44 protein-coding genes and 1 tRNA gene (1 of these 45 only partly in view) are annotated in these 57,671 nt (G+C 64.9%); 15 read left to right on the forward strand and 30 right to left on the reverse strand.

Translation table 11 applies throughout. The annotated features are described in order from the left end of the window. Positions 1-25 precede the first annotated feature (25 nt). Positions 26-1,555, reverse strand: a complete 1,530-nt coding sequence (locus OVY29_RS00485) for a sulfatase-like hydrolase/transferase (protein WP_313910625.1) — start codon at positions 1,553-1,555, stop codon at positions 26-28. A 132-nt stretch (positions 1,556-1,687) separates the two neighbouring features. Between OVY29_RS00485 and OVY29_RS00490 the strand changes: the two genes are divergently transcribed. Further along, positions 1,688-2,419 carry a FadR/GntR family transcriptional regulator gene (locus tag OVY29_RS00490; RefSeq protein WP_235211465.1) on the forward strand — a complete coding sequence of 244 codons (732 nt, stop codon included), beginning with the start codon at positions 1,688-1,690 and terminating at the stop codon, positions 2,417-2,419. A 1-nt stretch (position 2,420) separates the two neighbouring features. Here the strand turns inward: OVY29_RS00490 and OVY29_RS00495 are convergent, their stop codons facing one another. Next, entirely contained in the window at positions 2,421-3,365 is a 945-nt protein-coding gene (locus OVY29_RS00495) for a family 43 glycosylhydrolase (protein WP_313910626.1), read from the reverse strand. Next, positions 3,362-4,516: an endo-1,4-beta-xylanase gene (locus OVY29_RS00500; protein WP_313910627.1), complete on the reverse strand. Its 1,155-nt coding sequence runs from the start codon at positions 4,514-4,516 to the stop codon at positions 3,362-3,364. The genes OVY29_RS00495 and OVY29_RS00500 overlap by 4 nt, the downstream gene beginning before the upstream one ends. A 177-nt stretch (positions 4,517-4,693) precedes the next feature. Between OVY29_RS00500 and OVY29_RS00505 the strand changes: the two genes are divergently transcribed. Genes OVY29_RS00505 through OVY29_RS00515 form a run of 3 tightly spaced genes read left to right on the forward strand, consistent with a single transcriptional unit; the run spans position 4,694 to position 9,505 of the window. Continuing rightward, entirely contained in the window at positions 4,694-5,998 is a 1,305-nt protein-coding gene (locus tag OVY29_RS00505) for an MFS transporter (protein ID WP_313910628.1), read from the forward strand. 32 nt (positions 5,999-6,030) lie between these two features. Next, positions 6,031-8,034, forward strand: a complete 2,004-nt coding sequence (locus OVY29_RS00510; protein WP_313910629.1) for a glycoside hydrolase family 2 protein — start codon at positions 6,031-6,033, stop codon at positions 8,032-8,034. Between the two features lie 16 nt (positions 8,035-8,050). After that, positions 8,051-9,505: a sulfatase-like hydrolase/transferase gene (locus OVY29_RS00515; protein ID WP_313910630.1), complete on the forward strand. Its 1,455-nt coding sequence runs from the start codon at positions 8,051-8,053 to the stop codon at positions 9,503-9,505. 84 nt (positions 9,506-9,589) lie between these two features. Here the strand turns inward: OVY29_RS00515 and OVY29_RS00520 are convergent, their stop codons facing one another. Then, positions 9,590-12,418 carry a TonB-dependent receptor gene (locus OVY29_RS00520; RefSeq protein ID WP_313910631.1) on the reverse strand — a complete coding sequence of 943 codons (2,829 nt, stop codon included), beginning with the start codon at positions 12,416-12,418 and terminating at the stop codon, positions 9,590-9,592. A gap of 217 nt (positions 12,419-12,635) precedes the next feature. Here OVY29_RS00520 and OVY29_RS00525 point away from each other — a divergent pair, with 217 nt between their 5' ends. Further along, positions 12,636-14,354, forward strand: a complete 1,719-nt coding sequence (locus tag OVY29_RS00525; protein ID WP_313910632.1) for an arylsulfatase — start codon at positions 12,636-12,638, stop codon at positions 14,352-14,354. Between the two features lie 7 nt (positions 14,355-14,361). On the opposite strand, the gene OVY29_RS00530 is transcribed toward OVY29_RS00525, so the two are convergent. The 5 genes from OVY29_RS00530 to OVY29_RS00550 all read right to left on the reverse strand — a co-directional run bounded on the left by OVY29_RS00530 (position 14,362) and on the right by OVY29_RS00550 (position 19,130). After that, entirely contained in the window at positions 14,362-15,759 is a 1,398-nt protein-coding gene (locus OVY29_RS00530; RefSeq protein ID WP_313910633.1) for a trehalose-6-phosphate synthase, read from the reverse strand. Further along, entirely contained in the window at positions 15,756-17,537 is a 1,782-nt protein-coding gene (locus OVY29_RS00535) for a glycoside hydrolase family 15 protein (protein WP_313910634.1), read from the reverse strand. Before OVY29_RS00535 ends, OVY29_RS00530 begins: the two co-directional genes overlap by 4 nt. Next, positions 17,534-18,265 (reverse strand): trehalose-phosphatase, encoded by a 732-nt coding sequence (gene otsB, locus OVY29_RS00540; RefSeq protein WP_313910635.1) that lies wholly within the window; start codon positions 18,263-18,265, stop codon positions 17,534-17,536. Before otsB ends, OVY29_RS00535 begins: the two co-directional genes overlap by 4 nt. Before the next feature lie 63 nt (positions 18,266-18,328). Beyond that, positions 18,329-18,769 (reverse strand): hypothetical protein, encoded by a 441-nt coding sequence (locus tag OVY29_RS00545; protein WP_313910636.1) that lies wholly within the window; start codon positions 18,767-18,769, stop codon positions 18,329-18,331. Continuing rightward, positions 18,762-19,130 carry a MerC domain-containing protein gene (locus OVY29_RS00550; RefSeq protein ID WP_313910637.1) on the reverse strand — a complete coding sequence of 123 codons (369 nt, stop codon included), beginning with the start codon at positions 19,128-19,130 and terminating at the stop codon, positions 18,762-18,764. The genes OVY29_RS00545 and OVY29_RS00550 overlap by 8 nt, the downstream gene beginning before the upstream one ends. A gap of 114 nt (positions 19,131-19,244) precedes the next feature. Between OVY29_RS00550 and OVY29_RS00555 the strand changes: the two genes are divergently transcribed. Beyond that, positions 19,245-21,335: a TonB-dependent receptor domain-containing protein gene (locus OVY29_RS00555; protein ID WP_313910638.1), complete on the forward strand. Its 2,091-nt coding sequence runs from the start codon at positions 19,245-19,247 to the stop codon at positions 21,333-21,335. Positions 21,336-21,398: 63 nt separating this feature from the next. On the opposite strand, the gene OVY29_RS00560 is transcribed toward OVY29_RS00555, so the two are convergent. The 5 genes from OVY29_RS00560 to moaA all read right to left on the reverse strand — a co-directional run bounded on the left by OVY29_RS00560 (position 21,399) and on the right by moaA (position 25,079). Then, on the reverse strand, positions 21,399-22,187 hold the full coding sequence (locus tag OVY29_RS00560; protein ID WP_313910639.1) for a hypothetical protein: 789 nt from the start codon (positions 22,185-22,187) through the stop codon (positions 21,399-21,401). A gap of 84 nt (positions 22,188-22,271) precedes the next feature. Continuing rightward, positions 22,272-23,048, reverse strand: a complete 777-nt coding sequence (locus tag OVY29_RS00565; RefSeq protein ID WP_052182106.1) for a hypothetical protein — start codon at positions 23,046-23,048, stop codon at positions 22,272-22,274. 38 nt (positions 23,049-23,086) lie between these two features. Further along, positions 23,087-23,161, reverse strand: a tRNA-Asn gene (locus OVY29_RS00570). A gap of 82 nt (positions 23,162-23,243) precedes the next feature. Continuing rightward, the gene (locus OVY29_RS00575; protein WP_136173569.1) at positions 23,244-24,014 is read right to left on the reverse strand and encodes an NAD kinase; all 771 of its coding nucleotides are present in this window, start codon (positions 24,012-24,014) and stop codon (positions 23,244-23,246) included. Positions 24,015-24,056: 42 nt separating this feature from the next. Further along, complete coding sequence (moaA, locus tag OVY29_RS00580; protein WP_313910640.1) at positions 24,057-25,079, reverse strand: GTP 3',8-cyclase MoaA; 1,023 nt, start codon at positions 25,077-25,079, stop codon at positions 24,057-24,059. 53 nt (positions 25,080-25,132) lie between these two features. Between moaA and OVY29_RS00585 the strand changes: the two genes are divergently transcribed. Then, on the forward strand, positions 25,133-26,329 hold the full coding sequence (locus OVY29_RS00585) for a GGDEF domain-containing phosphodiesterase (protein WP_037554339.1): 1,197 nt from the start codon (positions 25,133-25,135) through the stop codon (positions 26,327-26,329). A 23-nt stretch (positions 26,330-26,352) separates the two neighbouring features. Here the strand turns inward: OVY29_RS00585 and mfd are convergent, their stop codons facing one another. Then, positions 26,353-29,847 (reverse strand): transcription-repair coupling factor, encoded by a 3,495-nt coding sequence (mfd, locus tag OVY29_RS00590; protein ID WP_313910641.1) that lies wholly within the window; start codon positions 29,845-29,847, stop codon positions 26,353-26,355. Beyond that, the gene (locus tag OVY29_RS00595; RefSeq protein WP_037554340.1) at positions 29,844-30,104 is read right to left on the reverse strand and encodes a succinate dehydrogenase assembly factor 2; all 261 of its coding nucleotides are present in this window, start codon (positions 30,102-30,104) and stop codon (positions 29,844-29,846) included. Before OVY29_RS00595 ends, mfd begins: the two co-directional genes overlap by 4 nt. A 231-nt stretch (positions 30,105-30,335) precedes the next feature. Here OVY29_RS00595 and recG point away from each other — a divergent pair, with 231 nt between their 5' ends. Continuing rightward, positions 30,336-32,402, forward strand: coding sequence for an ATP-dependent DNA helicase RecG (recG, locus tag OVY29_RS00600; protein WP_037554341.1), 2,067 nt, complete (start codon positions 30,336-30,338; stop codon positions 32,400-32,402). Here recG and OVY29_RS00605 read toward each other — a convergent pair. Continuing rightward, positions 32,399-32,740 (reverse strand): PilZ domain-containing protein, encoded by a 342-nt coding sequence (locus OVY29_RS00605; RefSeq protein WP_037554343.1) that lies wholly within the window; start codon positions 32,738-32,740, stop codon positions 32,399-32,401. The genes recG and OVY29_RS00605 overlap by 4 nt on opposite strands. Before the next feature lie 75 nt (positions 32,741-32,815). Continuing rightward, on the reverse strand, positions 32,816-34,042 hold the full coding sequence (gene tyrS, locus OVY29_RS00610) for a tyrosine--tRNA ligase (RefSeq protein ID WP_313910642.1): 1,227 nt from the start codon (positions 34,040-34,042) through the stop codon (positions 32,816-32,818). Between the two features lie 41 nt (positions 34,043-34,083). On the opposite strand from tyrS, the gene OVY29_RS00615 reads away from it, so the two are divergent. The 3 genes from OVY29_RS00615 to OVY29_RS00625 are packed head-to-tail and all read left to right on the forward strand — an operon-like array spanning position 34,084 to position 37,093. Further along, complete coding sequence (locus tag OVY29_RS00615) at positions 34,084-34,632, forward strand: DOMON-like domain-containing protein (protein ID WP_037554347.1); 549 nt, start codon at positions 34,084-34,086, stop codon at positions 34,630-34,632. Then, entirely contained in the window at positions 34,629-35,837 is a 1,209-nt protein-coding gene (locus OVY29_RS00620) for an exo-beta-N-acetylmuramidase NamZ domain-containing protein (protein WP_037554349.1), read from the forward strand. The genes OVY29_RS00615 and OVY29_RS00620 overlap by 4 nt, the downstream gene beginning before the upstream one ends. A gap of 5 nt (positions 35,838-35,842) precedes the next feature. Continuing rightward, positions 35,843-37,093, forward strand: a complete 1,251-nt coding sequence (locus OVY29_RS00625) for a M24 family metallopeptidase (RefSeq protein ID WP_037554351.1) — start codon at positions 35,843-35,845, stop codon at positions 37,091-37,093. Positions 37,094-37,187: 94 nt separating this feature from the next. On the opposite strand, the gene OVY29_RS00630 is transcribed toward OVY29_RS00625, so the two are convergent. The 4 genes from OVY29_RS00630 to OVY29_RS00645 are packed head-to-tail and all read right to left on the reverse strand — an operon-like array spanning position 37,188 to position 41,537. Then, positions 37,188-38,054, reverse strand: a complete 867-nt coding sequence (locus OVY29_RS00630; RefSeq protein ID WP_037554353.1) for a DUF817 domain-containing protein — start codon at positions 38,052-38,054, stop codon at positions 37,188-37,190. After that, positions 38,047-38,853 carry a lipid II flippase Amj family protein gene (locus OVY29_RS00635; protein ID WP_037554354.1) on the reverse strand — a complete coding sequence of 269 codons (807 nt, stop codon included), beginning with the start codon at positions 38,851-38,853 and terminating at the stop codon, positions 38,047-38,049. The genes OVY29_RS00630 and OVY29_RS00635 overlap by 8 nt, the downstream gene beginning before the upstream one ends. Before the next feature lie 2 nt (positions 38,854-38,855). Beyond that, complete coding sequence (locus tag OVY29_RS00640) at positions 38,856-40,355, reverse strand: amidohydrolase family protein (RefSeq protein ID WP_037554355.1); 1,500 nt, start codon at positions 40,353-40,355, stop codon at positions 38,856-38,858. A 3-nt stretch (positions 40,356-40,358) separates the two neighbouring features. Next, the gene (locus tag OVY29_RS00645; RefSeq protein WP_037554356.1) at positions 40,359-41,537 is read right to left on the reverse strand and encodes a vWA domain-containing protein; all 1,179 of its coding nucleotides are present in this window, start codon (positions 41,535-41,537) and stop codon (positions 40,359-40,361) included. Positions 41,538-42,099: 562 nt separating this feature from the next. On the opposite strand from OVY29_RS00645, the gene OVY29_RS00650 reads away from it, so the two are divergent. Further along, complete coding sequence (locus OVY29_RS00650; RefSeq protein WP_037554357.1) at positions 42,100-43,497, forward strand: methyl-accepting chemotaxis protein; 1,398 nt, start codon at positions 42,100-42,102, stop codon at positions 43,495-43,497. Between the two features lie 144 nt (positions 43,498-43,641). Here OVY29_RS00650 and OVY29_RS00655 read toward each other — a convergent pair whose 3' ends face one another. The 4 genes from OVY29_RS00655 to OVY29_RS00670 all read right to left on the reverse strand — a co-directional run bounded on the left by OVY29_RS00655 (position 43,642) and on the right by OVY29_RS00670 (position 47,375). Beyond that, the gene (locus OVY29_RS00655) at positions 43,642-44,487 is read right to left on the reverse strand and encodes an AAA family ATPase (protein ID WP_037554358.1); all 846 of its coding nucleotides are present in this window, start codon (positions 44,485-44,487) and stop codon (positions 43,642-43,644) included. Between the two features lie 268 nt (positions 44,488-44,755). Next, positions 44,756-45,427, reverse strand: a complete 672-nt coding sequence (locus tag OVY29_RS00660) for a DUF6975 family protein (protein ID WP_037554395.1) — start codon at positions 45,425-45,427, stop codon at positions 44,756-44,758. A 251-nt stretch (positions 45,428-45,678) separates the two neighbouring features. Then, on the reverse strand, positions 45,679-45,981 hold the full coding sequence (locus OVY29_RS00665) for a PspC domain-containing protein (RefSeq protein ID WP_037554359.1): 303 nt from the start codon (positions 45,979-45,981) through the stop codon (positions 45,679-45,681). Positions 45,982-46,301: 320 nt separating this feature from the next. Then, the gene (locus OVY29_RS00670) at positions 46,302-47,375 is read right to left on the reverse strand and encodes a transcriptional regulator (RefSeq protein ID WP_052182109.1); all 1,074 of its coding nucleotides are present in this window, start codon (positions 47,373-47,375) and stop codon (positions 46,302-46,304) included. An 86-nt stretch (positions 47,376-47,461) separates the two neighbouring features. Here OVY29_RS00670 and OVY29_RS00675 point away from each other — a divergent pair, with 86 nt between their 5' ends. Beyond that, the gene (locus OVY29_RS00675; protein WP_037554360.1) at positions 47,462-48,019 is read left to right on the forward strand and encodes a hypothetical protein; all 558 of its coding nucleotides are present in this window, start codon (positions 47,462-47,464) and stop codon (positions 48,017-48,019) included. Positions 48,020-48,107: 88 nt separating this feature from the next. Here the strand turns inward: OVY29_RS00675 and rpoD are convergent, their stop codons facing one another. The 4 genes from rpoD to OVY29_RS00695 all read right to left on the reverse strand — a co-directional run bounded on the left by rpoD (position 48,108) and on the right by OVY29_RS00695 (position 53,105). Next, complete coding sequence (gene rpoD / locus OVY29_RS00680) at positions 48,108-50,123, reverse strand: RNA polymerase sigma factor RpoD (protein ID WP_037554361.1); 2,016 nt, start codon at positions 50,121-50,123, stop codon at positions 48,108-48,110. Positions 50,124-50,156: 33 nt separating this feature from the next. Then, positions 50,157-52,049 (reverse strand): DNA primase, encoded by a 1,893-nt coding sequence (gene dnaG, locus OVY29_RS00685; protein WP_037554362.1) that lies wholly within the window; start codon positions 52,047-52,049, stop codon positions 50,157-50,159. 88 nt (positions 52,050-52,137) lie between these two features. Continuing rightward, positions 52,138-52,533 carry an endonuclease domain-containing protein gene (locus OVY29_RS00690; RefSeq protein ID WP_052182110.1) on the reverse strand — a complete coding sequence of 132 codons (396 nt, stop codon included), beginning with the start codon at positions 52,531-52,533 and terminating at the stop codon, positions 52,138-52,140. 119 nt (positions 52,534-52,652) lie between these two features. Continuing rightward, entirely contained in the window at positions 52,653-53,105 is a 453-nt protein-coding gene (locus OVY29_RS00695) for a GatB/YqeY domain-containing protein (RefSeq protein ID WP_037554363.1), read from the reverse strand. Between the two features lie 131 nt (positions 53,106-53,236). On the opposite strand from OVY29_RS00695, the gene carA reads away from it, so the two are divergent. Both carA and carB read left to right on the forward strand, forming a co-directional pair. Beyond that, positions 53,237-54,496, forward strand: a complete 1,260-nt coding sequence (carA, locus tag OVY29_RS00700) for a glutamine-hydrolyzing carbamoyl-phosphate synthase small subunit (protein WP_037554364.1) — start codon at positions 53,237-53,239, stop codon at positions 54,494-54,496. A gap of 301 nt (positions 54,497-54,797) precedes the next feature. Continuing rightward, on the forward strand, positions 54,798-57,671 hold the 5' portion of the coding sequence (gene carB / locus OVY29_RS00705) for a carbamoyl-phosphate synthase large subunit (protein WP_037554365.1). The gene runs 462 nt beyond the window's last position; 2,874 of the gene's 3,336 nt are visible here — the first part of the coding sequence; the start codon lies at positions 54,798-54,800; the stop codon falls past the right edge of the window.

The raw sequence follows: 57,671 nt of genomic DNA on the forward strand, positions 1-57,671 counted from the left end.
TTGGCTTGTTTGTTTGACTGCGCGCCTATTTGGGCAGCTGGGCAAGCCATTTCTTCAGTTTCGCCAGCAAGCGCCCGCGCACTTCGGGCTCACCTGCCGCGAGATCCTGTTTTTCCCTGGGATCGCGCACGAGGTTATAGAGCTCGACGTCGGTGCCGCCATCGTTCGCGAGAAGTTTCCAGTCGCCCTCGCGCACCGCAAAGCGCGGCGACACGTCGATCGGCTGGCTGGGCTTGCCCAAGAGGGGGCGCCCTTCCTTGCCATAGGCCCAGAACAGGTCGGGCCGCTGCGTGACCGGCTGACCGCGCAGCGCCGGCGACAGATCGATGCCGACGCTGCCCGCGGGTTTCTTGACGCCGAGGATGCTCGCGAAGGTCGGTAGCAGGTCGACGCCCTGCGCCACCGTCAGCTCGTCGCGCGTTCCCGCCTTCATATGGCCGCGCCAATAAAGGATCAGCGGCTGGCGGATGCCGCCTTCATAAAGGCTGAACTTGCGGCCGCGCAGCCCCTCGGTGCTTCCCGGCGCGGTCTCGCCGCGCTCATAATAGCGCGCGAGCGGGGAGGGCCCATTGTCCGACGTGAAGAGGATCAGCGTATTGTCCATCTCGCCCATCTGGTCGAGGCGGTCGAACAGGCTCCCGAGCGTCTTGTCCATCTTGACCAGCGAGGCGAGCATCCGGTCGTCGTCCGACGACTCCCCCTTGCCCATGACGTCGGACAGGCTTTCGTCGTCGGGCGCCCACGGATCATGGATGTCGTTGAGCCACAGGTTCACGAACCAGGGTTTCTGCGAACTCTGCGCGACAAAATCGACCGTCATCTCGGCGTAAAGCCCGGTGAGGTTGGTCTTGATCTCCCAGAAACGTGGCCCTTCGCCGAGTTTGTCCGACTGCTGGGCGAGAAAACGCTCTTCGTCGGACACGAGCACGCGCGGACCGAGCCCTTCGAAGGTCGTGAAACTCTTGTCGAAGCCATAGGCGGTCGGCCAAGGCGCATCGCCGATATCCCGTCCGCCGCCGAGATGCCACTTGCCGATATGCGCGGTCTTGTAGCCGTTCTGCTGGAGCAGCCGCGCGATCGTCGGCAGTTTCGGATCGAGCCAGTCGGCTTGCCCGATTTCGGCGTTGCGCGCACGCGCGCCGGTAATGCCGACAAAGCCGACGTCGGCGGGGAAGCGCCCGGTCAGGAAACCCGCGCGCGACGATGAACAGATCGGCGCGGCGTCATAGAATTTAGTGAGCAGCACGCCTTCGCGCGCGAGGCGGTCGAGGTTCGGCGTCCAGACCTTCTTGTTCCCCATCACCGACAGATCGCCGAAGCCCATGTCGTCGACGAGAATGAACAGGATATTAGGCCGGCGTTCGGCTTGCTTGCCGGCTTCGGCGGCGCGCGCCGGGGGCGCACTCTGCGCCAAGGCCGCCGCGGTAGGCACGGCCGCGATCGCCGCCAGGCTCATCGCCGCCGTCGCGAAAAAACGTCCACCGGCGAAAATGCGGTGCCGGCCGCGGGCCTTTCCGGCGGCGGGGAGGGCAGCGGTGAGCGACCGATTGAACATATTTTCTCCCAACCTCCCGATTCTGTCGGGTGAATACATATTTATCGTATTAATTAAGCTTGTCTACTTTTCTGTTGGGCCTAAACATTGGCGCAAGGCCGCTTCGCGGCTTCTCGAAAGGAGTCGAACGCCGTGTCGTGGGAACAATCGGGACTGGGGCAGGATGATGCCCCCGCTTCGCTCGGGCGCAATCTGACTTATGGGCTGCTCGACAATCTGGGGCGCGCGATCGTTACCGGTCAGTTCGACGACGAAGCTTTTCCGACCGAAGCCGAACTGACCAAGCGCCATGGCGTCAGCCGGTCGGTGACGCGGGAGGCGGTGAAGATGCTGACCGCCAAAGGGCTGCTCAGCGCACGGCCGCGGCAGGGTACCGTGGTGCAGCCGACCTCGTCGTGGAACCTGTTCGACACCGATGTGCTGCGCTGGCTGCTCGAACGGCAATTTTCGATCGAGCTGCTCAAACAGTTCAACCAACTGCGTGTCGCGATCGAGCCCGAGGCGGCGGCGCTCGCGGCCCAGTTCGGACGCGACGAAGAGCTCAAGCGGATCGGCGACGGCCTCGATCGTATGGCGGCGGCCGAACGCGGCGAGGATGATACGCTGGAGGCCGACATCGCCTTTCACGTCGCCGTGCTGCGCGCGTCGAACAATCCCTTCTACGCCCAGTTCCGCGATGTGGTGAGCACGGCATTGCGCACCTCGATCCGCTTTACCAACCGGATCAAGGGCCGCACCGCCAGCGTTGCCGACCATGCCGCGGTTCGCGATGCGATCGCGGCGCACGATCCCGACGCGGCGCGCAGCGCGATGCGCCACCTGATCGGCGACGTTCTGACATTGATTGACGACGCGGAGAAATAGCCTAGCGCATTTCCAGCGGCACAATCGTGCCATCGGCGCGATAGGCGATCGGCTGCACGATGAATTTGCGGCTACCCTTATACGGGCCGGGGCCGGTCTGCCCTTCCCAGCGGTGATAAGCGATATACCAGCGGCCATCGGCGGGGTCGTGCAGGAAAGCATGGTGGCCGGGGCCCTTGAAGCGATCGTCGCTCTCGACGATCTTGCCGCGCCAGGTCCAGGGGCCCGTCGGCGAGGGCGCGGTCGCATAGTGGACCTGATAGCTGTCGTGACCATAGCTGCCCGACGAATAGGAGAGATAATAGGTGCCGCCGCGTTCGTGCATGAACGCGCCTTCGGTGAAATGCGGCGGCGTTTCGACGGCGATCTCGCGGTCGATCGTCACCATATCGGGCTTGAGCGTCCAGACGCGCAGCTTCGCGCCCGCGCTGCCACCGGCATAGAGGTAGGGTGTCTTGCTTGCGGGATCGACGAAGACCGCAGGGTCGATCGCCTCGAACCCCTTGCCGCCGGTGATCAGCGGCTTGCCGCTGTCGGTGCAGGGGCCTTCTAGGCCGGCGCAGGTCGCGACGCCGATCCGGCTTGGCGTCGGATTCTGCGGTCCGACCGAATAATAGAGATAATGGCGGCCGTTCGCGGCGATCATGTCGGGCGCCCACAGCGCGTGACGCGGCGCGCCGTCGTCGCCGATCCAGCCGATTCGGTCGAGCGCGATCAACTCGGCGCCCTTTTTCCAGTGACGACGGTCGGGCGAGGTCCAGACGTGCAGCCGCCCGGTCCCGCCCGAATTGGTCGGATAGATATAATAACGCCCGTCCGCGGCTTCGAAATCGGGGTCGGCGCCGTCGAACGAGAGCGGGGCCGGCGCATCCGCCGCCACGGCCGCTGCCGAACCGGCAAGCAGCGCGGCGAGCAGGGCGCGGCGGAGCACCGGCCGCCGGATCATTTGGCGTTCGCCATCGGGACCACGCCCTTGGGTGCGGCGGCGAGGCGCTTGATCAGGTCGACCTCGGCCTGGCGATAAGGCTTGCCGTCGGCGCGGAAGACCTCGTGGAACCAGATCGTAGGCTCGTCATAGGTATAGGGCTTTTTCCAGCTATCCCACGGCAGGCGCGTCTGCGTCTTCCCGTCGGCGAAGCCCCAGTTATACATGCCGATATTGTATTTCTTGCCGATCGGCAGCGATCCGTCGAAGGTCGAGCCGTTGCCGCGCGCCATATATTCGGTGCAGAGCACCGGCCGGCCATAGCTCAGCATCTGCTTCGCGCGCTTTTCGAACTTTTCGGGCCAGCTGTAATCGTGGAAGCTGTTGATGTCCGACTGGGTGAGTTGCGTGCGCTCGACCGCGTCGACCTTGTCCATATTGTCCCAATTCTCGCCGATCCAGACGCCCGAGGTCAGCGGCTGGCTGGGGTTGGCGCTGCGCGCCCATTCGAAGACCTGCGGCAGCAGCAGCGCGACATATTTATTCTTGTCGGGGATGTGCTCGTAATTGCCGCCGCCCTTGTTGTTCGGCTCGTTCCACACGTCCCAGGCGATGATGCGCTTGTCGCCGGCAAAGGTGCCGACGATGTCTTTCACATAACCTTCGAGCTTGTGATATTGGCTTGCGTCCTTCAGCCGCGGCTCGCCCGGCGCCTGCACCCAGCGCGAATTGTGGACGCCGGGGATCGGCGGGCTCTGCAGGCCATAGACCGGGTTCGGATCCCACACGCTGTCGAACAGCACGAACATGATCTTGATCTTGTGCTTGTCGGCGATGACCAGAAATTCGTTCATCCGCTTTTTGAGGCCTTCGGGGTCGTTTTCCCAGAGCAGGTTGTGCAGGAAGACGCGCATCGTGTTCATGCCGATGCTGGACGCCCAGCCGAGTTCCTTGTCGATCGTCGCCGGATCGAAAGTGGGTTCGTGCCACATCTCGAGCTCGTTGACCGCCGAGCCGGGGTTGTAATTGGAGCCGATCAGCCACGGCTGCTTGTCGTACCAGCTGTTCGCCTGTTCCTTCGTCCATTGCTCGCGCGCGGCGGCAGGCTGGGCGGCAGTGGCGGCGATGGTGAACGCGGCGGCGGCGGTGAGCAGGAAACTCCGGCGGATCATGTCTCTTCTCCCTCTTGTGGTGTCTTTGGCGAGGGCCGGTTCGCCCCCGCATCACAACCGATGCCCCATTGATAGATTCGATTTGCGTCGATAGGAAGCATATATATCGTATAAATAGAGGGTAGGGCGGCGCGACCGCCAGAAAGCGCGAAAAGGCGCCGGCAGGGAGAGGCGGAGATGGACGATATCGGCGCGGCGACCGTACGGCGCATCACCTGGCGGCTGATGCCGCTGCTGTGCCTGCTTTACCTCGTCGCTTATATCGACCGGCAGAATGTCGCCTATGCCAAGCTCCAGATGGTCGGCGATCTCGGGCTCAGCGAGGCCGCCTATGGCCTGGGGTCGGCGCTGTTCTTTCTCGGCTATTGCATCTTCGAGATTCCGAGCAATCTGATTCTCGAACGCGTCGGCCCGCGAATCTGGTTCGCGCGGATCATCGGGGCGTGGGGCCTCGTAACGCTCGCGCTGGGGTTCGCCTGGGCGCCGACGAGCTTCTACATTCTCCGCTTTCTGCTCGGGGTGGCCGAGGCGGGTTTCTTCCCAGGGGTGCTCTACCTGCTGACCCTCTGGTTTCCGCAGGCCGAGCGCGCGCGGGCGATCGGGCTGTTCCTGATCGCAAGTGCCTTCGCCAACGCGGTCGGTGCGGCGCTCGGCGGGCTGCTGCTGGAGCTCGACGGCGTGGCCGGCCTGCGCGGATGGCAATGGGTGTTCATCGTCACCGCGATCCCGGCGGTGCTCCTCGTACCCGTCGTCCTCGCGCGCCTGCCGCGCGGCCCCGCCGAAGCCCGGTGGCTCACCGACGCGCAAAAGGCGTGGCTTGCCGAGACGCTTACCGCGGAAGGCGGCGTGCGCGAACAGGCCAACCCGCTGCGCGCGCTCGGCGACTTCCGCGTCATCCTGCTTTGCATCGCCTTTCTCGGCTTTCCGCTTTCGGCTTACGGCCTCAGCTATTGGCTCCCGACGATTGTTCGCGGCTTCGGGGTGAGCGATGCCGTGAACGGCTTGCTCAACGTCATTCCCTGGCTAGTGGTCGCGGCCGCCTTGTGGTGGCTTCCGCGTCGGGCGGCGCAGAGCACCGGCTCGCGTCGCTTCATGGTCGGGCCCGCCCTCGTCGGAGCGCTGAGCCTTGTGCTCGCGGTCGTCCTGCCGTGGCCGGTGCTTCAGTTCGCCGCGCTGTGCATCGCCGCTGCGGCGATCTTTGCCGGCCAGCCCTTTTTCTGGGTCTTGCCGGGCCGTTTCCTGACGGGTGCGGCGGCGGCGGCGGGGTTCGCGGCGATCAATTCGGTCGGCAATCTCGGCGGCTTCGTTGCGCAAGCGGTCGTGCCGAAAATCCGCGATGCGACGGGCAGCGACCTGGCGCCGATGATCTTCCTCGCGGCGATGCTCGCTTTTTCGACGACGGCGATCTTCCTGATCGAACGGCGCATTCCGCGCGGCGACCGTGACCGATTTCCGGTTGCCACGGCGGGTGACTCTTTATAAAACACATTGATCATATAAATTGGGAGGGTCCGATGAAGTCCGTATCGAAGCTGCTCGTGGTTGCCACCGTTTTGGCAAGCAGCGCCAGCGGTGCCGCCTTGGCGCAGACCGCAGCGCCGCCGCCGAAAAAACCCGCCAATTCGGCGATCAATACCGCGGGCTACACAGCGCCCGGCACGACCGAGGGCGGACCCGCCTATGTCGGCCCGATCATGACCGAATGGGGCCGCAAGGTGACCCCCGAAAATGCGTGGCGCAGCTATCCGCGCCCGCAGATGGAACGCGACACCTGGATGAATCTCAACGGGCATTGGGATTATGCGATCCGCCCGGCGAACGAACCGCAGCCCGCGGCGATGGACGGCAAGATCCTCGTGCCCTTCGCGGTCGAATCGAAATTGTCGGGCGTCGCGCGCAAGCTGATGCCCGACGACCGGCTCTGGTATAAGCGCAGCTTCACGCTGCCCGCCAAATGGCCGGGCCAGCGCACCTTGCTCCACTTTGGCGCGGTCGATTTCGAATCGACGGTGCTCGTCAACGGCGTCGTCGTCGGCAGCCACAAGGGGGGCTCCGACCCGTTCAGTTTTGACGTCACCCGCTACCTGCGGTCCGGCGCGAACGAACTCGTCGTACAGGTGACCGACCCGACCTCGACCGGCGACCAGCCGCGCGGCAAGCAGACGCTCGAACCGCGCGGCATCTGGTACACGGCGGTCAGCGGGATCTGGCAGACGGTATGGCTCGAACCCGTCGCCGACCTCCATATCGCCGACCTGCGCGCGGTGCCCGACATCGATAAGGGCGAGCTGGCGGTCGACGTCGCGCTCAGCAACACCGCGACGCCCAGCGACGCCGTGCGCATCACTGCGCGCGACAAGGGCAAGGTGATCGCGAGCACGATCATCCGCGGCAACCGGCAGGGCGTGCTCAAGATTCCAAATGCGCGCCTCTGGTCGCCCGATGATCCCTACCTCTATGATCTGACCGCCGAACTCGTGAAAGTGACTCCACCGAAGGGGGCGGGTAACGACCGGACGGGGCTGCCGCCGATGACCGAGCGCGAGGTTCAAGCCTATGCCGCGGCAACTGTCACCGGCGCGCCCAGCGACAGCGTCAAAAGCTATTTCGGGATGCGCAAGATTTCGACCGGTATCGATCCCAAGACCGGCAAGATGGCGCTGCTGCTCAACAACAAGCCGCTCTTCCACAATGGCACGCTCGATCAAGGCTGGTGGCCCGAAAGCCTGCTCACCCCGCCGTCGGAGGAAGCCGCGCGCAGCGACATCATCTTCCTCAAGAAAGCCGGCTTCAATATGCTCCGCAAGCATATCAAGGTCGAGCCCGCGCAATATTATCACGACGCCGACCGGCTCGGCATCCTGATCTGGCAGGACATGCCCTCGGGCGCGTTCGGCGATCAGGCGGTGCGGCGGCCGAGCGACCGCGAGGCGACCTTTACCTCGGCGGGCATGGCGCAATATCAGGCCGAACTAGCGCGGATGATCGGCGCGCTCCGCGCCTTCCCCTCGATCGTGATGTGGGTGACCAACAACGAGGGCTGGGGCCAGTACGATGTCAAGACCGTCGGCAGCATCGCCAAGAACATGGACCCGAGCCGCCTCGTCAATAATGCGAGCGGCTGGTTCGACGTGCCCGGAAGCGGGTCGGACGTCTACGACATCCACACCTATGACGAGGTGCCCGTCGAACCCGCGCCGCAGGCCGACCGCCCGATCGTGACCGGCGAATTCGGCGGCGTCGGGCTGCCGATTCCGGGGCATCTGTGGTTCACCGACCGCGACGCGCGCATCTATCAGTTCGCGACCGACAAGGAAGATTATCGCCGCCGCTACAAGATCAAGTTCGACGAGATCATCCGCCAAGCGAAGGAGCTGGGGCTCGCGGCGTCGGTCTATACCGAAACGAGCGACGTCGAGGGCGAACTCAACGGTCTCCTCACCTATGACCGCGCGGTGTCGAAGCTGCCGGTCGAGGATTTCGCCGAGATCGCAAAGCCGCTGTTCGAGGATAAATAAGGCAGGGGAAACGCCGATGGCACGACGCACCACGATGGCCCACTGGGCCGCGACCACCATGCTCGCGGCGCTGATGGGCGTCGCGGCGCCAGCGACCGCTTCCGCTGCCGACAGGTCCGCTCCGCCCGCAGCGGGCAAGCCCAATATCTTGTTCGTGCTCGTCGACGACATGGGCTTCGGCGACCTGTCGGCGATGGGGAACCAAAAGGTCCAGACCCCGAACCTCGACCGTCTCGCGCGCGAAGGCGTGCTGATGACGCAATTCTATGACGCGGCGCCGATCTGTTCCCCCTCGCGCGCGGGCTTTCTGACCGGGCGTTTTCCCGCCGAGGTCGGCTTCGTCAACTATGTCAGCGACCGCGCCTATAATAGATCGGTCGGTCAGGCCGACTGGCTCGACCCCAAGCTGCCCAATATCGCGCGGTTGCTGAAGGGCGCCGGCTATGACACCGCGCATATCGGCAAATGGCATCTTGGCGGCGGGCGCGACATCGGTGATGCGCCCTGGCCGACGGCCTATGGCTTCGACCATAGTTTCACGACCTTCGAAGGGCTCGGGCCCCGCGTGCTGGTGTCCGACGAAGAACGCTTCCTCGCCGAGCAGTCGGACAAACTCGGCGAAGGGCCGCGTTTTTGGGAATTGAAGACCAATCTCACCGGCCTCTACGCCGACATGACCGTCAACTTCGTCGCGCAGCATGCAGAGAGGCCGTGGTTCGTGAACCTCTGGCTCAACGATATGCACGATCCCTGGGCGCCCGACGACGAAAGCCTTGCGGACGTCATGGGCAAGGGCACGTCTTCCGATGACGACCGGATGCTCGCCTCGCTGGTCAAGATGGACAAGACGCTTGGGCGCCTGTTCGACCGCCTCGACCAGATGGGCGAGATGGATAATACGCTCGTCATCGTCACCAGCGACAATGGCCCGTCATCGTCGCCGCGCTATTATAAGGACGACCAAGTCGCGCCGGGCAGCACTGGAAATCTGCGCGGTCGCAAATGGAGCCTTTACGAAGGCGGCATTCGTCAGCCGCTAATCCTCTATTGGCGCGGCCATACTAAGGCGGGGTATCGCGACGAGCGGACGGTGGGGCAGGGTGTCGACCTCTTGCCGACGCTCGCGCGCATCGTCGGCGCGCGGGCACCGGCGGGAGTCGACGGGGTCGACCTGTCGCCGGTGATCCAGGGCCGCGCGATCGCGCAGCGGCCCGATCTCTATTGGGCCTATGGCAAGGAAGGCGCGGCGAAAGAGCCGCCGCAGCCGGAGCTCGAGCGCGATCAGGCGCCGCCCTTCGCGATCCGCGAAGGCGATTGGAAGCTGCTTGCCGAGGCGGGCGGGGCGAGCCCGCAGCTCTTCGATCTGGCACGCGACCCTGGCGAGGCGAACGATGTCGCAGCAAGCGAACCCGCGGTCCGCGACCGCCTGCTCGCCAAGCTCAAGGCGTGGATGGCGACGCTGCGCCGATAAGAAAGCGGCCCCGTCGCATGGAGCGCGGGGCCGACCGAATGACAGGAGCGCGCGGCGGCAGATCGCTGCCGCCGCGCATTTCCTCTAGAATTTGATGCGCACGCCCACCGAATAGGTCGTTTCGTCATACGCCATCTCGTTGTTGATATTCGTATATCCGGGATAGTCGTAATAGGTCGACGTGTTGTTCCCGAGGATGTTGGTGCCGCCGACATCGACGCGGATCTGGTCGGTGATGTCATAGCCGATGTTGAAATCGAGCCGTCCACCCCCGCGCGCGTAGGTGACGAGCGCTGGCACTTCGAGCGAAGCGATCGTCTCTTCGGTCATGGGCCGCAGCGTCGGTTGGCCGGTGGCGTCGAGCGAGAGATATTTTGAGCGATAGGTATAGACCAGTCGCGCGTTGATCCCGCTCTTTTCGTACAGCAGGCCGACGGTGTAGTTGTATTTCGACACGCCCTGAAGCGGATAGCCTGCCAGCGGATCGTCGCCCCCGACCTTGGAATCGGCCAGCGTGAAGGCTCCCTGCACCCCCAGCCCCGACAGCGCGCCGGGCAGGAAGTCGAAGAAATATTGGGTGCTGAGTTCGATGCCCTTCAGCGTCGCCTGGCCGACGTTGCGCGGGCGCGCCACCGAATAATCGACGCCATCGATCATCTCGACCGCGCCGCTCGTGATGACGCGATCGGTGATGTCGCGGTAATAGCCGGCGATCGCCACATAGCCGCTGGGGAAATAATATTCGAAGGTCGCGTCGAGGCTTTCGGACTTCTGCGCCTTGAGGTCGGGGTTGCCCGCATTGCCGGTGCTCTGAACCAGCGGGTTGTTCGACTGGTTGAGCGTGATCGCCGGGTTGAGCGCTTCGAAGTTCGGGCGGCGCAGCGACTTGGCATAGCCGAAGCGGACCTGGATATTGTCGCCGATCCGGAAGCGCGCCGTCGCATTGGGAAGCCAGTCGTGATCGACCGAGTCGGCGGTCAGCCTGTCATATTCGCCGCCCTCCGCCTCCACGAACGTGCCGATCGTACGGCTCGTGCGGATATAGCGCACCCCGACGACGCCATCCAATGTGATGCTGTTCGACAGGTCGGTTTCATATTTGCCCTGCACATAGGCGGCGAGCGTATCCTCCTTCGCGTCGAACGCACGGCCCGGATCGAAGTCGGGCCGGCCCGCCGGCAATCCGAAATAGGCGCGCGCGGCGTCGAGCCCGTCTTCCGAGAGGAGGAAATCAGGGTTGGGGATGTAGAAGCGCGAACCATTGTTGAGGTCGGGTGCGCGCGAGCCGAGCACCAGGAAATCGTCGGGCAGTCCGGTATCGGAGACGAGCACCGCGGTCGCCTCGCTCCCCGTCCCGATATTTCCGCCGGGCGTCGCCGTGTTGAGATTGACCGCCTGCTCTTCGGCCGAACGATGTGCGTAGCGAACACCGACCGCGATATTCGACAGGAAGCCGTCGAGATCATAATCGACGTCGCCCTTGGCCTGGAACAGCTTGCCGCGGTTCTCGGTGAAATTCTGGATCAGCGCGTTGCGGATATAAAGATTGTCGCGGCTGAGCAGGGCATCGCCGGGCACCGTATATTCGGCGTGGCCGTCGTTATCCATCGTCACGGTCAGGCTGGGCAGCCGCTGGCCGATGTCTGAGGTGATATTCTGCAGCTCGTATTTCGAGGTCTGGTATGCGACGTCGAGCACCGCGTTCAGTCGGCCCTCTTCATATTTCAGCCCGCCGGCGAACTGCTTGTTACGCTGGTTGAGGTCGCGCGCCTGCGTCGTCTGGTTCGACACGAGGTTGACGAAGGTCATGCTTTCGGGCTGGCACAGCTCGACCGGGTTATCCAATTGTGCCTGGGTCAGCGTCCACGACTTGTTGCCCTCGGCGTCGGTCTGGATGACCGGGTTGTTGCCGTTCGAACGGACATAGGTGTTGATGCAGCTCGTGCCGGGGGTGACGTCGGTGATCGTCGTACCGTTGGTAAAGGGCTGGATATTTGCACCGTTGCGGCTGCCGCGGTCGCGGAAATAGGTATAGAAGCCCTCGGCATAGACTTCGAGCGACGGCGAGGCTTGCCATTGCAGCGCGCCGTTGAACTGGTGCCGCTCGATAAAGCCTTGTTGCGGGAAATTCTGGAGGATGCCGGGGATGACATAGCCCGGCGTGTTGAACGGCGCGGTGTTGGTGCTGCGCCGCTGGAACAATACGGTCGTCGCGCGATAATAGTCGGACTTCGAATAGGTGCCGTTGATCAGCGCCCCGATCTCTCCGATGCCGGTGTCCCAGCGGTCGGTCGCCAGCAGGCTGAACTGCGGATTGATCTTGTCGACGCGATCGCCGTAATTGGCGCGGCCGCCAAGGACGACGGTCGGATCCCTGAAATTGAACGGACGGTTGAGCTGAAGGTCGATGACCCCGGCAAGCCCGCCTTCGGTCAGCTCGGCGGTCTGCGACTTGAAAACATTGACGCGCGACAGCGCTTCGGCAGGCATGTCCTGCAGGTCGAAGTTGCGGCCGATGGTCGAAAACACCTCGCGGCCATTGACCGTGGTGAGCACGTCGGGAAGGCCGCGGACGCGCACATCGCCGAGCTCGTTGTTGCGGTTTACCGACACCTGGACGCCGGGTACGCGCTGGAGCGCGGCGGCAGTGGTGGGATCGGGAAGCTTGCCGATGTCCTGCGCGACGATCGCATCGACGACCTGCACCGACTCGCGCTTGATATCGGCGGCGCGCTCGAGCGAGCGGCGGATGCCGGTGACGACGATCGCATCCCCGGTGTTTTCCTGCGGCGCGTCGACCAGCGTGTCGCTGGCGACGGTGCCGTCCGCGTCGGTCGACTGGCCCCACGCCGGTACACTCGCGACGAGTGCAATGACCGACACGGCGGCCGCAAAACCTGTCTGCTTCTTCATCTTCCCTCTCCCAGTTCCGTGCGCAGGCATTTTTGCCCTTGGCGCCGGCAAACAGGAGGCGGGCCGTGGATGAGTCGGCGGGGGCACTCCGGCCGCAAACCCGACTCTACCCAGCTCTTCCGCACCCTTTTCGTCGACGCTTCGCCGCGGACGTTGACCAACGGGCCAAACAAAGTCAATATATATATGATAAATCGGTGAATAGGGAGAGTGCTCGGTGAATATCAGATTTGCTGCCCGCCTTTTGGCCCGTGCGGGCTGCGCCGCCGCGGCGATCGCAACCGCCGCCTTGCCGTCGGTCGCGATCGCGGCCGAGGCGGCGCCGGCCCGTCCGCAACCGACTCGTCCGAACGTCGTGGTGATCCTTCTCGACGATGTCGGCTTTTCCGACATGGGCAGCTTCGGCGGCGAAATTCCGACGCCGAACATTGATGCGCTGACGAAAAACGGTCTCGCTTTCACGCAATTCTACAATAATGCGCGGTGCAGCCCGTCGCGGGCGTCGCTGCTGACCGGCACCTATCCGCATCAGGCGGGGCTGGGGCATCTCGAATCGGTCCATGTGCCGGGCTCGAAGGGGTTGCACAGCAAACTGTCCGATCGCGTCGTCACTTTGGCCGAGGTGCTGCGATCGGCGGGCTATTTCACCGCGATGGCGGGCAAATGGCATCTCGGCATCTCGCGCGGCGTCGGCCCGTGGCAGCGCGGCTTCAACCGCTCGCTGACCTCGCCTTCGGGCGAGCTATATTACCGCGACCAGCCCCAACCCCTGGCAAAATCGGTCTATATCGACGGCGAGCGCGTGCCCGCCAGTTCGCCGCGCGTCGGGCAGGGCTATTGGTATTCGTCGGACATGTTCGTCGACTGGCAGGTGAAGTTCATCGGCGAGGCGCGCGAACAGCGCAAACCCTTCTTTCTCTACATGCCCTTCGTCGGGGCGCATTTCCCGCTGATGGCCCCGCCCGAGGATGTCGCGAAATTCAAGGGCCGGTACATGCAGGGCTGGGAGGCGGTGCGCCGCGATCGCTTCGAGCGGCAAAAGCAGCTCGGCATCATCGCCGCTGACGCCGAACTGCCCGCCGCGCTGCCGGGCAGCTACGACTGGAACAAGCTGTCACCGGCGGAGAAGGATCGCTTCGACACGATGATGGCGGTCTATGCCGCGGTGATCCACCGCGTCGACCGCTCGATCGGGACGCTCGTCGATCGTCTGCGGCAATCGGGCGAGCTCGACAATACGCTGATCCTCCTGATGAGCGACAATGGCGGCACCGCCGAAAGCGGCCCCGACGGCCGTCTTAAGGGCGAAGGTCTGCCGGGCAGCGCGCAGTCGGTGGTCTGGACCGGAATGAACTGGGCGACGCTGCAGAACGCGCCCTTCCAATATTACAAACACCACACCTATGAGGGCGGGATCGCGACGCCGCTGATCGCGCACTGGCCGCGCGGGATCGCGGCGAAGGCGCGCGGCACGCTGGTGCGCGAGCCGGGGCATCTGATCGACGTCATGCCGACGCTCGTCGAGCTCGCCGGCGCCACCTATCCCAAATCCTTCAATGGCCATGCGATCCTGCCGATGGAGGGGCGTTCGATGGTCCCCGCCTTCCGCGGCGAGGCGCTGACGCGCGGCAAGCCGATTTTCTGGGAGCATGAGGGCAACCGCGCCGTCCGCGACGGCAAGTGGAAACTCGTCGCGGGCTTCGAGAAGCCTTGGCAACTCTTCGACATGACCGCCGACCGCACCGAAATGCACGATCTCGCCGCGAGCCAGCCAGATCGCGTGCGCAAGATGGCGCAGCAATGGGACGCTTGGGCGGCGCGCAGCTTTGTCGATGCCTGGAGCGACGCTTATGACCCGCACCTCAAAGGGCGCGAGCGTCAGATCTGGGGGGGCGCGGAGGTTCCGCAACTGCCCCATGCGCAGATCGGGAAATAGGAGGCTTTTACGTCGCTGGCGAGGCTATATCCTGCGTGAGCGCCGCCAGGAAATCATCGGCCCAGCCGATCACATCGGCGTCGCGGACGACGGCGTAGAGCTTTTCCCAGCGCGCCTTGCGCTCGGCGAGCGGCATTTGCATCGCGGTCCAGATCGCGCGGGCGACCTCGCCGCCGTCGTGCGGATTGACGAGCAGCGCATCGGTCAGCTGTTCGGCCGCGCCCGCGAAACGCGAGAGAATGAGTACGCCCGGATCTTCGGGATCCTGCGCGGCGACATATTCCTTCGCGACGAGGTTCATCCCGTCGCGAAGCGGGGTGACGAGGCCGATCTTCGCCGCGCGATAGAAGCCGAACAGCTCCGCCCGCCCGAAACCGCGGTTGACGTATCGGATCGGGACGAGGTCGACGTCCGAATGCGCGCCGTTGAACTGGCCGGTTTTCTGCTCGAGCGTCGCGCGGATTTGCTGATACGAACGGACGTCTTCGCGCGAGGGCGGGGCGATCTGGACGAAAAGCAGCTGGTTGACCATGTCGTCATGGCTGGAGAACAGCCGTTCGAGCGCGTCGATCCGTTCGGGCAACCCCTTGCTGTAATCGAGCCGGTCGACGCCGATCGCGATCGTGCGTTTGCGCGCGCTGCCGCCGAGCCGCTGCTGCGATCGCCGGGCGATCTCGGTTTCGCCGAGCGCCATGAATTCGGCATGGTCGATACCGATGGGAAAGGCGCGTGCGATGGTGCTTTGGTTGCCGATGCGGACCGCGCCGCTGTCCTCGTCGACCTCGGCGCCATGCTCCTTGCGGCAATAGTGAAGGAAGCTTTCGAGCCATTCGACCGACTGGAAGCCGATGACGTCATAGCGAAGCATCGCGGCGACGAGCCGCTCGTGATGCGGGAGCGAAACGAGCAGGCGGGTCGGCGGCCAGGGGATATGCAGGAATAAGCCGATGCGGTTTTGCACGCCGTGCGCGCGCAGCCGTTCGCCGAGCGGCAGGAAGTGATAATCCTGCACCCAGACGACGTCGTCCTTCTCGATCAGCGGAAAGAGGCTGTTCGCGAATTGCTCGTTGACGCGTTCATAGCCGCGACCGAATTCATTCTCATATTCGGCAAGGTCGATGCGGTAGTGAAAGAGCGGCCACAGCGTGCGGTTGGCATAGCCGTTGTAATATTCCTCGACATCATGGGGTTCGAGGTCGACCGTTGCGGTGGTGAAGCCGTCGACGCGTTCCATCGTGAGCTGGCCGGTGAATTGTTCGACCTCGTTTCCCGACCAGCCGAACCATATCCCGCCGCGTTTGTGCAGCGCCGCGCTCATCGCGACCGCAAGCCCGCCCTGCGCTCCCGCCGCGCCGCGGCCCTTCGCGACCGACACGCGGTTCGAGACGACGATCAGCCGGCTCATCGCACCGTGTCCCAGCCGCGCGACAGCAGCCCGGCGCAATGGATGATGCCGACGAGCGAATAGGTTTGCGGGAAGTTGCCCCAGAGCTCGCCATTCTCGAAATCGAGATCTTCGGAGAGCAAGCCCGAAGGGGTGCGGTGCGCGAGCATCTTTTCGAACAGTTCGCGCGCCTCGTCGCTTCGCCCGCACAGGTGCAGCGCCTCGATCAGCCAGAAGGTGCAGAAGTTGAAAGCGGTCTCGGGCAGGCCGAAATCATCCTCGCTGTCGTATCGCAGCATATGTTCGCCGCGGCGCAGTGCCTTCTCGATCGCGGCGAACGTCGCCTGAAAACGGGGGTTGTCGGCGCGGATATAGCGCAGCTCGACCATCTGGAGCAGGCTGGCGTCGAGGTGGGCATGGCCGAAGGCGGCGCCATAATGGCCGGCAGGCTCATCCCACGCCTCGCGTTCGATCGTTTCGCGGATCTTCGCAGCGCGGTCGTTCCAATAGGCTTCGCGGTCGGGCTTGCCGATCCGCGCCGCAACGTTGCCGAGCCGGTCGCACGCCGCCCAGCTCATCACCGCCGAATAGGTGTGGACGAGCTGTTTGGTGCGGAATTCCCACAGTCCTGCATCGGGCTGGTCGTGCATCGCCCATGCGACCTCGCCGACGCTTTCGAGGCTTTCGAAATCGCGCTCGTCGGCCATGCGGAACAGGCGCTGGTCAAAGAAACCCTGCACGGTCGGCAGCACGATCTGGCCATAGGCGTCGTGCTGGACCTGCTGATAGGCGGCGTTGCCGATGCGCACCGGCCCCATGCCGCGATAACCGGCGAGATGTTCGGCAACCCCCTCGTCGAGTTCGGCGATGCCCATCACCGAATAGAGCGGCTGGATCTGCCCGCCTGCGGCGCGATCGACGATGTTGCGGAGGTAAGCGAGATATTTTTCGAGCACGTCGAGCGCGCCGAGTCGATTGAGCGCCTGCACCGTGTAATAGGCGTCGCGTATCCAGCAATAGCGATAGTCCCAGTTGCGCTCGCTGTGCGGGGCTTCGGGAATCGAGGTCGTCAGCGCGGCGACGATCGCGCCGGTTTCCTCATGCTGGCAGAGCTTGAGCGTGATCGCGGCGCGGATCACCGCATCCTGCCAGTCCATGGGTGTCGCGAGCCCGCGCACCCAGCTGCGCCAATATTGACCCGTCGCTTCCTCCATCCCGCGCACCGATTCGCGAACGTTGCCGGTAAAGGGCTCGTCGGGGCCGAGAAAGAAATGGAGGTCGGATTCGACGCGGAATGCGAGCTCCTGCATAAGATAGCCGACCGGCGCATCGGTGGTCAGGCGGAGCGGCTGATTGCCGATTAGATAGCGGATATGGTTGGTACCACGCGTCGTCGGGGCGGTTTCCGCGCCATGGCCGCGCATCGGCGACAGGTTCATGCGAACGCGCGGGCTGCCGGCAACGGGGCGGACGATGCGCGTGTAGGCGACCGGCCGGTACATGCGTCCCGAGCGTTCTGCGCGCGGGCAAAAGTCGATAATATCCACCGCGCTGCCATCGGCGGCTTCGAGGCGCGTCACGAGGATTGGCGTGTTGCGGCTGTATCGCGGGGTGGCGCGCACCTGTCCCTCGAGCGCGAAACGCCACACCCCCTCGTCCTGCCGCTCGCCGTTCATCAGGGCGCAGAAGACGGGATCGCCGTCGACCCGCGGAACGCATCCCCATACGAGCCCCGCCGCGCTGTCGACGAGGGCGCTGACCTGGCAATTGCCGATCGGCCAGAGCGACAGATCGCTCACAGGCCCAGCCAATTATAGACCTCGCGGGTGCCGGGAAGCCGGTAATGGGCGATGGTCGGACGCGGCGCGCCGACGAGGATGCCGTGTCCGCCCGCAGCGGCGGCGGCGGCAAACCCGTCTTCGTCGGTAATGTCGTCTCCGATGAAAACCGGCGTGGCGCCGGCATAGGGCGACTGGTCCAGAAGCCGCGCCACCGCCCGTCCCTTATTGGCTTGGGCCGGTCCCAGTTCGACAACCATCTTGCCTCGCCGCACGGCCAGACCTTCGCGCTCTGCAATATCGTCCATGACGCTAAAGACGGCTGCCTCGGCATGTGGTTCCTGCCGGTAATGGATTGCCATGCCGTGCGGCTTGGTTTCGACAAGCAGGTGGGGCCACCGCGCCGCGAGCGACGCGATTGCCATGGTTGTATCGCCGGATAGCGTGACCGCCGGCACAGTGGCATCGCCTTGTTCGGCGCCGTGCGAACCCACGATCCTGATCGCCCCGCGCCCGAGATGCCCGCCTATGTCCGAAAGCGACCGCCCGGTGATCAGCGCGAGGCGGCCATCCACGCGCGCCGCCAAGGCTTCGAGCCGTCGTAAAAGGCCGTCGGGGACCAGGATCGCGTCCGGCGTTTCCGCGATGTCGACTAGCGTGCCGTCGAAATCCAGAAAGAGCGCCACCGGCTGCTGTGCCGCCCATTGCGTAAGCGGTGGCGGAAGCGGCAGATGGTCCCTTTTGTGCATCGCAGCAAGGCTAGAGGCCAAGGATGCGGGGGTCAACCATCGACCGGCCGACCGGAGCCGCCGCTATTTGCCTCCGCAATCGGGACAGACACCCACGACTTCCACGATGACGCGGCTCGGGCGGAAGCCTGCAGCTCGGCACAAGCGGTCGACTTCGGTCTCGTATCCGGCGTCGAGCGTGCGGGTGCGGCCGCAGCCGCGACAGATTGTTATCGCTCCGGGCTGGCCGCCGGCCTCGAAATAGGCATTCAGCGTTTCGACCCGATGGACGCGCCCGCCCAACCGATCGAGGATCCGATAGACCTGATTGGGCGCCAGCGGCACACCGAGCACCCGGCTTTGGCGCGCGATCCTGTAGGCTCCGAGCGGCCGCGGACTGGCACGCACGATTGCCATGACGACTTCCTCGAGCTCCGCGGGCGTCCGCTTGGCATTTTCGCGTCGCGTATCTTTGCTACCTGCACCGATGCCGAGCGGGCGGATCTGCTCGCCATGCTCAGGCAAGGGTCCGGCGTAGCCGCCAGTTGATAAGATGCCCGCCGATCAGAAACAGGCTGCCGATCGCCGTTATCCCCGCCGACGCCGGCTCGCCCCAGACGGGGAACAGCGCGGCCACGATGCAGGCGACCCCGGCCGCCCCAAGCTGTGCCGGAAGAAGGGCGCGGTGCCGGCGGTAGCCGAGAAGGAACGCGAGGGCGGCCGCGGGGACGACCAGCACCGCCGCCACGATGTGGAAGACCTCCGATTCGAAAAAGGTACCGGCGAGCATCGGCAAGGCGAGCAGGATCAGCGGCAATGCCAGACAATGTCCGAGGCAGAGAAGCGAGGCCGACACCGCCGTTCCTTCGACGAGGTTCGTCGTCATTTGGCGCCGCGAGGGGCGCGAGGGGAGAGCGCACATGCAAGAAAAGCCTTGAGGGGTTGTGATATGAGATAACGTATCATATACGGCCGGCGTCCAGATAAGAAAGGGGTTTTTGTGAAGTTTCGAGTTCTCCTCCTGTCCGCCGCGGTTCCGGCGGTCGTTCCGCACATCGCCTTTGCGGGCGAAACGGTGCCGGCGGTCAAATCCGCTGCAGGGCCCGACGCCGGCTTCATGCAGGCCGGCAGCACCGCCGATCCCGAGATCGTCGTCTCGGCCAATGTCCTCGGCCTCCGCGCCGACGAGACCGCAACGCCGGTGATCACGCTGACTGGTGAGGAACTGGTTCACCGCCGTCAGGCGACGCTCGGCGACACGCTCGCCGGGCAGCCGGGAATAAATTTCGACAATTTCGGCGGCGGCGCGAGCCGTCCGGTGATCCGCGGCCAGACGGCGCCGCGCGTTCAGGCGCTCTCCGACGGCGCGAGCATCCACGACGCGTCGGCGATCTCGCCCGACCATGCGGTGACGACCGAACCTTTGCTGCTGCGCGGAATCGAGGTGCTGCGCGGCCCATCGGCGCTGCTTTACGGCGGCAGCGCGATCGGCGGCGCGATTAACCTTCTCGACGAAAAGGTGCCGACCTCGATACCCGAAGGCGGCATCGCGGGCACGGTCGAGGGGCGCTTCGGTACCGCGGACGACGAACGGTCGCTCGTGGGCGGGATCACGATCGGCGGGCAGGGGCTCGCGCTGCGCGTCGAGGGCGTCCATCGCTCGTCGAACGACTATCGCGTGCCGAAGGGCTTCGGCGAGCGCCATGTCGACGGATCGTACAACGACACCTCGACCTTCACCGTCGGCGGCTCATGGGTTGGCAGCGGCGGCTATCTGGGGGTCGCTTACACCCGCCAGCGGAGCGAATATGGCCTGCCCGGGCACAGCCACGATTATGAAGGCTGCCATCCGCACGGCAGCAGCCTCCATTGCGGCGGGCACGGGCACGACGACGAGGATGATGATCACGACCATGATCACGACCACGAGCATGAGGAAGTGCCGTTCGTCAAACTGCGCAGCGAGCGGTTCGACATCCGCAGCGAATATGAGGATCCGCTGCCCGGGTTCGAAAAGGTGCGCTTCCGCCTGTCGTTCACCGATTATGAGCATGACGAGATCGAGCATGACGAGGTCGCGACGACCTTCAGCAACAAGGCGCACGAGCTCCGCTTCGAACTGGCGCACAAGCCGATCGGCCCTCTGCGTGGGGCATTCGGGGTGCAGCATTCGGAAAGCAAGTTCAGCGCGGTCGGCGAGGAGGCGTTCCTGCCCGAAAGCGAGACGCGCAACACCGCGCTTTTTCTGATGGAAACGCTCGATGCCGGTCCAGCCCGCTTCGAACTCGCGGCGCGGCAGGAATGGCAGAGGATCGAGACGACGCTGAACCGTGAGGTCAGCCACAAGCCCTTCTCGATTTCGGGCGCGGCGATCTGGGACATCGGCGGCGATTATTCGCTCGCGCTGTCGCTCGCGCGCTCGCAGCGCGCGCCGAATGTGCAGGAGCTTTATGCGCGCGGCATCCATCTTGCCACGAACACCTATGAACTCGGCACCGCGACGCTCGGCAAGGAAACCGGCAAATCGATCGACCTGACCTTCCGCAAGATAAAAGGCGCGACCACCTTTACGATCGCGGCCTATCATCAGGATTTCGACAACTATATCTTCGCCAACACGCTCGACCGGTTCGAGGATTTCCGGCTCATCCGCTACACCGCCGCCGACGCGACCTTCACCGGCGTCGACGGTGAGGTGCGGCATGATTTCGGCACCGTCGGCGTGTCGCTGTTCGGCGATTATGTGCGGGCCAAGTTCAAGGGGGATCTCGGCAACCTGCCGCGCATTCCTGCCGGCCGTCTTGGCGCCCGCGCCGACGGGCGATGGGGGCCGCTGTCGGGCGACGTCGAATATTATCACGTCTTCGAACAGGACCGGATCGCGGCGTTCGAAACGCGCACATCAGGCTATGACATGCTCAACGCGACGCTCGCCTACAAGCTCGCACTCGGGCCGAAGGCCGACGCCGAATTGTTCGTGCGCGCGACGAATTTGACCAACGAACTCGCCTATAACCACGCGTCCTTCATCAAAAATGCGTCGCCGCTGCGCGGACGGAATTTCGTCTTCGGGTTGCGGACGAGCTTATAGGGCCAAAGGGGGCGACCGGAAGGAGGGGCATATGGTCCCGCGCCCCTCCTTCCGCCGATCTTTTCAGACGGGCTCGGCCGCCAGGACATAGTCGAAGCCGTGGCGAAGCCCGTCCTCGCGTACGACATGCGCGAGGGCTTCGGCCCGCAACGCCTCGCCGCGCGCAGCGAGGGCGCCCGCTAGGCCGCGGTCGGCGATCCTTGCGAGCCGCGGCGCACACATGTCGATCTGGCTGTTGACGAAACGCTCCTTGTAGCGGTTCGCGAACCGCTTGGCGGCGATGACGCGGTAGCCCGACGCTTCGAGATGATCGACCGTCCATTGCGCCGGATATTCGCGATAGGGCTGTTCGCCCGCGTGGAGCAGGCAGGCATCGCGGAAGCGTCCGATCTCCCAGATCAGCCGCCCCGCTTCGGTATCTGGCGCGCCGGTCACATAAGGCTCCAGCCCGACGACATAGAGCCGTCGTCCGACGAACGGACGCAGCCGCGCGAACAGGCGATGCTGGAAATAGGGCGCGAAACCGTCGATTGCGCCGAGAAGGTAATCCGCCAGCACCGTGTCATATCGCTCGCCCGCCAGCAGCGCGGGGTCGGCCCAGTTGCCGACGATGATGCGGTCGGCGGTGCGGCGCTTCGCCGCGATCGCATCGGCGACCTGCGCGGCGTGGGCTCCGGCGCCGCTCACCGCGGTCCAGCATTCGGTGGCGAGCGAACCGATCCAGCCGATCGAGTGGGTTCCCGTCCCGGCATCGAGGAATTTGCCCCATGGCTGCCCATCCTGAAGGGCTTCGATTTCCTGAAAAAGTCCCGAAACCGACTGTCCCTGTTCACCATCAAATATCATTAGCATGATATAAAGTATCATCGACGCTTTATCAAACACCGAACCCGCCGATGGCAAATCAGCGGCGCATCGGCCTTGCGCAAGCGACGATCAACGCCGCCTGGTGCCGTAATCGATCCGGATTCGGACCCAGCTACCCACCATCGGCCGCCCGCCAAGCCGCGGAGGCCGCACCTGAAACTGCCACGCCGCGGCGAGCACCGCGCGATTGATCTGCGATCCATACGGATATTCGTCGAGCCCGACGCAATCCTCGACCCGGTAATCGGGCGCCGTGCGGCAGGCGATCAATCCCCAGCCGGGCCCGCTGGCGGTGGACAGATAGCCGCGCAACTCGCCATCGCTCGGCTCGCGGTACCAGGCGGCCGCATAGAGCGGCTCGCCGTTGGGTGCCGTTCCCACGCGTTCGGTGTCGCGCGAAGAGGATGATCGGCCTGTATCGGGTGGTCCGTAAACCGGCCCGCCCTGTGGACGCGCGGCCTTCGGGGGACTCGCCGGCATTGGCCGCTGGACGGGCGCTGGCATTGGCGGCGCGGCCGGCGGTTCGGGGACTTGCGGCGGCAGCGGTGTCAACGGCTGCGGTTCGTCGGGTTCTGGCTGCGGCGAGGTGGTCCGTTCCTCGGTCTGCTGGCGTTCCGGGCTGTCCGGCTCGGGCGCATCTTTCGCGGTCTCGGCGGCCTCGAGGCTCACCACGCTGATCGACTCTTCCTCAGCGTCAGGCTGCGTTCCGGGCCCCCACGAGAGGAGCATGAGCAGCAGAAGTCCGGCAATCGCCACGGCCAGGCTGATGGCAAGCGTGCGGCGACCTACCCCGATGTTGAGCTGTGCGACGTAGGGCGTGGCCGGAACAGGGTTCAGTCGAAGCAAGGTGTTTCAGCGTAGCCCTGCACAAGTCTGGAAAGATATGGCTCCCCGGGTAGGATTCGAACCTACGACCGATCGATTAACAGTCGATTGCTCTACCGCTGAGCTACCGAGGAACACGCCGCCGATGCGGACAAGGCGGCCCCTTTGCCGCCAACCGATATAATTATCAAGAGGGTTTTGGCGGCTTTGTGACTCTCAGGCGATAAATTGTTCCATCGCGATGCGTTCGTCGAGGCCCTGGTCGGGATCGAACAGCAAAGTCAGCGGCCGGCTGCGGTCAGTCGTGACAAGCACGGTCTTCACGTCGCGGATCTCGCGCTGGTCGGCGACCGCGCTGACCGGGCGTTTGGCGGCCTCGCGGACGTTGAAACGGATGCTCGTCGATTCGGGGACGAGCGCGCCGCGCCAGCGCCGCGGGCGGAAGGGGCTGATCGGCGTGAGCGCGAGCATCGCCGAATCGAGCGGCAGGATCGGGCCGTTCGCGCTGAGGTTGTAGGCAGTCGATCCGGCAGGGGTCGAGACGAGCACGCCGTCGCAGGCCAATTCCTCGAGCATCGTCTTTTCGTTGATCATCACTTCGAGCTTCGCGGCCTGGCGCGTTTCGCGGAGTAGCGAAATTTCGTTGATCGCCGGCAAAATGTGCCGCTCCCCGCTGATCGTGGTGATGTCGCCCGACAGCGGATGGATCAGATAGGGGCGCGCGGCGGCGATGCGGTCGAGCAGCCCTTCGACGCGAAACTCGTTCATCAGAAAGCCGATCGTGCCGCGGTTCATTCCGAAGACGGGCAAGCTGCGGCGCTGGTCGAGCAGCTGATGCAGCATGTGCAGCAGGAAGCCATCGCCGCCGAGCGCGATCAAGAGGTCGGCCTCCGCCAGATCGACGAAGTCGTAGAGCGGGCGAAGTTCGGCTTCCGCTTCCATGGCCGCGGGCGCATTCGATGCGACAAGCGCGATCTTGCGTTGCATATTGTCCGGTTCCCCCGTGCCTTCGAATATGGGAACGGCCTGTCAGCCGCCCGTTGCACTCATATGACGCGCGACCGCCGGTTTGGACTCTCGTTCGATATGAAAGTCATGCGCGCGGGGTTTGCCAGCCAATGCGGCGTCAATCAAGCCGTCGACGTCGCCGTCTTCGCGCAAGGCTGCGCGCAGGTCGACATGATCGTCCTGGCCGAGGCACATATAGACGCGGCCTTCGACGGTCAGGCGTATGCGGTTGCACGTCGCGCAGAAATTGTCGCTGAGCGGCGTGATCAGCCCGAGCGTGACCGGGCTGTCCTCGACCGCGAAATAGCGCGCCGGGCCACCGGTGTGTTTGTCGACGGGAAAAATGGCATGCGCATCGCGCAGCGGCGCGATGAAATGATGGAGCGGGATATAATGATCGCTGCGATCGTCCGCGATCTCGCCGAGCGGCATCGTCTCGATGAGCGTGAGGTCGCAGCCGGTCTCCGCGCAATAATCGAGCATGGGGAGCAGTTGATCCTCGTTGAGTCCAGCAAGCGCGACCATGTTGATCTTGATCGCCAGCCCGGCCGCGCGCGCCGCCTCGATCCCGCGCAGCGCGACATCGAGGTCGCCGACGCGCGTGATATGCCGGAACGCCGCCGGATCGAGGGTGTCGAGGCTCACGTTGATACGGCGCACCCCTGCCGCCGCCAGCATCGACGCATGTTCGGCAAGCCGCATCGCGTTGGTCGTCAGCGTGAGCTCGTCGAGGCCGTGGCCGATCAGCGCCCCCAATCGCATCGCGAGCGTGTCGATACCGCGCCGCACGAGCGGCTCGCCGCCGGTCAGGCGGATGCGGCGGATGCCGCGTGCGACGAAACGCTCGGCAAGTTCGGCCATTTCCTCGATGCTGAGCACCGCCGACCTGGGCAGGAAGGTCATGTCTTCGGCCATGCAATAACGGCAGCGCAGGTCGCAGCGGTCGGTGACCGACAGGCGCAAGTAACTGATCTGGCGACCAAGTCCGTCGATTAACGGTGCCGACGACGCGGCGTGGTGGGATAATGAGACAGCCACGGACATATTGTGGTGCAAAAGGCAGGAGCTTGGCAAGGAAAGCCTGTTAGGAAGGGGCAATGAATCGCCTGTCCGAAACCCTTTCCGCCTGCGCCCACAAACTCGAAATCCTGCACGCCCGGCACGACGCCGACGTCGGTGTCATCCTGGTTCAGGTCGATCAGATGGCGCGCATTAACAACAGCGCTGGAACAGCAGCAGGCGATTCGGTGCTCGACGAAATCGGGCGACGGCTGGAAAATTTTGCGAGCGACGAGTTCGGCCAAGGGTCGTGCGTCGACCGGCTCGACGGGCCGCGCTTCCTGATCGTTCCTGCAACGCCGCTGTCGCTCGGGGCGCTTCGCGCACAGGAGCGCGCGCTGCACGTTGCGCTTGCCGAACCAATCGTCGGCGATCCGCACGGTCGCCTGTCGATCCGCATCGCCGCTGCACTGATCACGCAGGGCGAATCGGTCGCCGAGCAACTTGGTGCAGCGTGTGACCAGCTCGCGCGGCCCGCGTCGGCACGCGACGGAGTGATGGTCCATGCCGCGCTGTCGCGAAATGAGGTCGCGATCCATTACCAGCCGCAATATGATGTGGCGACCGGCGCGATGACGGGCGTTGAGGCGCTGCTGCGCTGGCAGCATCCCGAACTCGGGCTGCTTGGGGCCGGGCCGCTGGTGACCGCGGCGCGTGCGGCACGCCTCGAATGCGAGCTCACCGAACATGCGCACCGCGTCGCGCTCGCCGAAATGGCGACCTGGCCAAAGGCGCTCGCGAAGCTGCGCGTCTCGCTCAACATCACCGCCGCCGACCTTGGTGACCCCGAATTCGCCGGGCGCTTCGCGGCGATGGCAAAGGCGGCGAGGGTGGATCCCGACCGGCTGACGCTCGAACTGACCGAACAGGCGATGCTCAGCGATCCGGCGAGTGCCGCCGACCAGCTGGCGCAGATTCGCGCGCTCGGCGTCGCGATCGCTATCGACGATTTCGGCACCGGCTATTCCAGCCTGTCGCTGCTCGCGCGGCTGCCGATCGATTATCTCAAGATCGACAGCGGCTTTACCCGCACGATCGACGGCAGCGACCGCGACCGCATCGTCGTGCGCGCGATCGTCGATCTCGCGCGCGCTCTCGGGCTACTCGTGGTTGCCGAGGGGATCGAGAAGGAGCGCCAGCTGGAACGGCTGAAGGAACTCGGCGTTGCGACCTGGCAGGGATTCCTGAAATCGGGGCCAGTGCCGGGGGATCAACTGCTTGGGTTGATGGAATAGCCGTCGCCCCCGCGAAGGCGACGTTATGAAGTCTGCTTCGCCAGCTTGCCCAATCCTTTCGACAATTGCAGCGCACCGTTGAGCCGCGCACCGGTGCTCACCCAGTCGCCGCTGATCGACAGCTTGTTGTCGGGGCGGATGCGCGCGCGGCCCTTCAGCCGTTCGACATAGGCGATCAGGCCGGGGACGTTGGCGAACTGGTCGCCGTGGAAGCTGATCAGCGCGCCCTTGGTCCCCACGTCGAGCTTGGCGATGCCCGCGAGCTTGGCGTTCGCCTTGATCTCCATCAGCTGAATGAGGTTCGCGGTCTCGGGCGACAGCGGGCCGAAGCGGTCGATCATCTCGGCGGCGAAGGCATCGAGCGCCGGCCGGTCGCTCGCTTCGTTGAGGCGGCGATAGAGTGCCATGCGCAGCGGCAGGTCGGGGACATAATCCTCGGGGATCAGGATCGGCGCGTCGACGGTGATGACCGGCGACAGCGCCTCGCGCGGCGGCGCGGCGCCCATGCCCTCGGCCTTGGCCACCAAAATGGCCTCCTCGAGCATCGACTGGTACAGCTCGAATCCGACCTCGCGGATATGCCCCGACTGCTCGTCGCCGACGAGGTTGCCCGCGCCGCGAATGTCGAGGTCGTGGCTCGCGAGCTGGAAGCCCGCGCCGAGCGTGTCGAGATCGCCGAGCAATTTTAGCCGCTTCTCGGCGGTGTCGGTGATCGCGCCGCCTTCGAGCGTCGTGAGATAGGCATAGGCCCGCGTCTTCGAGCGCCCGACGCGGCCGCGCAGCTGATAGAGTTGCGCGAGCCCGAAACGGTCGGCTCGGTGGACGATCAGCGTGTTCGCGCTCGGAATGTCGAGCCCGCTCTCGACGATCGTCGTCGATACGAGCACGTCATATTTGCGGTCGTAGAAAGCGCTCATCCGCTCCTCGACCTCTTGCGCGCCCATCTGGCCGTGCGCGACGACATATTTGATCTCGGGCACGCGCGTGCGCAGGAACTCCTCGATGTCGGGAAGGTCCTTGATCCGCGGGGTAACGAAGAAACTCTGCCCGCCGCGGTCGTGTTCGCGGAGCAGTGCCTCGCGGATCACGACCGGATCCCACGGCGCGACGTAAGTCCGCACCGCAAGCCGGTCGACCGGCGGCGTCTGGATCACGCTGAGTTCGCGGAGGCCCGACATCGCCATCTGGAGCGTGCGCGGGATCGGCGTTGCGGTCAGCGTCAGGACGTGGACGTCGGCCTTGAGCTGCTTCAGCCGCTCCTTGTGGACGACGCCGAAACGCTGCTCCTCGTCGACGATGACGAGGCCGAGATTCTTGAACTCGACGGCCTTGGCGATCACCGCATGGGTGCCGACGACGATATCGATCTGACCGCTCGCGAGGCCGTCGCGCGTCTTTTGCGCTTCGCTCGCGGGAACGAGACGCGAGAGGCGCCCGATGTTGACCGGGAAGCCTTTGAAGCGCTCGACGAAATTGGTGTAATGCTGGCGCGCAAGCAACGTTGTCGGGACAACGACCGCGACTTGCACCCCCGCCATCGCGGCGACGAAAGCCGCGCGCAGCGCCACCTCGGTCTTGCCGAAGCCGACATCGCCGCACACGAGCCGGTCCATCGGGCGCCCCGACGCCATGTCGGCGAGCACGTCGCCGATCGCGCGGTCCTGATCGTCGGTCTCCTGATAGGGAAAACGGTCGGCGAAGGCGGGATAGGCAGCATCCTGCGCGAGCAATTCGCCCGAACGCAGCGCGCGCTGCGCCGCGGTCGCGAGCAGTTCGCCCGCGATCTCGCGGATGCGTTCCTTCATCCGCGCCTTGCGGCGCTGCCAGGCTTCGCCGCCGAGCTTGTCGAGCGCGACCCCGTCGCTCTCGCCGCCGTAGCGCGAGAGGACATCGAGATTCTCGACGGGGACGTAGAGCTTGTCGCCGCCCGAATAAGTGAGCGCGACGCAATCGTGCGGGCTGCTCCCGACCGGGATTTGCGTCAGGCCCTCGTAACGCCCGATACCATGATCGAGGTGGACGACGAGGTCGCCGACGCTGAGCGTCGCGAGTTCGGCGAGGAAGGCGTCGGCGCTCTTGCGGCGCTTCTGACGCCGAACGAGGCGCTCGCCGAGGATATCCTGCTCGGTGAGCAGGCTGACCGCGTCGCTCGCAAAGCCATGGTCGAGCGGCAGGACGACCATCGCGGTCGCGCCGCCGCTTTCGGACGAAGCTGTGCCGAGCGCATCCTGCCAGCTGTCCACGGGGGCGAGAGAGGTGACGCCGTGGTCCCGCAGCAAGCCCGACAATCGCTCGCGCGCGCCGCCCGAATAGCTGGCGATGATCGTCTTGCGGCCCTTGCGACGCTCGTCCGACAGATGGTCGGCGACCTTTGTGTAGACATTTTCGTCGGCGGTGCGCTCGGGCGTGAAATCGCGCGCGGCGAAGGTTTCGAGATCGACGACCGTTGCCGACGGGGGCACGTCGAAGGGGGTCACGACATGGATCGGACGCTCGCGGGCCGCCCCGATCCATTCGGCCTCGGTCAGATAGAGCCTTTCGGGCGCGAGCGGGCGATAGCTTCCCGGCGACTCGCGCTCGGCGGCGACGCGGTTGGCATGATAGTCGGCGATCGCGGCAAAGCGCGTCTCGGCGGTCGCTTCGGTGCGATGGCCGCGCAGCACCGGCGCCGCGGGATCGATATGGTCGAACAGCGTCGCCAGCCGTTCCTCGAACAAGGGCAGCCAATGGTCCATGCCCGCCTGACGCCGGCCGTCGCTGACGGCCTGATAGAGCGGGTCGCCAGTCGCCTGTGCGCCGAACAGGTCGCGATAGCCGGAGCGGAAACGCTTGATCGTCGCTTCGTCGAGCAAGGTTTCGCTGGCGGGGAGCAGTTGCAGCGCCTTTGCGGGGCCGAGGCTGCGCTGGTCGGCGGGGTCGAAGCGGCGGATGCTCTCGATCTCGTCGCCGAAGAAATCGACGCGCAGGCCATTTTCCTCGCCCGCCGGGAACAGGTCGAGAATGCCGCCGCGCACCGCGAACTCGCCCTGATCGGCGACGGTGTCGACGCGGCTGAAGCCGTTCGATACGAGTAGCTCGGCGAGCGCGTCGCGGTCGATCCGCTGTCCCGGGGCAAGCGTCGTCGCGAGCTGGCGGATGCGGAACGGGGTGAGCGTGCGCTGGGTGATTGCAGCGACGGTCGTGAGGATCAACTCGCCGCGCTTCGCGGGAAGTTGCAGCGCCGAGAGCGTCGCAAGCCGGTCTGCGCTGACGCGCATCGACGGCCCCGCGCGGTCATAGGGCAGGCAGTCCCATGCGGGGAAGCGGTGGACGATCAGGTCGGGCGCGAAGAAGGGGGCGGCATCGGCGACCGCCTGCATCGCCGCATCGTCGGTCGCGACATAGACGAGGCGCTTGTCGCTGGCGCGCGCAAGGTCGGCAAGCAGCAGCGGCAGGAAACCGTCGGCGGTGCGCGCCAGCGTCAGCGGCGCCGGGGCCGACGCGATGGCGGCGAATATGTCGGCGGCACTCCGGGTCATGGCAGCGGGATATAGTCCAGCCGGCGCATCGCCGCGATCATATCGGGGCGGTCGAGATGCGTCGGCGGATGGCCGGTGCCGAGCGCCCATGCCATGATGTCGACGTCGTCTTCCTCGACGACGATTTCGAACCAAGCGATCTCCTCCTCGCTCCAGCCGGCCGAATAGCGGTCGAAGAAGCCTCCGATCATATAATCGGCCTCGCGCGTGCCGCGGTGCCAGGCGCGGAATTTCAGGCGTTTGAGGCGGTCGGTCATCTATTTCTCTTTCCCTTCTCCCTTGACGGGAGAAGGATACGAAGCCTTGGCGCAAAGCGCCTAGGCGAAGTTGGATGAGGGTGAGCGCTCGCATGGCGAGCGCGCGCTTGCTTTGCAAGCGCTACCCCTCACCCGCTGCGACTAACGAGCAAGCTCGTAAGTGTCGCTGCCCTCTCCCGCAAGGGGAGAGGGGGTGCAACTTTGCGCTGTCAGCGTTAGACATGATGATCCATGCGACCCGAAATCCTCAATCCGCTCTTTGCCGCGCTCACCGACCTCAAAGGCGTCGGGCCGCAGCTTGCCAAGCCGCTGACGCGGCTGGGGCTCGAGCGCGTGGTCGATGTGCTGTTTCACCTGCCGACGGGGCTGATCTCGCGCTTCCCGGTCGACCGGCTCGATCAGGCGCAGGCGGGGCAGACGATCATCGTCGAACTGACCGCGCAGGATTACCGGCCGGGCCGGTCCCCGCGCGCGCCCTTTGGGGTCGAGGCGTTCGACAGCGCGGGCGATCATGTCCGGCTCGTCTATTTCGGGCGGACATCGGGGCTGGCGCGCAAGCTTTTTCCGCTCGGCGAAAAACGCCGTGTGTCGGGCCGACTCGACCTCTACGGCGACATGCGCCAGATTGTGCATCCCGACCATGTCGCCGAGCCGGGCGACGAAGCGGGAATCGCCGAGCATGAGCCCGTCTATCCGCTGACCGAGGGCCTGACCAACGCGCGGCTATCGCAGCTGGGTCAGGTCGCGCTCGAACGCCGTCCCGAGCTGGCCGAGTGGATCGACGCCCCCTTGCTCGCGACGCGCGGATGGCCCGCGTGGAACGAGGCGATGGAGCGCGCCCACGCCAGCCCGCGCGACGAGGCGGCGCGCGACCGGCTCGCCTATGACGAGATTTTCGCGAGCCAGGTCGCGCTCATGCTGATCCGGCAGGGGCTCCGCACGCGCAAGGGGCGGCCGATCGTCGGCGACGGGCGGCTCACCGCTGCGCTCAAGCTGCCGTTTGGGCTGACCGGCGCGCAAGAACGCGTCGGGCGCGAGATTGCGGGCGACATGGCGCAGGACACGCCGATGCTGCGGATGCTGCAGGGCGACGTCGGGTCGGGCAAAACGCTCGTCGCCTTGCGCGCGATGCTGTCGGCGGTCGAGGCGGGGACGCAAGCGGCGCTGCTCGCGCCGACCGAAATCCTCGCGCGCCAGCATTTTGCGACCTTGCAGCGCATGCTGTCCGGCCTGCCCGTCAATCTCGCGATCCTGACCGGGCGCGACAAGGGCAAGGCGCGCGAATCGACGCTGATGGGGCTCGCCGACGGCAGCATCGACATTCTCGTGGGCACCCACGCGATCTTCCAGCAGGCGGTGAATTACCGGGACCTCGCGCTTGTCGTCGTCGACGAACAGCATCGCTTCGGCGTCGCGCAGCGGTTGATGCTGACCCAAAAGGCGGCGCGTCCGCCGCATCTGCTCGTGATGACCGCGACGCCGATCCCGCGCACGCTGCAACTCGCCAACCATGGCGAGATGGACGTGTCGCAGATCGACGAAATGCCCCCCGGCCGCACCCCCGTCGATACGCGCGTCATCTCGCTCGACCGGCTCGACGATGTCGTGGACTCGCTCGACCGCCACCTCGCCACGGGCGCGCAGGCCTATTGGGTGTGCCCGCTCGTTGCCGAAAGCGAAGGGAGCGAACTGGCGGCGGCCGAGGATCGGGCAGCGTTGCTTCGCGAGCGGCTGGGCGATGCGCGCGTCGGGCTTGTCCACGGCCGGATGAAGGGCCCCGAGAAGGACGAGGTCATGGCGCGCTTCCAGGCAGGCGAAATCGGGGTGCTCGTCGCGACCACGGTGATCGAGGTCGGCGTCGATGTCCCCGCCGCGAGCCTGATGATCGTCGAACATGCCGAAAATTTCGGGCTGGCGCAGCTGCACCAACTGCGCGGCCGCGTGGGGCGTGGCGCCGCGAAATCGGTGTGCCTGCTGCTCCGCTCACAAAATCTGTCGGAGACCGCGCGCGAGCGGCTGGCGCTGATGCGCGATACCAACGACGGCTTCGTGATTGCCGAGAAGGATCTGGAATTGCGCGGCGGCGGCGAACTGCTCGGGCTCAAGCAATCTGGCGATGCCGATTACCGGCTCGCGACGCCCGAACAGCTGGTGCGACTGCTACCGGTCGCGCACGACGACGCGCGGCTGTTCGTCGAGCGCGACGGCGGGATGGAGGGCGCGCGGGCCGAGGCGGTGCGGCTCTGCCTTTACCTGTTCGAACGCGATGCGGCGGTGCCACTGCTCAGAAGCGGTTAGTTTACGTCGCCTCTGGCGCCCATGGCGCGGATCATCGGCAGATAATCCTCGACCGAGATCGACTTGTCGAACTGCACGCCGGTCTTGCCGCCGAGCGACCAGACGACCTTCGCGGCGGTGCGCCCGATGATCGGCATGCGGAATATGACGAGGTCGCCGATCTCCAGCCCGCGTTCGAAGCGCATCAGCATGCCGTCGGCGCTGATGTTGACACAGGTGCACATTTCCTGCCGTCCGTCGGGCATCACGAAGGGCAGACGGCAATAGACGTCGCTACGCGGAGCGATCCGCTGGTCGAGCCCGATATAATGGGCCTTGCTCGTGTCGATCTTGCGCATGTTCGTGGACCTTGTTGATTTTGCCATGGACGATCCATCCGATTGCTGAAGAAGTGGTAAACGCTTTTGTGCGCGTTACCGCACCACAAGGCCATGTTTTTTTGACCCGAGGCTCAGCGGAACCGGCGTTTCGCCCGGCTGGATCAAATGTTGCGGGTCGCGAACGACGGTCCCGTCGACCTTGACCGCGCCCTCGTCGAGCTTGCGGCGGGCCTCCTTGTTCGACGCGGCAAAGCCGAGTTCGCGCAGCGCATCGACGACGCCGATCCCTGCGGCGGGCGCGACGGCTTGCGGAAGGTCGCCGCCGATCTGCCCCTTTTCAAAGGTTTGCGCCGCGGTGTCCGAAGCGGCCTTCGCGGCCTCTTCGCCGCGGCACATCGCGGTCGCTTCGTTGGCGAGGATCTTCTTCGCCTCGTTGATCTCGGCGCCTTCGAGCGCTTCGAGCCGTGCGATCTCGCCCAGCGGCAGGTCGGTGAACAGCTTCAGGAATTTGCCGACGTCGCGGTCGTCGCAGTTGCGCCAATATTGCCAATAGTCAAAATGGGACAGTTGTTCGGGATTGAGCCACACCGCGCCCGCGGCGGTTTTGCCCATTTTTGCCCCCGCCGCGGTGGTCAGCAGCGGAGTCGTCAGGCCAAAGAGGTCGGCGCCGTCCATGCGGCGGCCCAGCTCCATGCCGTTGACGATATTGCCCCACTGATCCGACCCGCCCATCTGGAGCCGAACGCCCATATTCTTGGACAGATGGCGGAAATCATAACCCTGCAGGATCATGTAGTTGAATTCGAGGAAGGTCATCGGCTGCTCGCGTTCGAGCCGCAACTTGACCGAATCGAAGGTCATCATGCGGTTGATCGTGAAGTGGGTGCCGACTTCCTGCAGCAGCTCGATATAGCCGAGCTGGCCGAGCCAGTCCTGATTGTCGACCATCACCGCGTCGGTCGGACCGTCGCCGAAGGTGAGGAATTGCTGGAAAATGCTGAAGATCGAGGCGATGTTCGCGGCGATCGTCTCGTCCGACAGCATCTTGCGGCTTTCGTCGCGCCCGGTCGGGTCGCCGATCCGCGTCGTCCCGCCGCCCATCAGCACGACGGGCTTGTGGCCCGTCTGTTGCAGGCGGCGCAGCATCATGATCTGGACGAGGCTGCCGACGTGCAGCGACGGCGCGGTTGCGTCGAAGCCGATATATCCGGGGACGACCTGTTTCGCCGCGAGCGCATCGAGCCCTTCCGCGTCGGTCGTCTGATGGATATAGCCTCGCTCGTCGAGAAGGCGCAGCAGGTCGGATTTATAGTTCGTCATAGCGGGCGGGCGCATAACATGGGGTTTGATATTTGGATAGCATGCGCAAGGAGCTGATCTGTCACCCCGATACGCCGGCCAAGGCGGTGCGGTCGGTCGCGGTCGAGGTCAGCCTGTCGTTCGAGGACGGTTTCGCGCTGCGCTACGTCGTCGACGGATCGATCGCCGACCTCGTGCTGCCCCACGGTGAGGGCGAACTGGTCATCGCCGACAGCGCGACCGATTGCCTGTGGGAAAGCACCTGTTTCGAGGCCTTCCTGACGGAGGAGGGCCAGCCCGACTATACCGAATTCAACTATGGTCCCGATGGGCGCTGGGCCTGTTACCAGTTTGACGATTATCGCTCGCTGCTGCGCTCCGACGAACTCGCGCCGTGGGAAATGGTCGCCGAGCGCGGCGAGCAAAGCTATGCGCTGCGCGTCGAACCTGGCATCTTTCCCGACATCGGTGCGAAGCTCGCGCTGTCGGCGGTGATCGAGGAGCTCGACGGCACTAAAAGCTATTGGGCGCTCGCGCATCCGCCGGGCAAGCCCGACTTCCATCATCCCGATTGCTTTGCGCTGACGCTTGAGGCACGCGGACGGGCATGACGACCCTTTTCGGTATCGACCGCCTGCTCGCCGACCCCGCGCTTCGCACGCCGCTTCAGGGAAAGCGCGTCGCGCTGCTCGCGCATCCCGCCTCGGTCACCGCCGACCTGACCCACAGCCTCGATGCGCTCGTCGCGGCCGGGATCGACATCACGGCGGTGTTCGGGCCGCAGCATGGCGTACGCGGCGACCTGCAGGACAATATGATGGAGTCGCCCGACTTCACCGATCCGACTTATGGCATGCCGGTGTTCAGCCTTTATGGCGAAGTGCGGCGGCCGTCGGGACAGTCGATGCACACCTTCGACGTGATGCTCGTCGATCTGCAGGATCTCGGCTGCCGCATCTACACCTATGTGACGACCCTGCTCTACATCCTCGAAGCCGCGGCGCAGCATGGCAAGGCGGTGTGGGTGCTCGATCGTCCGAACCCCGCGGGTCGCCCTGTCGAGGGCACGCGGCTTCTGCTCCGGTGGGAAAGCTTCGTCGGCGCGGGGCCGATGGTGATGCGCCACGGCCTCACGATGGGCGAGATGGGGCACTGGTTCATCCGCCACTTCGGGCTCGACGTCGATTATCGCGTGATCGAAATGGAGGGCTGGGACCCGAAAGGCCCCGGCTTCGGCTGGCCCACGACGCGCGTCTGGATCAACCCCAGCCCCAACGCTGCGAACCTCAACATGGCGCGCGCCTATGCCGGCACGGTGATGGTCGAGGGCGCGACCTTGAGCGAGGGCCGCGGCACGACGCGCCCGCTCGAACTGTTCGGCGCGCCCGACATCGATGCGCGCGCGGTGATCGCCGAAATGCAGCGCCTCGCGCCCGAATGGCTGTCGGGATGCAAGCTGCGCGACATCTGGTTCGAGCCGACCTTCCACAAGCATATGAAGCAGCTCAACAGCGGCGTGCATATCCATGCCGAGGGTGCTTGGTACGACCACGCCGCCTTCCGCCCGTGGCGCGTGCAGGCGCTGGGCTTCAAGGCGATCCGTTCGCTCTACCCCGACTACCCGATCTGGCGCGGCAAGGATTTCCAATACGAATATACCGACGATGTGCTCGCGATCGACGTGATCAACGGCGGTCCGGGCCTGCGCGAGTGGGTCGACGATGCGGGCGCGGCGCCGGGCGATCTCGACGCGCTCGCGCTGCCCGACGAGGCGGGGTGGCGCGAGGAAATCGCCGACCTGCTGATTTACAAGTGAGGGGAATGACGATGCACCGGCGGCAATTTCTGGGAACCGCGGCGCTGACTGGGCTGGCTGCGAGCTTGCCGGTATCGGCGCTTGCAGCGGACACGGCGGGTCTGCCGAACCTCGCCGCCAAAGCCGTCCCCATCGGCAAGGCCGAGCGCATGGCGCGCATCGCGAAAGCGAAGGAGTTGATGCGCGCGAACGACATCGGCGCGCTGCTGATCGAGCCCGGCTCGAGCCTCATCTATTTCACCGGCGTGCGCTGGTCGCGCAGCGAGCGGCTGACCGCCGCGGTGCTGACGCGCGAAGGCGAGATCGCGGTCGTTACGCCCTTCTTCGAAGAGCCGTCGGTGCGCGAAAGCCTCGCGATCGACGCCGAGGTGCTGACCTGGAACGAGGACGAGAATCCGCTCGCCGCCGTCGCCGCATGGCTCGGCAAGCGCGGATTGGCGAAGGGCCGGATCGGCGTCGAGGAGACGGTGCGCTATTTCGCGGTCGACGGGCTCGAAAAGGCGATGCCGGAGGCGACCGTCGTCAATGGCGCGCCCGTCGTGCGCGGGTGCCGCATGCACAAGTCACTCGCCGAAATTGCGCTGATGCAGGTCGCCGCCGACATCACGCTCGCCGCCTATCGCCACACCGCGCCGCGGGTGGAAGCGGGGATGACCCCGGCCGACATCGGCGCGATCATGAGGGCCGCGACCATCGCGCTCGGCGGGCGCAGCGAGTTTGAGCTGATCCTGCTCGGCGAAGCGAGCGCCTATCCGCACGGGTCGGGCAAGCCGCAGGCGGTGAGGGACGGCGAGGTCGTGCTGATGGACTGCGGCGCGACGGTCCATGGCTATCAGTCGGATATTTCGCGCAGCTTCGTTTACGGCAAGGCGACGCCGCGCCAGCGGCAAGTGTGGGACCAGATGCGCAAGGGACAGGACGTCGCTTTCGCCGCGGCGAAGCTCGGCACGCCTGCGGGCAAGGTCGATGACGCGGTGCGCGCTTATTATGAGAGCCTCGGTTGGGGCCCCGGTTACAAGCTCCCCGGCACCTCGCACCGCACCGGTCACGGCATCGGGCTCGACGGGCACGAGCCGGTCAACCTCGTGCGCGGCGAGATGACGAAGCTCGCACCGGGCATGTGTTTCTCGAACGAACCCGGCATCTATATCCCCGGCGAGTTCGGTATCAGGCTCGAGGATTGTTTCTACATGACCGACAGCGGGCCGAAATGGTTCAGCGAGCCGCCGCCGTCGATCGACCGGCCATTTGCCTAAAAAACTCCGTTTGCCTGAGCTTGTCGAAGGGCCGTTCTTGTTTTTTGCGTCGCAAGAAGAAGGGCGGTGCTTCGACAAGCTCAGCACGAACGGGTTAGGAGCTGGTGTCCGGCCCCTTCGGCCGCTGCACCAGACTGACCAGCACGAACGAGATGATCATCAGCAGATACCAGCTGCCAAGCTTCTCGACCCCGACCATGTGCCAGCCGTCGTTCTGGCTCGGGTAGGTCCAGGCGCGTGCGAAGGTGCCGATATTTTCCGCAAACCAGATGAACAGCGCGACGAGTCCCCAGCCGACGAGTAGCGGCATGCGGCGGCGGACGTGCAGTGGGCGGAACCACACCTGACAACGCCAGAAGAGCAGCGCCGTCGCCGCGAACAGGAACCAGCGGATGTCGTAAGTCCAGTGGTGCGCGAAGAAATTGACATAGATCGCCGCTGCCAGTGCATAGCTCGTCCACACCGGCGGATAGCCCGTGTAACGAAAGTCGAAGATGCGCCAGACGCGCGCGATATAGCTGCCGACCGCGGCGTACATGAAGCCCGAGAAGAGCGGCACCGCGCCGATGTGGAGGAGGCTCGCTTCGGGATATTGCCACGATCCCGCGGCGGTCTTGAACAGCTCCATCACCGTGCCGACGATGTGGAAGATCAGGATGACGAGCGCTTCCTTCGGCGTTTCGAGCCGGAAGGCGAGCATCCCGAGCTGGATCAGCACCGCGCCGATCGTGATCGCATCATAGCGGTGCAGCGGCGCGTCGTCGGGCCAGAAGAGGTGCGTGCCGAGTAAGAGCGCGAGCATCAGTCCGCCGAATAGGCACGCCCAGCCCTGCTTGAAGCCGAAGACACAGAATTCGAGAAACCAGCCACGCGGTCCCGGCGTGACCGCCATCGTTTCCAGTTGCGCGCGGACCGCGTGAAAGCGGCTGTGGTTGCGCGCGCCGCTGTCTGCATCAGACATATACGGCGACCCATGCGATCAGCGCCGCGGCGGGAAGCAGTAGCGCCTGCGCAAGCACCGTACCGGCGAGGCGGCTCAACGAAATGAAGGTGATCGCGCGGCGGAAATCGGCCTCGTCGACCTTTCCCTCGACCGCGTCGTCGGTCATCACCGACAGTTGCGGGTCGATGAAGGCAAACAGCAGGATCGTCGCAAAGCCGTTGATCAGCGCCGAGAGCTGCGAGGCCGTGACGCGGAATTCGGGGGCGAGATAGCCAGCGTAGAGCGACGCCACGACGCCGACAGCGAGCAACGACTGCGCAAGGCAGTTGGCGATCAGCACCCCCCAGCCGATCCCCTTCGGCATCTTCCAGCTCCTGAGGTGCGACAGGCGGGGAAGGGTAAGCGACCGGCCGAGTGTGCGCACGCCACTCGGGCTGATCGCCTTCAGTGCGAGCTTCGTCGTCGAACGATTGTCCTGATACCAGCCGATCGCGGCGGCGAACATGCGCTGGCCGGTGGGGACGAGCAATATGCCCACCAGCGTCGCGACGCTCGCCGCGGCGAGCACCATCTGCATGTCGAAGAAGAGCTGTCCACCGCTGCCGTCGTGGATGCGCGTCTCGATGCGCTTGGCGAGGAAGGGGCCAAGGAAGCTGTTCGAGGTGCGCGAGAAGAGCACGAGGATGTTGAACAGCGCAAACGACATCGCGATGCGCCGCGTGCGGACGCCGGCGATACGCGCGGCATAGGCGAGCGCGCCGATCAGGTTGATGAAGCCGGTGAGGGCTAAGATGGTGAGGAGGGGAAGGTCGAACATCGTTACAGGCTGGAACTCGCGGGACTCGTCGCAAAGCCCCAGATCATGCGCGCCCAGTTGGCGGGATGATTGGCCTGTCGCGCGACATAATCATGGAGAGCGGCGAGCCGCGAACGGTCATAGACATGGCCGTTGAGCAGCACCGCAGCGATACGGCGGCTCGCTGCTACGTCAGTGAGCGGATCGGCGTCAAGCAGGACGAGGTCGGCGCGTTTCCCGACCGCGATCGAACCAAGCTCGCGATCGTGCCCGACAAAGCGCGCGGCGTCGATCGTCGCGGCTCGCAACACCTCGGCCGGTGTCAGTCCTGCCGCCGCGAGCTGCGCCAACTCGTCATGGTAACGCAGCCCGGCGATGATCGTGTCGCTGCCGACCAGCACGGAGACGCCAGCGCGATGGGCCGCGAGCGCATCGGCTTGCGCTCGCCGCAGCGCCTGCGTGAGTAGCGCCCGGTCGGCAGCTGCCGCATAGCTGGTGGCGGTCGCGCCGGCATCGTCGCGATAGGCCCAGCGCGACAGCGGATCGGCGAAGCGAAGACGCGGATCTTCGGTAAGGGCGGAATCATGCGCTCGCGCATCTTCCTCGCGCGTCACGAGCGTCGGGACGAAGGCCAGTTTACGTGCGGCCATCTGCATCATGATCGCGGCGCAGGCCGGCTCGTCACGCTTGGCGAGCAAGCGACGCAGGCGTGCGGGCGACGGCAGTCCGTCGAGCCGCCCGGCGCGCCATGCGGGCGCCTCGGCGGCGCAGCCTTCAATGAAAATGCGACCATGCTCGAAGCTGCGCTGACCGCCGGTAACGGCCTCGTCCAGTGGAACGGCCTTTGGGACATGGCCGACGACGGGCAGGCCGTGACGGGCGCTGGCTGCGATCAGCGCGCGCCAGGCCGGCAACGAAAGGCGGTTATAGCTTTTGAGGAGCGTGACACCGCGGGCCTTGTCGGTGGCAGCGCGCGCGGCGACCGCAGCGGCGGTGAGGTTCGGATCTTCATAATAGAAGCTCGCGTCGCCGATGAAGCGCGGACTCGCCATCGTGCCCGCCACGGCTGCGCGCGACCAGCGCAGCTTGTCGTCGTGGCAGGCGAGCAGCGGGTCGCTCGCTTCCGGGCAGCCCATCATGTCGCGCACCGCGGTGATGCCGTTTGCGACCTGTAATGGCAGATGCAATTGCGGCGATATCTGGAAGCTGTGACTGTGCATGTCCCAAAGGCCGGGGATCAACCACTTGCCGCGTCCATCGATCCGCCGTGCGCCCGCCGGTGCCGTTATGGCGGAGCCGATCGCTGCGATCCGCCCGTCGCGAACCAGCAAGCGCGTGGGTTCGCCCGCGGTGCTGCTTTCGACATCGACGATACGCGCGCCCTCGATCAGCAGCAGCGGTGCGTGGTCGGGTCGCGGCGCGGCGGCGCGCGGCCAGGCGAGCGCAACGGCGAAGGCAAGCAGCGACAGCGCCAACAGCGCGCCGATCGTCTTGATCAGGCGAAGCGACCAGCGCCGGACCATGGATCAATGCTTGCGCGTCAATTCGCGCATCGCATCGTCGAGGCCCGCGAGGGTCAGCGGATACATGCGGTCGCTCATCAGCTGCTTGATCAGCTTCACCGACTGGGTGTAGCCCCAATGCGCCTCGGGCACCGGGTTGAGCCACACCGCGGCGGGATAGACATGGGTGATGCGCTGGAGCCAGACCGCGCCCGATTCCTCGTTGAAATGTTCGACGCTGCCGCCCGGATGGGTGATTTCATAGGCGCTCATCGACGCGTCGCCGACGAAGATCACTTTGTAATCATGGCCATATTTGTGGAGGATATCCCACATCTGATGGCGTTCGGACCAACGGCGCTTGTTGTCCTTCCACACGCCTTCGTACGGGCAATTGTGGAAATAGAAGAATTCGAGATTTTTGAATTCGGTCGTCGCGGCGCTGAACAATTCTTCGCACAGCTTGATGAACGGGTCCATCGATCCGCCGACGTCGAGGAACAGCAGCAATTTAACCGCATTGCGCCGTTCGGGGCGCATGCGGATGTCGAGCCAGCCCTGGCGCGCGGTGCCATCGATCGTGCCGGGGATGTCGAGCTCGTCGGCCGCGCCCTCGCGCGCGAATTTGCGCAGGCGGCGCAGCGCGATCTTGATGTTGCGGGTCCCGAGTTCCTTGGTGTTGTCGAGATTCTGGAACTCGCGCTTTTCCCAGACTTTCAAAGCTCTCTTGTGTTTGCTCTCGCCGCCGATCCGCACGCCTTCGGGGTTATAGCCCGAATTGCCGAAAGGCGACGTGCCGCCGGTGCCGATCCACTTGCTGCCGCCCTCGTGGCGCTTCTGCTGTTCCTCGAGCCGCTCTTTCAGCGTCTCCATGATCTTGTCCCAGTCGCCGAGCGATTCGATCGCGGCCATTTCCTCGGGCGTCAGGAATTTCTCGGCGACCGCCTTCAGCCAGTCGGCGGGGACGTCGACCGGATTCTGGCCGTAATCGGAAATGATGCCCTTGAAGACCTTGTTGAACACCTGGTCGAAACGGTCGAGCTGGCCTTCGTCCTTCACGTAAATCGCGCGCGAGAGGTAATAGAATTGCTCGGGGCTGCGATCGATTACCTCGCGGTCGAGCGCCTCCAACAGCATCAGATGCTCTTTCAGGCTGGCGGGAATGCCCGCAGCGCGAAGCTCGTCGAGAAAGCCGAAAAACATGGGGCAGGGTTATCCTTTCGGGACGGCCGGCGCAATCACTTTACGTTTACGGAAACCAGCTGCTCCAGCGGGCGAAAGTTGACGAAGTTGACGCCTCATCGCGCGCACGAGAGGGTAATCGCTGTCGCAGAAATAGATAGGGCGGCACGGAGGTGGCGGGGTCATCCGGCAGGGTAGATCATGGCCGGATTTTTTAGGAAAGGGATTTTTGCGGCGAAAAATGGGATGCGGCAAACGACCGGTTTCGACCGGAAGCTGCCATTGAGAGAAGAAAGCCCCTCCCCTTCAGGAGTATCAGGTGAAGCGTCCGGGGGACGTTTCACCTGATACTGGGTTGGGGTGGGGGCCATCGGCCTTGCGCAAGGCCGATGGCCCCCACCCCACTGCGACTAGGCAGCAAGCTGCCAAGTCTGCGTTGCCCCTCCCCTGAAGGGGAGGGGCTAAATTGCCGCAACATCCACTTCCCATCCCAAAGTCGACACCTCCGCGCGTCCTTCCATTGACCCAGCGTTAACCATTGCGCGTCATAGCTTCTCGATCATTCAGGGACGTGGGCAAGCCAATGAAATATGATCCGATCAACCCGGCGGAGCCGATCCTCGACCAGTCGGTTGCGAGCGACTGCGGCGAACTGGCCGTGGGGTGCAGCGATGCCGCGGGGCGGATCAAGCGCGCGACCGATCAGATGGAGCGGCAGATCGGCGAGCTTGGCCGACTTGAGGAATATGTCGTCAGCCTCGAGGCCGACCAGCGCCAGATCGCCGATTCGACCGACGAAGCGAAGCTGCTGTCGGCGCGTGCGTGCGAACAACTCGATACCGGCGCCGAGCGCGTCAATGCGGCGGTGACCGAATTCCGCTCGGTGATCGACCTGATCGCGCGGCTCGGCGCGCATGTCACCAATTTCGCGGCGGTGATGGAGCAGGTCCAGCAGGTCAGCCAGTCGATCGAACAGATTGCGAAGACCACCAACATGCTTGCATTGAACGCCGCGATCGAGGCCGAGCGCGCCGGCGACGCGGGGCGCACCTTCGCCGTCGTCGCCGCCGAGGTGAAGAAGCTGGCGCAGAACACGCGCGGCGCGACCGACGAGATCCGCCGGAGCATCGGCAGCCTCGCGACCGAGGCGAGCGGACTCGTCGCCGAAATCCAGTCGGGCGTCGAACAGTCGAGCCGCGCCGAGGCGCAGTTCGAAACGATCACCGATGCGCTGCACGACGCGACGCACCTCGTCGCGCTGCTCGACGACCAGAGCGACCGCATCGCGCAATCGAGTGCGATGGTGCACGCCAATGGCGCGAAGGTGCGCGAGGCGCTCGACAGCGTCGTCGCCTCGGTGCGCGACAATAGTTTGACGCTCGACGGCACGCGCGATTCGATCCTGGCGATGGAGCATGTGTCGAACCGCATGTTCAATGCGGTGATTTCGGCCGGCGTGAGCCCGCAGGATTCGGCGATCGTCGAACTGGCGGCGAAGGTGCGCAACGAATTCGTGGGCTTGGCCGAACGCGCGATCGCGCGCGGCGAGCTGACGATGGAGCAGGTCTTCGACACCAATTATGTGCGCGTGCCGAATTCGAACCCCGAACGGTTCCGCACGACGCTGTCGGACTGGGCCGACGCCAACTGGCGCCCGCTGTTCGACCGCATCGTCGCCGAGCACCCCGAAATCAAGATGTCGTCGGCGGGCGACATGAACGGCTTTCTGCCGACGCATATAACCGAATGCTCGCGCGCGCCCACGGGCGACATCGAGCATGACACGGCGCACTGCCGCAACGGCCGCATCCTTTACGACGAGACCGACGCCGCGGCGAAGCGCAGCACCGCCCCCTTCTTCATGACTGTCTATCGGCAGGAAGGCGACGGCATCAACTATCTGACCGTGCGCAACGTCTATATGCCGGCGGTGATCGGCGGCCGCCGCTGGGGCGATGTCGAGGTCGCGTACCAGCTCTAATGATTGATCCTCCCTGTGGCGAAGCCATGGGAGGGGGACCGCCCGAAGGGTGGTGGAGGGGCCGCGATCTTGCGCCAATAGCCCCTCCGTCAGCGGCTGCGCCGCTGCCACCTCCCCATGGCTTCGCCACGGGGAGGATCGTTGTCAGCTTCCCTGCCGCCGCGCCATAAACGCCAGCTTTTCGAACAGCATCACATCCTGCTCATTCTTGAGCAGCGCGCCGTGCAAGGGCGGGATCGCCTTGCCGACGTCGCGGTTCTGGAGCACTTCGAGCGGCATATCTTCGTTGAGCAGCAGCTTGAGCCAGTCGATCAACTCGCTCGTCGAAGGCTTTTTCTTGAGCCCCGGCACTTCGCGCACCTCGTAGAAGATATCCATCGCGCGGCTGACGAGCGTCTTCTGGATGCCGGGGAAGTGGACCTCGACGATCTCGGCCATCGTGTCGCGGTCGGGGAATTTGATATAGTGGAAGAAACAGCGGCGCAGGAAGGCGTCGGGCAGTTCCTTTTCATTGTTCGAGGTGATGACGACGATCGGGCGTTCTTTCGCGGTGACCGTCTCGTCGGTCTCGTAGACGTGGAACGCCATGCGATCGAGTTCCTGGAGCAGGTCGTTCGGGAATTCGATGTCGGCCTTGTCGATCTCGTCGATCAGCAGCACGGGCAGCTTGGGCGAAGTGAACGCCTCCCACAATTTGCCCTTCTTGATGTAATTGCGGATGTCGTGGACGCGCTCTTCGCCGAGTTGGCCGTCGCGCAGGCGCGCGACCGCATCATATTGGTAAAGCCCCTGCTGCGCCTTCGTCGTCGATTTGATGTTCCAGGTGATCAGCGGCGCGTCGAAGGCCTTGGCGATTTCCTCGGCCAGCACCGTCTTGCCGGTGCCGGGCTCGCCCTTCACGAGCAGCGGACGGCGGAGCAGCGTCGCGGCGTTGACCGCGACCTTGAGGTCGTCGGTGGCGATATAGGCGCTGGTGCCTTCGAAGCGCATCGGCTCTTTCCCTTAACGTGAACGTCAAGCGGGCATAGCGGGGGTAGGGGATGGGTGCAAGCGTGTGGGGCAGATGGTCCTCCCTGTCGCGAAGCGATGGGGAGGGGGAGTGCAGGGTTGGATTGCCCCCGGCAATCCAAGTCCAGTCCGGGGGACTGGACGACCCAGCACTCTCGCGAAGCGGGTGGTGGAGGGGCCGCGTCACAGTCCCTCCGTCAGCGCTGCGCGCTGCCACCTCCCCATGGCTTCGCCACAGGGAGGATATCAATCATGAATGCGCGCGGCTTGCGGCGCGTGCGGCCATCAAATCCCAGAGGCCGCTGTGCTGGGTGATGAGCTGCTGTGCGCCGAACACCATCGCGCGTTCGATCGCCGGGGTGTCGGCGACCGCTGCCGCGAGCCGCGCGGTGCCCGGCAGGTCGGGCAGAGTGCAGGTCGGCGGCACCAGATCGAGCCGCAGCGCGCTGATGTCGAGCAGCACGCGAATCGTGCGCCAGTCGAGCGTCAGCGCGATCGCGGCGCCGAGCGCGCAGCCGTGGCGGTCCGATTCGGCGAGCATGTCGAGCGCCTTGCGCTGCGCGGCGACCGCGGCTTCGCATTGCGCTTGGCCCTGCGTGCTCGGGACGGGGCCGACCGCCGAGGCGATCTTCGACAGGAAGGCGCGCTCTTCGACAAAGGCGTCGGCGGCTTCGTCCATCCACCGGCGCGACGCGGGATCGACCGCCTTGCGCGCGGCATTGTCGATGACCCCGGGGTGGCGGCCATGGAGAAGGCAAAGGAAATGCACCGCGTCGGCGAGATTGCGCATCGCTTCGGGCCCGCTCGACAGCGCGCCCGAGCGGACGTGCGGGTGCGCGCCGGTGCCGTCGCTGGCGACCAGCGCGTCGAGCAGTTCGGCGACGCCGCGCGTCGGCGCTTTGGGCTGGGGCGACTGGTTCAACGGCCGATCCTCGCTGCGGCAGGCGCGCGAGCGCCCAAGCCAATGGAATGTCAGCGATCGGTCATAGGGCAACGTCGTAAACGACGCGTTTATAAGCGGGGACGGATTTGTGATCCGATTGTTTCAGTCGGGGACAGACGAAGGAACCGGCAAGCCTCGGGGAGAAGCTTGCCGGTCCCATGCTATGGCGCGGGGTGCACCATCGGAGCGGAGAGGCCAGACGGGGAGAGGGAATGCCCGGCCGGGACCGCTCAAGCCGCGAGTGCGAGTTCGCCCGTTTTTTCGGGGGTCTTTTCGGCGTTCGGCGCGTCGGATTCGATCGCGGTCAGTGCGGATTGGCCGGCGGTCTTCGCGGGGAAGAGCAGCCGCGATGCGAGCACGACGAGCCCGAGCGCGAAATAGGCCGCAAAGGTCTGGACGGGGAAGAAAAAGAGCGGCGCGATGAACGCCAGGCGTAGATACAGCGGGTTGAAGCCGAAATCCTGGCCCACGGCCTCGCAGATACCGAAGAAGGTGTCGCGGCGGCGGAAGAGATTGGTGGTTTCGTTCTGCATTTTTCTATCTTTCCCTTTGGCTGCGAGCACTGCCCCGCGCCGATGCCCGAAGCATCGCAAAGGCCGTGCCAATTTTCGCAGTCCCGCGAATTTCCGGGCTTTTTCCCGTCTCGCCCCGACGAAATGCCCGCGATTATACGTGAATCGATTCCCAATGAGTGGGAATGATTGCCATTTGATGGGCGGTGCCTGAACCGGCGATGAAAGCCTCCGCATCGCTGTGACGTGCGCTATGTGATGAGGAAATATGGAGATTTGAAGAGCATCGGCAAAAAAAATTGTGCGATGCAGCATCGCCGCAAGCTTCGTTTGGCCTCGGTTCAGGGCGCGCTACGACGCGGGGCGCCGGGCGGTGCCGGGCGCACGAAGAACATGGCCCCGACGACGCAGGCGCCGAACAGCAGGCATTCGATGCCCGATGTGGCCGTTCTGCTGGCCGGCCCGAAAATCTCCTCGCCGAAAAGCGCGCCGATCGCGTCGAGCCGGAAGCGCGATTCGGGAAAGCGCCGGAGAAGGAAATCGAGGCTGCCGCCAAGAAAAGTCCCGCCGAAAAGCGAAATGACGATGCCCGCCGCCGCGGCGACCAGCCCGCCGAGGGCGGCGCTTCCTGGCAGCGTCAGCATGCGGCGACGCGCCGTCCACGCGGCGAAACCGACGGCCGCGCCCAATATCAGGCCCTCCGATGCGCCGGTCATATCGCCCGGCGACTGGCCGAGCAGGAGCGCGAAAGCGTCGAGGCCGACAAGCCTTGCGGCGCCGCCGGTCAGGAGGCCACCGGCCGCGCCGCCCAGCACCGTCCATTGCCAGCGCCCGCCGGGCGCGAACTCCGCCGCCGCTATGCCCGCGCCGACGCCGGCACCGGCGGTCAGCCCGACGATCATGTTGATCGCGAGCAGCACGAAGAGGGCCGAGGTTCCGCCCATCGCGGGCCCGATTCCGATGCTGAGGCCATAGAAGAGGCCCCCGAGCACGCCGGCGACACCCCCGCCCATTGCGGCGGCCGCGCCGGTCCTCAGCGCATGCGCCCACCGGTTTTGGGGAGCCTGGAGGACAGGGCGGGGATGGGCGTCGCTCTCCACGATCTCGACCGCGCCGATGAAGCGATAGCCATGCTTGGGGACCGTCTCGATGAAGCGCGGATTTCCCGCATCGTCGCCGAGCAGGCGGCGCAATGCGCGAATGCACTGCGTCAGGGCTTCGTCGGTGACCGGCACACCATTCCACACTTCGGCCATGAAGCGGTCCTTGCTGACGAGTCGTCCGCGTTCGCGCAGCAGCAGCGCGAGCGCATCGAAATAGCGGTTGCCGACTTCGACCGCGGCTCCTGAACGGCACAGGCTGCGGTCGGCGGGATCGACCGTGAAATCGTCGAACTGATAGCGGCCCGAATCCATTTTTCAGCAAAATCTCACGAACTGCTCATGCCGCTCATCGGCCGGCAGCGCAGGGTAAAGCCCCAAATATCGAAGGAGGCAAGTCCATGGACGGCGAAGTGCGAATGGGGTGGAACGGCTGGCGTGTCGCGCGCTGGGGGATAGCGACGGCACTGTTGCTGACCCCGGCGGTGATGATGCAGGTCAGCGACGACTGGAATTGGGGGCCTGCCTCCTTTCTGCTGGCCGGGGTCATGATCTTCGGCCCTATTCTCGCTTATGAACGCACAGCGCGTCTGTGGCCGAACCTCGCCTATCGTGGCGGCGTTGCCACCGCACTTGTGGTCTCCTTCCTGCTGATCTGGATCAATCTCGCGGTGGGCATCCTAGGAGAGGATAATCCGATCAATTTCAGCTTTTTCCTGCTCGTCATGGCGTCGGGGGTCGGCGCATTCGCGGCGCGGCTCCGTCCCGACGGCATGGCGCGGGCGATGTTCGGCACGGCCGTGATGCAGGGATTGCTCGCCCTTGCGATCGCGACCGCGCCCTCGGCCGCGAACGAGCCCCGCGGCGCCGCGGGTGCGCTCGTGCTTTGCGGCTTTTTCGCGGCGATGTGGCTGGTCTCGGCGGCGCTGTTCCACAAGGCGGGCAGGGAAGGGCGCTGAAAATCAGCCGTCGCCCCCCGCGAAGGCGGGGGCCGCAGCCTTGCACCACATATCTAGCGGCCCCCGCCTTCGCGAGGGCGACGGAGGTTTACTGGTCCAGAAACGACCGCATTTTCCGCGACCGCGACGGGTGCTTGAGCTTCCTCAGCGCCTTCGCCTCGATCTGGCGGATGCGTTCGCGCGTCACGCTGAACTGCTGGCCGACTTCCTCGAGCGTATGGTCGGTGTTCATCCCGATGCCGAAGCGCATGCGCAGCACGCGTTCCTCGCGCGGGGTCAGCGACGCCAACACCCGCGTCACCGTTTCCTTGAGATTCGACTGCACCGCGGCGTCGACCGGGATGACGGCGTTCTTGTCCTCGATGAAATCGCCGAGGTGGCTGTCTTCCTCGTCGCCGATCGGCGTTTCGAGGCTGATCGGCTCCTTGGCGATCTTCATCACCTTGCGGACCTTTTCGAGCGGCATCGACAGGCGCTCGGCCATTTCCTCCGGCGTCGGTTCGCGGCCGCTCTCGTGGAGGAACTGGCGGCTGCAGCGCACCAGCTTGTTGATCGTCTCGATCATGTGGACCGGGATACGGATCGTGCGCGCCTGGTCGGCGATCGAGCGGGTGATCGCCTGCCGGATCCACCAGGTCGCATAGGTCGAGAATTTATAGCCGCGGCGGTACTCGAACTTGTCGACCGCCTTCATCAGGCCGATATTGCCTTCCTGGATCAGGTCGAGGAACTGCAAGCCGCGGTTCGTATATTTCTTCGCGATCGAGATCACGAGGCGCAAATTCGCCTCGACCATTTCCTTCTTGGCGATGCGCGCTTCGCGCTCCCCCTTCTGGACCATGTTCACGACGCGGCGGAATTCGGTCAGGCTCATGCCCGCCGCCTGCGCGATTTCGCTGATCTCGATGCGGATGCGGTCGACCGCGCCCGCTTCATTCTCGGCGAAGGCGGCCCATTTCTTGTCGATGCCGCTGACGCTATCGAGCCAATTCTCTTCGAGCTCGCGCCCGACATAATTGTCGAGGAACGACTTGCGCGGCACCTTGTGGCGCTCGGCGAGGCGCAGCATCTGGCCGCCGAGCGCGGTCAGGCGGCGGTTGTAGCTGTAGAGCTGGTCGACGAGATATTCGATCTTGGTGCCGTGGAATTGCACGCTCTCGACCTGCGCGGTGAGTTCCTCGCGCAGCTTGTGATATTTCTTTTCCGACGCCGCGGGGAATTCCTCGCCGCCTGAAAGCGATTCGAGACGCGCTTCCTGCAGCTTCGAGAAGGCCTTGAAGCTCTTGGTGATGTTCGCGAATTTTTCGAGCGCGTCGGGCTTCAAAAGCTCTTCCATCGCGGCGAGGCTGAGCGTGTTGTCTTCCTCATCCTCTTCGAAGCTCTCGCGCTTGCCCGACGAGCCTTCGCCATTCTCGTCGTCGCCGTCGGCCGAAGGTTCTTCCTCAACCTCGTCCTCGTCCTTGAACGAGACGCCGGCGGTCTTTTCGCTGATCTCGCCGTCGTCCTCAGCGCCCTCTTCCTCGAGATTCTCGGGCGCGGGGTCCTTCGACAGCATCGCCTCCAGATCGACGATCTCGCGCAGCTGCATGTCGCCATTGTTCAGTGCGGTCGACCAGTCGATGATCGCGTTGAAGGTTAGCGGGCTTTCGCAGAGCCCGAGGATCATCGTGTCGCGGCCCGCCTCGATGCGCTTCGCGATCGCGATTTCGCCCTCGCGGCTCAAAAGCTCGACCGCGCCCATTTCGCGCAGGTACATGCGAACGGGATCGTCGGTGCGATCGACCGTTTCCTTTTTCTTCTCGATCGCGGGGTTCGACACCGAACCCGTGCCGGCGGACACATCGACCTCGTCGTCGACCTCCTGCTCGGCCTCTTCCTGCACATCCTCGTCGCTCTCGACGATGTTGATGCCCATGTCGGAAATCGCCGACATGATGTCCTCGATCTGCTCCGAAGACATCTGGTCCTGCGGCAGCGCTTCATTGAGCTCGTCATAGGTCAGGTAACCGCGCTTCTTGCCGCGCGCGATCAGCTTTTTGACGTCGGCCTCGTTGAGGTCGATCAGCGGGGCGTCGGTGTCGGCTTCGGAGTTTTTGGTGGCCATATTTGTTCCTGCCTATGGGGCATTTGCTGGTCGTTACTGGCTGCTGTTTTCGGACAGCGCGGCCAGACGGCGGGTCAGTTCTTTGTCCATGGCGTACAGCTTTTGCTGCCGCGCGAATCCTTCATCATCCATCGTACGCTGGAAATCCGCGGTCGCCTGTGCCAGCCGCTCGCGGATTTCGGGCTGGGTGACCAGCACGCCGATATATTCGTCGAGGTCGCGCAGCGCGGTTTCGCGCGCCGCATCGGCCTCGTCGCCTTCAAGCCGTCGATTGAACGAGAAGTGCATTCCGTCGGCTCTGAGCAATGTCGTCGCCCTATTATACACTTTCATCGGCTCCAATATGGCAAGCAACCCCTCGCAATCAAGCCCTTCGCGGCACATTGCGCTGTCAAGCATTACGCCGAGCAGTTCGGCGTCGCTCGGATCGCTCACCGGCAGGCGGGTGAGCGCCTCCTCGTTGCGTCTCAGCGCGTCGGGATAGCGCAGCAATCCGCCGATCAGGGCAGCGATGTAAGGCGCCGAAATTCCGGCTTGTCCGATGGAACGCGTTTCGTCGGCTGGAGGTTGCAGCCGCGGGTCGGGGGCGAAGCGGCGTCCCCCTCCGCCAAATCCGCCGCGCGGCGCGTTCGGCGTCCACGGCTGGCGCGGTCCGCGCTCGGGCGTTTTGCGCGCGAACAGCGCATCGAGCCGCTCGCGGAACGCCTCTCGATAATGATGGCGGACGTCGGCATCCTCGATCGCGTCGGCGTGGGCGAGTAGGCGCGATTTGAGTGCGGCGCGCTCCTCGGGCGTCGTCAGCGGGCCGGACGCAACCTCGTGCGCCCACAGGCGCTCGACGAGCGGCTGCGCGCCCTCGAGGATTTCGGTGAAGCCGGTGGCGCCGCGCGCGCGAACGATATCGTCGGGGTCCTGCCCGGCGGGCAGGGTCGCGAAGGACAGGCTGAAACCGGGACGCAGCAACGGAAGCGCGCGGATCGCGGCGCGCATCGCGGCCTTTTGTCCCGCGCTGTCGCCGTCGAAGCAGAGGATGGGCACGGGCACCATGCGCCAGATCATCCCGAGCTGATTCTCGGTGAGCGCGGTACCGAGCGGCGCCACGGCATCGGCGATCCCCGCCTCGGCGAGCGCGACGACGTCCATATAGCCTTCGACGACGATGATCCGGTTCGTCTGGCGCGAGGCGGGGCTCGCCTTGTCGAGATTGTAGAGCGTGCGCCCCTTGTCGAAGAGCGGCGTGTCGGGCGAGTTCAGATATTTGGGCTCGCCATCGCCGAGGATGCGGCCCCCGAAGGCTATGACCCGCCCGCGTGCGTCGCGGATCGGGATCATCAGCCGGCCGCGGAAGCGGTCGTACGGCTCCTTGTCGTCGACCGCGATCAGCATCCCCGCCTCGACGAGCATCGCTGTCGGGAATTTCTTGAGCGCTTCCTTCAATGCGTTGCGGCTTTCGGGCGCAAGGCCGAAACCGAACGCCTTGCGCGTCGCCTCCGAAATACTGCGCTTCGCCAGATATTCGCGCGCCGGCGCGCCGTTGCTGCTGCCGAGTTGCTGGGTGAACCAGTCGGCCGCCGCCTGCGTCACGTCGCGGAGGCTCGCCTGTTCCTCGGCCTTTTTCGCCGCGCGCGGGTCGGGGGCGGGGACCTCCATCCCGGCCTCGGCGGCGAGTTCCTTGACCGCGTCCATGAAACTGAGGCCGCGCTGGTCGGTCATCCAGCGGATCGCGTCGCCATGCGCCGAGCAGCCGAAACAGTGGTAGAAGCCCTTTTCGTCGTTGATCGTGAAGCTCGGCGTCTTCTCGTTATGGAAGGGGCAGCAGGCCTTATACTCGCGCCCCGCGCGCGTCACCTTCACCGTCCGCCCGATGAGGGTCGACAGCGTGACGCGCGATCGCAGTTCGTCCAGCCATTGCGGGGTGAGGGTCATGGTTGCGCCATGCCCACCCGTGTCACGAGGCACGTGACTCGCGACACCCCCTCACGCAAGCGGGAGGGGAGAAGAGCCGCGTTCGAGTTCATCTATCCCCCTCCCGCTTGCGGGAGGGGTTAGGGGAGGGCAGCAGAGCAAGCGCGCGTTCGATCTCGCTCACGACGCCTTCGATGTTCGCCATCACGTCACAGTTCGTGAAACGAAGGACTCGAAACCCGTTTTCTACAAGCCAATGGTCTCGGCGCTGGTCATGGGCTTGCCGCATGTCGTGCGAATATCCATCGAGTTCGATAATCAATTGCGCTTCCCGGCAAAGAAAGTCGGCGAAATAAGGTCCGACAGGCATCTGTCGGCTGAATTTCCAGCCGCCGATTTTTCTACCGGACAAGCAGCGCCATAGAGTCCGCTCGGCGGGAGACGCAGCATTGCGCAACTCCTTCGCGCGCGGCGTGTCGCGGGGCTGAAATTGTCCGTCCATCATAGGGCGGTATGCCCACCCCCGACCCCTCCCGCAAGCGGGAGGGGGGAAGCAATGTCGCGCCCTCCTTGTCCCCCTCCCGCTTGCGGGAGGGGTTAGGGGTGGGCAGCGCCGCTAGCGGATCAGCTCAGCGCCGCCTTCACCCAGCCGCTCGCCTTGCTCATATCAAGCTGCGAACCCAACCGGTCCTTCACCGCGGCCATCACCTTGCCCATATCCCTGAGGCTCTCCGCCCCAAGCTCGACCACGATCGCCTTGATCGCCGCCATCGCTTCATCGTCGGAAAGCTGCGCGGGCAGGAAATCCTCGATCACCGCGACCTCGGCCGCCTCGATGTCGGCGAGCTCCTGCCGTCCGCCCTGTTCGTACATGGTGATCGATTCGCGGCGCTGCTTGACCATCTTCTGCAGCACGTCGGTGACGAGCACATCGTCGTCGGCCGGCGCGGTGCCGGTGCGCAGCTCGATGTCCTTGTCCTTGATCTTGGCCAGCATCAGCCGGATGGTGCCCAGACGCGCCTTGTCGCCGCTCTTCATCGCCGCGACCTGCGCAGCCTTGATGTCGTCACGAATCATGCGTGTCCCCATGCGCTGCAAATTTCGGAAAGACCCTCCCTAGCGGGAAGATTCCAAATCCGATAGCTTGTGAATCACTTTTTTGCCGCCTACTTGGTCGGCCGTTTAGCCCCCCGTCCGGAGCATGTTGAATGGCACCTGCCAACCCCTCTGCCGCGCCCAAAAGTCAGCCCAACGGCGCGACTGGCGTCCTTGTCCTTGCCGATGGCACGATCCTGTGGGGCGTCGGCTATGGCGCGAGTGGCGCCGCTGTGGGCGAGATTTGTTTCAATACGTCGATGACGGGCTATCAGGAAATCCTGACCGACCCGAGCTATGCGGGGCAGATCGTCACCTTCACCTTCCCGCACATCGGCAATGTCGGCGCGAACCCCGAGGATATGGAACGCGGCGTGCACGGCGCGCTCGGCGCGATCACGCGCGAGCTGCCGACGCAGCCGAGCAATTTCCGCAGCGTGCAGACGCTCCCCGAATGGATGACCGAACAGGGCGTGATCGGACTTGCGGGCATCGACACGCGCGCGCTGACGCGCCGCATCCGCGACGCGGGCGCACCGAACGGCGTGATCGCGCACAGCCCCGAGGGTCAGTTCGACATCGATGAACTGCTCGCCATGGCGCGCGGCTGGTCGGGACTGGAAGGGCTGGACCTCGCGAAGGCGGTGAGCCGCACCGACACGGGCGACTGGGACGCGGGGACGTGGGAATTGGGCAAGGGCTACCAGTCCCCCTCCCGCTTGCGGGAGGGGCTAGGGGAGGGCATGTCGACCTCCGCCTCGACCGAAACAAGCCCTTCCCCGACCCCTCCCGCAAGCGTGAGGGGGGATGATAGGCCGCATGTCGTCGCGATCGACTATGGCGCGAAGGACAATATCTTCCGCAACCTCGTAAAGGCCGGCGCGCGCGTCACCGTGGTGCCGGCGACCGCGACCCTCGACGAAGTGCTCAGCCATCAGCCCGACGGCGTGTTCCTCTCGAACGGCCCCGGCGACCCCGCGGCGACGGGCGACTATGCGGTGCCGGTGATCCAGGGGCTGCTCGAACGTGACGTGCCGATCTTCGGCATCTGCCTTGGCCACCAGATGCTCGGGTTGGCTGCGGGCGCGAAAACCGTGAAGATGCACCAGGGCCATCGCGGCGCGAACCATCCGGTCCAGCGCGCGGAAGACGGCGTGGTCGAGATCACCAGCATGAACCACGGCTTCGCGGTCGACGCCACGACCTTGCCCGCTGGCGTCGTCGAGACGCACAAGAGCCTGTTCGACGGATCGAACTGCGGCATCGCGATCACGGGCAAGAAGGCGTTCAGCGTGCAATATCACCCCGAGGCGAGCCCGGGGCCGCAGGACAGCTTCTATCTGTTCGAGAAGTTTGTGGGTGGATTGAAGTGATAAAACGGGCGCTCCCAATAGCCCTGTTCATCTCCCTACTAACGGGGTGCTCGTCCGTTCCAGCAGAGGGTGAGACGGCAAAAGTCGAGTCGGCACTTGCCGAACTCGGAAAGCAATGCGGCGTTGCATCGGACGTGCTCAAACTTGGTTCTGACGGGTTGGTCAGCTTCCGACCCTCACCGAGCGAGAAATATGAACGAGTCGATTGTGTCGCTCGAGGACTGAAGAAGCCGGAATTCGCAAATCATGTAAAAATTGGCTTCGTCAGCGGTGAAGCACCTGCCCAAGAAGAACAGAAATAATGCCCAAAAGAACCGACATCCAATCCATCCTCGTCATCGGCGCCGGCCCGATCGTTATCGGTCAGGCGTGCGAGTTCGACTATTCGGGGACGCAGGCGATCAAGGCGCTGAAGGAGGAGGGCTATCGCATCGTCCTCGTCAACTCCAACCCGGCGACGATCATGACCGATCCCGACCTCGCCGACGCGACCTATGTCGAGCCGATCACGCCCGAGATCGTCGCGAAGATCATCGCAAAGGAGACCGCCGCGTTTCCGGGTGGTTGGGCGGTGCTGCCGACGATGGGCGGGCAGACCGCGCTCAACACCGCGCTCGCGCTCGCGCAGGACGGCACGCTCGCCAAGTACGGCGTCGAGATGATCGGCGCCGATGCCGAAGCGATCGACAAGGCCGAGGATCGGCAGAAGTTCCGCGACGCGATGGACAAGATCGGGCTCGAAAGCGCGCGCAGCGGCGTCGCACACACGCTCGACGAGGCGTTCGCGGTGCTCGAACGCACCGGGCTGCCGTCGATCATCCGTCCGTCGTTCACGCTCGGCGGCACCGGCGGCGGCATCGCCTATAACCGCGAGGAGTTCGAACATATCGTCCGCGGCGGCCTGATCGCCTCGCCGACCACCGAAGTCCTGATCGAGGAATCGCTCCTCGGCTGGAAAGAATATGAGATGGAGGTGGTGCGCGACCGCAAGGACAATTGCATCATCATCTGCTCGATCGAAAATGTCGATCCGATGGGCGTCCATACCGGCGACAGCATCACGGTCGCGCCCGCGCTGACGCTGACCGACAAGGAATATCAGATCATGCGCAACGCGAGCATCGCGGTGCTGCGCGAGATCGGCGTCGAGACGGGCGGGTCGAACGTGCAGTTCGCGGTCAATCCGAAGGACGGCCGCCTGATCGTGATCGAGATGAACCCGCGCGTGTCGCGCTCGTCGGCGCTTGCGTCGAAGGCGACGGGCTTCCCGATCGCCAAGGTCGCGGCGAAGCTCGCGGTCGGCTACACGCTCGACGAGATCATGAACGACATAACCGGGGTGACCCCGGCGTCGTTCGAACCGACGATCGATTATGTCGTCACCAAAATCCCGCGTTTCGCTTTCGAAAAGTTCAAGGGTGCCGAGGCGACGCTGTCGACCGCGATGAAGTCGGTCGGTGAGGTCATGGCGATCGGCCGCACGATCCATGAGTCTTTGCAGAAAGCGCTGCGCGGCTTGGAGACGGGGCTTTCGGGCTTCAATTTCGTCGACCGCCTCAAGGGCGCGAGCCACGACCAGCTGCGTAACGAGCTGGCGCAGCGCACCCCCGACCGGCTGCTCAACACGGCGCAGGCGATCCGCGAAGGGCTGCCGCTCGCCGAGATCAACCGCGTCGCGGGTTACGATATGTGGTTCCTCGAACGCATCGCCGAGATCGTCGCCGCCGAACAGGATGTGTGCGAAAACGGCCTGCCGCGCGATGCCGAGGGCTTGCGCAAACTCAAAGCCATGGGCTTCTCCGACAAGCGCCTCGCCTATCTCGCGCTCCAGTCGGCGAACCTTCGCCCCGGATCGCGGCAGGCGACCGCGCGCGGCAGCGGCCTGATTCACGAAGCGGTGAAGGCGATGACCGGCGGCGTGACCGAGGCCGAAGTGCGTAGCCTTCGCCACAAGCTCGGCGTGCGCCCGGTGTTCAAGACGATCGACACCTGCGCGGCGGAGTTTCAGGCGCAGACGCCCTATCTCTATTCGACCTATGAAGCGCCGACGTTCGGCGAGCCCGAGAATGAGGCGAACCCGTCGGATCGCAAGAAGGTCGTCATCCTCGGCGGCGGTCCGAACCGGATCGGGCAGGGGATCGAGTTCGACTATTGCTGCTGCCACGCCTGCTTCGCGCTCGAAGAGGCGGGTTACGAGACGATCATGGTCAACTGCAACCCGGAGACTGTGTCGACCGACTATGACACGTCGGACCGCCTCTATTTCGAGCCGCTGACCGCCGAAGACGTGCTCGAGATCCTGCATGTCGAAATGTCGAAGGGCGAACTCGTCGGCGTGATCGTGCAGTTCGGCGGGCAGACGCCGCTCAAGCTGGCGCAGGCGCTGGCGGAGGCGGGGATCCCGATCCTCGGCACATCGCCCGACGCGATCGACCTTGCCGAAGACCGCGAGCGTTTCGCGGCGCTCGTCAACAAGCTCGGCCTCAAGCAGCCTGAGAATGGCATCGCGCGCAGCCGCGAGGAAGCCGTCGCGGTCGCGGCGCGCATCGGTTATCCGGTGCTGACGCGTCCCTCCTATGTGCTCGGCGGCCGCGCGATGGAAATCGTCGACGATCAGGCGCAGCTCGAAAATTATATCGAGACCGCGGTGCAGGTGTCGGGGGACTCGCCCGTCCTGATCGACCGCTACCTGCGCGACGCGATCGAGGTCGATGTCGATGCTTTGTGTGACGGCACCGACGTAGTCGTCGCGGGCGTGCTCCAGCATATCGAGGAAGCCGGCGTCCATTCGGGTGACAGCGCCTGCTCGATCCCGCCCTACAGCCTGTCGGCCGGGATCGTCGCCGAGATCGAACGGCAGGCCGACGCGCTGGCGCGCGCGCTCGAAGTCCGCGGCCTGATGAACATCCAGTTCGCGGTCAAGGATGACGAGGTCTATCTGATCGAGGTCAACCCGCGCGCGAGCCGCACCGTGCCTTTCGTCGCCAAGGCGGTGGGCTCGCCGATCGCCAAGATCGCGGCGCGGGTGATGGCGGGCGAAAAGCTCGCCGACCTGCCCAAGATCAACCGCGACATCGATCATGTCGCGGTGAAGGAAGCGGTCTTCCCCTTCGCGCGTTTCCCCGGCACCGATCCGGTGCTGTCGCCTGAGATGAAGTCCACCGGCGAAGTCATG

The sequence above is a fragment of the Sphingopyxis sp. SE2 genome (assembly GCF_032227185.1).
Classification (GTDB): domain Bacteria; phylum Pseudomonadota; class Alphaproteobacteria; order Sphingomonadales; family Sphingomonadaceae; genus Sphingopyxis.

Excerpts from the sequence above, each read along its gene's own strand:
- OVY29_RS00485 (WP_313910625.1), bottom strand. The coding sequence starts at position 1,555 with ATGTTCAATCGGTCGCTCACCGCTGCCCTCCCCGCCGCCGGAAAGGCC.
- OVY29_RS00495 (WP_313910626.1), bottom strand. The coding sequence starts at position 3,365 with ATGATCCGGCGGCCGGTGCTCCGCCGCGCCCTGCTCGCCGCGCTGCTT.
- OVY29_RS00500 (WP_313910627.1), bottom strand. The coding sequence starts at position 4,516 with ATGATCCGCCGGAGTTTCCTGCTCACCGCCGCCGCCGCGTTCACCATC.
- OVY29_RS00505 (WP_313910628.1), top strand. The coding sequence starts at position 4,694 with ATGGACGATATCGGCGCGGCGACCGTACGGCGCATCACCTGGCGGCTG.
- OVY29_RS00510 (WP_313910629.1), top strand. The coding sequence starts at position 6,031 with ATGAAGTCCGTATCGAAGCTGCTCGTGGTTGCCACCGTTTTGGCAAGC.
- OVY29_RS00515 (WP_313910630.1), top strand. The coding sequence starts at position 8,051 with ATGGCACGACGCACCACGATGGCCCACTGGGCCGCGACCACCATGCTC.
- OVY29_RS00520 (WP_313910631.1), bottom strand. The coding sequence starts at position 12,418 with ATGAAGAAGCAGACAGGTTTTGCGGCCGCCGTGTCGGTCATTGCACTC.
- OVY29_RS00530 (WP_313910633.1), bottom strand. The coding sequence starts at position 15,759 with ATGAGCCGGCTGATCGTCGTCTCGAACCGCGTGTCGGTCGCGAAGGGC.
- otsB (WP_313910635.1), bottom strand. The coding sequence starts at position 18,265 with ATGCACAAAAGGGACCATCTGCCGCTTCCGCCACCGCTTACGCAATGG.
- OVY29_RS00550 (WP_313910637.1), bottom strand. The coding sequence starts at position 19,130 with ATGACGACGAACCTCGTCGAAGGAACGGCGGTGTCGGCCTCGCTTCTC.
- OVY29_RS00560 (WP_313910639.1), bottom strand. The coding sequence starts at position 22,187 with ATGCTAATGATATTTGATGGTGAACAGGGACAGTCGGTTTCGGGACTT.
- OVY29_RS00575 (WP_136173569.1), bottom strand. The coding sequence starts at position 24,014 with ATGCAACGCAAGATCGCGCTTGTCGCATCGAATGCGCCCGCGGCCATG.
- moaA (WP_313910640.1), bottom strand. The coding sequence starts at position 25,079 with ATGTCCGTGGCTGTCTCATTATCCCACCACGCCGCGTCGTCGGCACCG.
- OVY29_RS00585 (WP_037554339.1), top strand. The coding sequence starts at position 25,133 with ATGAATCGCCTGTCCGAAACCCTTTCCGCCTGCGCCCACAAACTCGAA.
- mfd (WP_313910641.1), bottom strand. The coding sequence starts at position 29,847 with ATGACCCGGAGTGCCGCCGACATATTCGCCGCCATCGCGTCGGCCCCG.
- OVY29_RS00595 (WP_037554340.1), bottom strand. The coding sequence starts at position 30,104 with ATGACCGACCGCCTCAAACGCCTGAAATTCCGCGCCTGGCACCGCGGC.
- recG (WP_037554341.1), top strand. The coding sequence starts at position 30,336 with ATGCGACCCGAAATCCTCAATCCGCTCTTTGCCGCGCTCACCGACCTC.
- OVY29_RS00605 (WP_037554343.1), bottom strand. The coding sequence starts at position 32,740 with ATGCGCAAGATCGACACGAGCAAGGCCCATTATATCGGGCTCGACCAG.
- tyrS (WP_313910642.1), bottom strand. The coding sequence starts at position 34,042 with ATGACGAACTATAAATCCGACCTGCTGCGCCTTCTCGACGAGCGAGGC.
- OVY29_RS00615 (WP_037554347.1), top strand. The coding sequence starts at position 34,084 with ATGCGCAAGGAGCTGATCTGTCACCCCGATACGCCGGCCAAGGCGGTG.
- OVY29_RS00620 (WP_037554349.1), top strand. The coding sequence starts at position 34,629 with ATGACGACCCTTTTCGGTATCGACCGCCTGCTCGCCGACCCCGCGCTT.
- OVY29_RS00625 (WP_037554351.1), top strand. The coding sequence starts at position 35,843 with ATGACGATGCACCGGCGGCAATTTCTGGGAACCGCGGCGCTGACTGGG.
- OVY29_RS00630 (WP_037554353.1), bottom strand. The coding sequence starts at position 38,054 with ATGTCTGATGCAGACAGCGGCGCGCGCAACCACAGCCGCTTTCACGCG.
- OVY29_RS00635 (WP_037554354.1), bottom strand. The coding sequence starts at position 38,853 with ATGTTCGACCTTCCCCTCCTCACCATCTTAGCCCTCACCGGCTTCATC.
- OVY29_RS00640 (WP_037554355.1), bottom strand. The coding sequence starts at position 40,355 with ATGGTCCGGCGCTGGTCGCTTCGCCTGATCAAGACGATCGGCGCGCTG.
- OVY29_RS00645 (WP_037554356.1), bottom strand. The coding sequence starts at position 41,537 with ATGTTTTTCGGCTTTCTCGACGAGCTTCGCGCTGCGGGCATTCCCGCC.
- OVY29_RS00650 (WP_037554357.1), top strand. The coding sequence starts at position 42,100 with ATGAAATATGATCCGATCAACCCGGCGGAGCCGATCCTCGACCAGTCG.
- OVY29_RS00655 (WP_037554358.1), bottom strand. The coding sequence starts at position 44,487 with ATGCGCTTCGAAGGCACCAGCGCCTATATCGCCACCGACGACCTCAAG.
- OVY29_RS00665 (WP_037554359.1), bottom strand. The coding sequence starts at position 45,981 with ATGCAGAACGAAACCACCAATCTCTTCCGCCGCCGCGACACCTTCTTC.
- OVY29_RS00670 (WP_052182109.1), bottom strand. The coding sequence starts at position 47,375 with ATGGATTCGGGCCGCTATCAGTTCGACGATTTCACGGTCGATCCCGCC.
- OVY29_RS00675 (WP_037554360.1), top strand. The coding sequence starts at position 47,462 with ATGGACGGCGAAGTGCGAATGGGGTGGAACGGCTGGCGTGTCGCGCGC.
- rpoD (WP_037554361.1), bottom strand. The coding sequence starts at position 50,123 with ATGGCCACCAAAAACTCCGAAGCCGACACCGACGCCCCGCTGATCGAC.
- dnaG (WP_037554362.1), bottom strand. The coding sequence starts at position 52,049 with ATGACCCTCACCCCGCAATGGCTGGACGAACTGCGATCGCGCGTCACG.
- OVY29_RS00690 (WP_052182110.1), bottom strand. The coding sequence starts at position 52,533 with ATGATGGACGGACAATTTCAGCCCCGCGACACGCCGCGCGCGAAGGAG.
- OVY29_RS00695 (WP_037554363.1), bottom strand. The coding sequence starts at position 53,105 with ATGATTCGTGACGACATCAAGGCTGCGCAGGTCGCGGCGATGAAGAGC.
- carA (WP_037554364.1), top strand. The coding sequence starts at position 53,237 with ATGGCACCTGCCAACCCCTCTGCCGCGCCCAAAAGTCAGCCCAACGGC.